Origin of the sequence: Christiangramia sp. (genome assembly GCF_029937855.1) — a bacterium.
Taxonomy (GTDB): Bacteria; Bacteroidota; Bacteroidia; order Flavobacteriales; family Flavobacteriaceae; genus Christiangramia.
In genome coordinates, this window is sequence record NZ_JAPYPC010000029.1 from 1 (window position 1) to 57,671 (window position 57,671).

The window sequence follows — 57,671 nt, forward strand, 5'->3', positions numbered from 1 at the left end:
CAATGCCACAGAGTTTAGCTATTCTTTTTAAATATTTATTGAGAAGTTTAGTGGTGCTCTTTGTCCTTGTATAAATTCGTTCAGCTTGGGTTTGATCTACTTCCCGTAAAAAAGGGAATAAATATCCGTTATTTAATTTCTTATCTGGGCGATAGTAATCAATTATAATCCTAGCTTTATTCAGGACTAGTCAATAAATTCTTAAATATTATATATTATAGCGCTTTAGCAACTGAATAACTCTGGGGTCATATTTATTCTGAATATGTTCGGTGGCATTGGCAAAGAATGATTTAGAACCATCTGCCCTTTTAATTTTTGTTTTATTTGCTTCGGAATAATTTTTTCTTGGAATTGAAATAATTATCATTGACTTCAAACTTCCTTTTCATCAAAAAGTTATTTAACTTCTTAAAATCCGGATGAGTCTTTTTATCTTACCAGAAACGTCATCCCAATCTTTTTCAAAAACAGATTGTTCTCGCCAGACATAATTCGTTTTATAATTTTGGCTAATTCTTAAGGCCAGAGGTATTCTTCCTTCTTTCTTTTTCATGTTTTTTCTCAAAATAATCTTTAAATTTGCCATACAGTTAAGATTTAAAACCTTGTAAAACAAGAATTTATTATAGAATCAGTTGATTTTTTTTATCAAGCAGAATTTCCCGCTGAAATATTTTTCATAGGAACAGCTCAAATACCTTTAAAATACAAATATTGTGCAGGCCGATTGTGCGCCTACTAATGTTGATAGTGCAAAAAAATAAAAAAATCTGGGTCTGGTCCAATATTATTTCGATGCTATGCCTGTACCGAATGATTTAGTTTTTTTGGAAAATCCAACCTAGAGATGGGACCACCTTACTACCAAACCGCCTGATTCACAGATAACAATGTTCTAGGGGACCGTGGTATTTAAGATAAATTCAAAAGAGGACAGATCTATTGGAATAAATTAGGTTATAAATCCAAATCTGTATCTCTTTGCCGGACACTGTTAAAAAAATATAATAATCCAATAGCAACCAAAATAATAATACCAGCAATAATAAATGGATAATAAAACCCTCCCACCACTAACCAAGTTCCTATAACCGGGCCCAAAATCTGTCCTACACTATTGGCGGAAGTTTGTATGGAAATATTGCTTCCTGCATTTTCTTTTGAAAGCAAAGATACTGCTGAAAGCAGGTTGGGGGTTACCATTGCTCCACCAGTGGCGAATGTTATAATTAGTGCATAGACATAAAATTCATTACTAAAAAATGGAAATGCAATCATGGAAATTCCTGAAATCAATAATCCGGCTGCAATTTGCTGCTTTGCCGTTAATATTTTTTCACCATAGGTTGCGAATATAGGTTGTAAAACTGCCATAACTGATCCACAGAGCATAAATCCTATGCCTATTTGATTGCTTGTAAATAACAATTCATCTTTTCCGTAAATTGAAAAAACCGTTTCAAAGAGGGTGACCACAAATTGCATTACAAAAGAAAGCAGTAACAGGATGGTAAAGAACCTACTAAAGCTAAAGCTTAATTTTTGTTTTTCTGAAACAAACAGTCTTATCGGTGTTGTATTCCCAAGCCATTTTATCAGTATGCTCAATATAACAAAACCCAAAAGTGCAACCAGAAGAAATGGGATTGAAAAGCGATCCAGATGTAATATCCCCAAGGAATACTTGAAATGTAGATTTGTTTGGGATAGAAGGCTACCTAAAACAGGGCCAAAAATAACTCCTGAACTTATGGCAACACCAGACCACGCCATTATTTTTGTTCTACGTTTTTCAGATGTAATATCACTTAAATATGCGTTGCCAACTGGAATAACTGATGATGTGAAAATTCCACCAAAGATTCGAGCGATATATAGCATTGTCAAGGATGAGGCTAAACCGGTAAGCAACTGCATTACTACAAAGCCAATTAAACCGCAAATGATTATAGGCTTACGGCCGTATTTATCCGATAGCTTTCCCCAAACCACTACGAATAGTAGCTGGAAAAAAGGATAGATACTCGTGAGCAGACCAATATGAAAGTTAATAAGATCGGTATCGGGATTTTCCTTTAGGGCTAATCTTTCGGTATAGTAAGGAAGGGTTGGCAATAAAATACCATAGCCTAACATCACTACAAATAAACTCAACAGGATTAAAGATATCCTGTTGAGTTTTTCTTTTTGGTTCATTTATTTTTTACCGATTTTTCGCTTCAGTAATTGCGCATTAATAGCCACTATAATCGTACTTAAACTCATAAATACCGCTCCTACAGCTGGTCCTAAAACAAAGCCTGAAGAATATAATACACCGGCTGCTAAAGGAATAGCCACTACATTATATCCTGTAGCCCAAATCAAATTCTGAATCATTTTATTGTAGGTGGCTTTTCCAAAGAGAATTAAGTTGGCAATATCCTGTGGGTTACTGTTGACCAGAATGATATCTGCTGTTTCGGCGGCAACGTCAGTACCTGAACCAACTGCAATTCCCACATCAGCTTTGGCAAGTGCGGGCGCATCATTTACACCATCACCCGTCATCGCTACAAAATCGCCTTTGTTCTGTAACTCTTCTACAATTTCAACTTTTTGATGTGGCAATACTTCGGCGTAGTAACCATCCAATCCAAGTTTTTCACTCACAGCCTTAGCGGTTTTTTCATTATCGCCAGTTGCCATCAAGACTTTAATATTGTTTTTTTTGAATATTTTTATAGCTTCCGCAGATTCAGGTCTTATTTCATCAGCAAGAGCAATGTATCCTGCTAGCTGGCCATCTATTAATACAAATACAACAGTTTCAGCAGCGTCACTATAAGCATCTTCAGGAATAGTGATTTTTTCATCCCTTAAATAACCAGGGCTGACCACCTTCACTTGTTTACCATCTACATTTGCCTCTACACCTTTTCCTGTAATTGCATTAAAGTTTTCAGGTTTTGGAATAGTAATGTTATCTTCTTTAACTCTTTTAATAATACCAACTGCAATGGGGTGTTCTGAGCTTTGTTCCAATGCACTTGAAAGTCTTAAAATTTCCTCTGTTGAATAAGCTTCTTTAACAGATTCGATTCGAGTGACACCAAAATCACCTTTGGTTAGTGTTCCTGTTTTATCAAAAAGCAAAGCTGAAATTTTTCTTGACTCTTCAAAAGCAGTTCTATTTCGGATAAGCAATCCATTTTGAGCAGATACTGCCGTAGAAATCGCAACCACAAGGGGAATGGCAAGACCCAATGCGTGTGGACAAGCAATGACCATAACGGTAACCATTCTTTCTAAAGCATAGACAAATGGAAAGCCTAAAATCAGCCATACCGCTAATGTTCCAAAACCAATAGCCAAAGCGATATAGGTTAACCATTTTGCAGCCCTGTCTGAAAGATTTTGCATCTTGGATTTGGTTTTTTGCGCTTCTTCGACCATTTTGATGACCTTGTTGAGATAGCTATCTTTTCCAGTATGCTCAACCTTTACTTTTAAGGTACTGTTACCATTTACCGAACCACCAATAACCTTATCGTTTTCATCTTTTTTTACAGGTTTGGATTCGCCTGTAAGCATAGATTCGTTCAGGTAACTTGAACCGTCTACTATAATCCCATCAGCAGGAACTTTTTCACCTGGTTTAACCAAAATCACATCATCCTTTAGTAAATCTTCAAGAGGGATGTCTTCTATGATGTCGCCTTTTACCCTGTGCGCTTCCGCAGGCATCATACTTACCAGTAACTGTAAAGCTTTTGACGCACCTAACACACTTTTCATTTCTATCCAATGACCAAGCAACATTATGGCTATAAGTGTTGATAGCTCCCAGAAAAAGTCTTCGCCTCTTAAGCCAAATACGGTCGCGGTGCTATAAAAATAAGCTACAGAAATTGCCATAGAAATCAAGGTCATCATTCCTGGCGCACCTTTTTTGATTTCAGACCAGAATCCTTTTAAAAATGGCCAACCACCATAGAAATATACGATTGTGGAAAGTGCAAAAAGGATATATGGATTTCCGGGAAGCAAAAACTCATATCCAAAAAAGTCCTGAATCATCGGCGAGAAGAACAGTATGGGAATAGTAAGTACAAGGGTTACCCAAAACCGTTTTCTAAAATCGGCAATCATCATTTTATGATGGTCGTGGCCCATCTCGCCGTGACCGGGATCATGATCGGAATGGCCACTATGTCCCGAATGGTCACTTTCATCCATTGCTTCGTTATGGCCGTGTTTGGTTTTTTCGACTAGGTTATCTTTTATATCAGCTTCTTTTTTTAATGCTTCATTCTTTGCTGAATTATTCCCTTTGCCATTATGTTCGTGGGGATGATGTTTGTGATTTTCCATAATTTCTGTTTTTGTTGATTTTTATCTTAATTTTTTTCGCATTTCTTCTGAAATGTTTTCGGCATAGACGCCATAGGCATCTACCAGAAGTCCTTTAATTCCATCATTGGAGGATATAGCATATAAAATGCTATTATCGTCGGTACTGCTCATTCCTTCAAAGCGAAAGGTTTTATCTACTTTAAAATCTTCAGGCCGGATTTCAATTTTTAGCGAAGCACATTCCAAGCATTCAGGCTTCAAATTGAAATCGTAGGGATAATCGTTTGCCTGTAAATCGTTTATGGCTTCTGAAAGTGTGTTGTAATTGTTCATTTTATTTATATGTCATTGTAAAATAACTATTATCTTCCTCTGTAAATTTCTGAAAGGTCAGTAAACCTTTTTCATTTAATTTTTCGTTGACGGTATAGTTGAGTTGCTTGATGCGAATTCCCCACGCATAGGCCTTTATATTGATTTTTGAATTAATCTTGTTTTTGTTGCCCTCAAATATTCGGTCGTAAATCTTTATGATGCTTTTTGAACCAAAAAAATCCAACAGTCCCGAATCAAAAGTCATTTCCAATTCTATATTTTCAAGGTTGTCCAAATCGTAGAGCTCTTTAAATTTTTCAGAGGTGGTATTAATTTCGGTCTCCTTTGATTTTGGATTGGAAAACGGGAAAGCCATTACCACTACACTTGCTTCATCAGGCTTGCAACGATAGGTTGTGGTGTATTTATCGGTCAATTTTTTGTCTTTATCAAATAATTCCGTAACTACCTCAATTTCATAGTATCCATTTTTCTTTATTGTTTCACTGGCTTTGAAAGTTTGTTTATTTAAAAAAGAACCATTTTCATCAAAGTTTTCCCGAATAACAACTCTGCCTGAAATCTGCCCAATGAGCATTTCAGTTTGTCCAGTCATTGTTGCTATGGATAGGATAAAAAACAGAATGAAGCTTTGTTTTTTCATATATGGTGCATAAATCTCTTTACTTCTTTTGCCATTACATCGCTCAAATCAATAACATTTGAAGGGTGTGGAATAGTATTGCGAGTAGCAATTTTTTCTGTGCCTATTTTATTGATTGTTGTAATTTTTCGATTTGTTCTATTTCTTCTATATTATATAATTGCGGGATTTCTGCATCCCACCCATAGGTTTCCTTAATGCCTTTTTGTAATGCTTCTGCACTCTCTTTTTCACCGTGTACAATGAAAATACGTTCGGGTTGGATTTTTATTTTGCTCAACCAATCCATAAGTTCAGCGTGGTCTGCGTGTGCTGAAAGCCCTTCAATTTCCGCAACTTGCATTTTAAATGGCACCCATTTTCCATAGACTTTTAGTTCTTTCTCACCTTCCAATAATTTTCTACCTCGTGTGCCTTCAGCTTGATAGCCTACAAAAAGCAAGGTGTTATTTGGATTTTGTGCCTGTGTTTCAAGATAGTTTAGCATTCTGCCACCAGTGAGCATTCCGCTTCCTGCAATCACGATTTTTGGTTTGTTGTCTGTTCTTAACTCCATTGTTTCCCGATAACTGCTAACGACCGTAAAGTGTGAGCACATTTCGTCACATTCGTTATCTTCCAATCTGTGCCAATCACGAGTTCTATGAAACAGTTCCAATACGTTGGCACCCATCGGACTGTCCATAATCATTTGTACTTTTGGAATTTTGTTCTCCTTGAGTAATTTCCAAAAGATGAGCATCATCAGTTGGGCACGCTCTACCGAAAAACTGGGGATAAATAAGCTGCCACCTCTATCAATGGTTTCGTTGACCAATTTTTCAATCTGCGGAAGTGCTTCTGCTTCATCTGGATGAAACCTTCCACCATAAGTGGATTCAATGAAAAGTACATCCGCTTTTTTTGGCTTTAAGGGTGGAAACAGTAATAAATCGTTTGTTCTACCGATATCACCTGAAAAAACGAAACGTTTTCCACGTATATCTAACTCAATGTATGTGGCACCAAGGATGTGTCCGTTGTATTGAAACCTCGCTTTCACATCTTTGAGAATGGGTAGCCATTGCGAGGTCGGTACTCCTTTGAAGTAAGGGATTGTTTTTTCTACATCTTTTACATCGTAAAGTGGTTCAGCAGGATTATGTTTGGAATAGCCTTCTTTATTGGCACGTTCGGCTTCCTGTTCCTGTATTTTGGCACTATCGTTCAATATGATTCTTGCTATATCCAAAGTGGGGTTGGTACCATAGATGGGTCCATTAAAGCCTTGCTTTACCAATCTCGGCAGATAACCTGTGTGGTCCATATGGCCGTGGGTGAGCAAAACAGCATCAATATCAGCAACATTAACAGGTGGGTACTCCCAGTTTTTAAGGCGTAATTCCTTTAGCCCTTGAAAAAGTCCGCAGTCTATGAGTATCTTTTTATCTCCTGTATCCACTAAATATTTTGAGCCGGTTACTGTGCCTGCCGCTCCTAAAAAATGGATGTTTATTTTATTTTTTTTCATTGGTATCTATTTAGGTTGTTGTACATAATTTACTACAAGAGCTGCTCCCCAAATTTGTGACCACCGCAGCAGGAAGGTGAGTTTCCTTTATCCTGGTCCGATTTATATAGTAGTACTATTTCATTATATAGATTGCGCGAATCTTCTTTTATAAGAAGCGCTAATTTTTTTACGGATTTAGGCTCTGGGTTTAACATATCTAATAATATTTCCAGTGCTTCTTCAAGTAGTTTTGAGTCATCTTCCAATGCCTGGTAAAATGGTTCTAAATCTATGTTGCCCTGTTTTTGCAATTCTTCAGTTTTCATTTGTATTATTTTTAAAAATTAGTAATTATTCATTATTTGAATTAATGGGATCTACATAATTCTCTTGAATCTTCGAGTATCTTATTTTGCCTTAGCTTACTGATACCCATTTGTTCCAAAAAGTCTGGATTTTCGTGTAGCTCCTTGCAGAGTATGATGCCTTGATCCAATAATTTTGTTTTTTCAGCTTTGGTAAGTGTTGTTAAAGCGGTTAAGGGATGTAGCCCCGATTTATCTATTCTGTCCTTGAGACCATTTCCTCTTGGATAATCCCAACTGGTCATAAGCATTCCAACACATTTCCCGTACTGAATGGCATCGGTTGTGAAACGCGTATTGGTGTAAACCCCGCCTTTATGAAGTTTAGCCTCGTGACCTTTTTGGTGTTTCCATTGCTTTTCCACGTCCAAAAACCGTGAATGGATATATAATGGGATTTTTACATTGCAAAACCTGCCTTGGTCACTATGGTATTTACATTCAATCATATAATGTTTATTTCCTTTTTGCGCTATCACATCCACTTCGTGCTGAACGCAATTGCCTTGAACTATGACACCAACCTGTGTTGAAAATCCTTCGTGTGCCAATAGTTTGCCTACTAACTTTTCAAATGGGAAGCCAGAAGGGCCTAATTCCATCAGGGCTTTTTTGAGTTTGTATTTTGAAGCACTTACTCTCGACTTACCTTTTAGCATTTTAAATGCCATTTGATATATTTTTTTGGTGGTAATGCCTTCATATAATTGGTCTTCAACTTGTCCTATTATTTGCTGAATCAATTCTTCACTTGCTTGCGAACGTCTTAATGAATTGATAAGTTTCTCCACATCAAAAGCTACCACATCTCCTGAATATTTTACTATGTTGATTGGATGTTTCATTTTTTAATATGTATGGTCATCACAGGAAGTTCTGAATGATTAGTTACACCTTCGGCAATACTTTTTGAAAATAGGCTCAAAAATCCTGTACGGCCGTGGGTACACATAGCTATCAAATCGGCATCATTATACTTTAAGTAATTGTTTATACCCGTTTCTACAGCAGGTTCGTTATATACATTCATTGAGTACTTCTCCAAATCCGGAAACCTTTCCAGGAACTTCTTAAGGGGGTTCAAACCCTGTTCAATACTATTAAAATCAGTCTGTGTATTGACCCTTACTAAGTGGATATGTGCACCGCATTTATTAGCAATAGAAATAACATGCTTAAAGGCTTCACTCACATCTTCCAGAAAATCTGAAACAAAAACGATATCTTTAAAAGGAAAGGATACTTCTTTGTTCTTCACCACAATTACGGGCACATCTGCTTTTCTCACAATTTTCTCAACGTTGCTTCCCAATAATTCCCTTACACCGCCTTGCGTACCGCTACTTCCCGTAACTATAAAATCGTGATGAAAATGCCCGGAATGTTTTAAAATATTGGCCTGGCCTCCATCAAATTCCAGAAAAGTCCTGCATTTAAGTCCTTCGCGTTCCGCTTTTAACCCCAGTTCCCTCAAATCGGCTCTTGCGCTACCTATTTGTTGAACCGTTTGCGGATATCTTTTTTCTTTCTCCTTATCCAGGTTTATCCAATCTACCGGTGTGTTCATTAAATGGAAAAAATGTATTTCTGAATTGTACAGTTTTGCCATTTTAACTCCAAGTTCTGCTGCCTTGTTACAGTTTTCAGAAAAGTCTGTTGGTACGAGTATATTTTTCATCGATTAAAAATTTTAATTGATTATTCCTTTTATTTAATAAACTTCATTCACAGAAGGTATTTGCTTTTCAAAACAATCCAGGTTATAGATAGTCGTTTCTGCAATATTGGTCAATGCGGTTTCGGTTAAAAAGGCCTGATGACTGGTTATCAAAACATTGTTGAAGGTCATTAATCGGGCAATCACATCGTCTTGCAAAATATCATCGGAATGGTCTTCAAAGAACAATCCTTCTTCTTCCTCATACACATCTATTCCGAAATACCCAATTTTTTTAGTTTTCAATCCTTCGATAACAGCTTTGGTATCGACCAATCCTCCACGACTTGTATTGATAAGCATTACGCCTTGCTTCATTAATGAAATATGTTTTGCATCAATCAAGTGTTTCGTTGAAGACGTTAGTGGTACGTGTAAGCTTATGATATCGGACTGCTTACAAATAGTTTCACAATTGGTATAGATTACATTGTAGAACTTGATTAAATTTTCATCCTCAATGACATCCTGAACAAGTATTTTACAACCAAAACCGTGTAGTATTTTGACCAATACAGATCCAATTTTTCCAGTCCCGATAACGCCGACGGTTTTTCCATTGAGGTCGAAACCGGTAAGACCGTTCAATGAGAAATTCTGGTCACGTACCCTGTTGTGTGCTTTAATCAATTTTCGGTTTAATGCAAGTATGAGCGCCATTGTATGCTCTGCAATGGCATAAGGTGAATAGGCTGGGACACGAGCCACTTTAATTCCTAGTTCTGATGCTTTTATTAAATCGACGTGATTGAACCCTGCCGAACGTAATGCGATACATTTTACGCCAAAAGCATTTAATTTTTCAAGGATATGCGCCGAGGCATCATCGCCCGTAAATAGACTTACTGCTTTAGAACCCGTTGCGAGAATAGCCGTTTCTTCGGTCAAGCGACTTTCCAAAAATTTTAATTGTTGAGCACCATTATTTGCCTTTACCAGATAAGGTTCTTCAAATTTATGGGTGCTAAATATTGTTGTTTTCATCTTACATTTTTTGAATTCCTAACTGTATTAAAATATATGCTATACCCACAACGACAACAGTTCCAAAAATTAGCATTACGAGTTTCCCCGTTTTTTTTGAGCCTTTGAAATAGGTAATCCCAAGTTTTACAATCATATTGCTTCTGGTTGCTGTTATAATGACATTGGTTACCAGTGCGAATTTTTCTTCCAAAGACCCAAATTTTGCCATACTAATTGTAATGGCATCTGTGTCTGCCAATCCTGCAATGAGTGCTGAATAGTATAACCCGCTTTCGCCAAAAAATCGATTTCCATAAAAAACAGCAAATAGAATAACCACATAGACACCTCCAAACCCTAAAGCGTTCCATATATTGAGGGGATTCCCCAGATTGATGTCTGTTTTTGGAACATCTGTATCCTTTTTGATAAATATGAGTGCACTAATCAAACAAATGAGTGTAAATATGGTAAATGGAATAGCTAAATAAGAAAGTATGGCACTATTGAAAATATAGGCCAGAATTGCCAGTCTTGGAAACAGTATGGCAGAAGCTATGATGATGCCAGCTGCATATTTTTTTGAGAGCTCTGGCGATTCCTTACTTCGGGATGCATAAATCCACGCCACTGCGGTACTTGAAATCAATCCGCCTAAAATTGCTGTGAGCAGAATACCACGTTTAGAACCTACATATTTTACAAGAAAGTAGCCGATGAAATTCAGAAAAAAGACAATCACTATAATTGCTCCTATCTCAAAAGGGTTAAGCAATCCTTCCGGCCCATAGTCTTGATCTGGTAAGAAAGGCAAAATAAGAAGCGCAATAATTGAAAACTTAATAAAGGCAAAAAGCTCTTCTGAAGTAATATTCTTTATAAACGTATTAAAGGTAGTTTTTAACGATAACAAAGTAACAACTACAACTGCGGTAGCAACTGCTTCCTTATGCAAATGATTGGCAACCATAACACCCAAAATTAGCGTAGCGAACAATGCCATATTGGTGGTAATACCAGTCATAATGTACTTTTGCGCTATGGAAAGATGACTCAACGCCAAAAACAAGAGAAATGCTACCGCAATAATAATGACCAACCAAGGTGTGTAAGCTGTCGTAAGGTTGCCTAATATAAAACCGATGATTGCGACAATTGGGAAGGTTCTTATGCCTGCAAAGCCTTGTTCTTCCTTCAATTTATCGTATTCACGTTCCAACCCAAGAATAAGGCCAATGCCCAGACTGATGAGCAGTCCAAGGATGAAAGGGTTGATATTTTTAAAGGCCTCGGTCATAACTACTTTTTTATTGCTTGGTAGGATTAAAATCGCTAACTGTTTGATACATTTCGTTCTATTTTTAAACTTTTACCGATGCACTTTTCTTGGATGATCTTTTTGCCACGTTTTGAAGCCGAGTCCATCTTTAAACTTAAATCTAATTTATTTTCTTTAAGACCAACCTCCAAAGGGTAACCCTCAACAACTAAACGCGCCATTACGTAGCACAAGCTGGATTCCGCACCTTGATTTATATTAATATTTTCTTTTTCAAGACCATCATAACAGGCACCATTAACAGGGTTGTACATAATTTGCTTGAGATGGTTATTGCCTAAAAACCAATTAAATGCGGTATGAAGCTGTTTGGAGTATTTCTTTTTATGGGTAACTTTACAGAATAGGTCCAATGAAAGAATGGTATAAGCCACCTCAATGGGTTGTTCGCCGTGAAAGGTACGTTTGTTTCTTTTGTGAAACCATCCGTCATTAGAAATGACTTTAATTTGCCCTTTCATAAAATATTGTGATAATAAAAAGTCAAAAGTAGTTTCGGCAACGTCCTTGTATTTTTTATTTTTTGTGATTAGCCAAGCATAAAAAAGCGCTTCTGGCAATATACTATTGGCATAGGTCAGGTAATCTTCAAACCATTCCCATTTTTTATCACTGGTAATATTAAAAATGCGCAAGAGCTCTTGGGCCAATGTATCTGCTAACTGATTATATTGGGTTTTAGGCTCATTTTCTTGATAATAATAAAGTCCTTTTAATATAAAGCCAATGGCTCGTGGGGATTTGAAATCCGCTACATTTCGTATGACGTTTTTAAAACAGTTTTCTGCTTTGGCTACTAAACTTTTTGGCAGGTTTTCTGTATCAGACAATACATAGCCAAGTGCCCAAATGGCCCTGCCATTGGAATCTTCCAGGTTCACTTCGGTATTCTGATTGGTAAATTGCTTTTCATAATCCACATAATTATAGAACAGTCCATCGTCCTGTTGGCAAAACACAATAAAGTCCATATAAATTTCAATGAGCCGCAGGACTTTGTCATTTCTTTTTTTCTTATAATACATAAGCATTGCTATAAGCGCCCTTGCATTATCATCAAGTGTATAACCAAAAGACGTATCCGGGACACTAAAATTTGAAAATTGAAGCATCCCAAAGTCAGTAGTCATATCTTCAATATGGTCTGTTTTTATGGGTGGTAAACTAAAATCCAAAGAATTATTATGTTGCAAATAATCCTGAAAAATATCGGAATAGGAAATGGCTACATTTTCCCAACTAAAAGCACGCATTTTAAGAAAAGCATTTTTTCCCATTGATGTTGCTATTAGCGGTTGTTCCAACAAATCGATAACAGCGTTACTAATTTCTATGGGATCTTCAAAATCATTCAATAAAATACCAGTACTGGAATCAAGGTATTCTTTAGAATGGGGAATAGGAGTTGATATAACAGGGTTTCCGCAACTCATGGCATAAGCAAAAGTGCCGCTAACGGCCTGGTTGGGATCTTTAGATGAGAATAAGTAAACATCGGACAAGGATAGGTATTCCAACAATTTGGAAAGTTCCAAATATTCGTTTATAAAAATGACATGGTCTTTAATATCTAAATCATCGACTATTGTTAAAAGCGCATTTCTATATGTTTCGCCTTCTCTCTTTATTATATCAGGATGTGTTTTGCCTAAAACCAGATAAACTGTGTTAGGGAATTTTTGGAGTATTTTTGGCAATGCACGAAGGGCTGTTTCTATATTTTTATTCTCACTTAATAAACCAAATGTGGAGAGCACATTTTTATTTTGAAAGCCATATCTATTTTTAAGCCGTTGTTTTTCTTTCCATAGTACAATATGGGTGCCATGGGGTATGACAGCTATTTTGTTAGTATCAATATGATAATCACTTTCTAGTATTTCTGCGGATTTATTGGTAAGAACGATCAGTTTCTCGGAAAGATCACCCAACGCTTGCACTATTTTAGTTCTTTTTTCATCTGGATAGGGTAGCACGGTATGAAACACACAAGAAATAGGGATGTCTAACTTTAGCAGAAAAGCCACTAAATGGCCACCGTAGTCACCTCCAAACAGCCCAAACTCGTGTTGTATACAAACCATTCCAATATCGTCCCTTTCATTTAACTTATTAGCTACTTTGAAAAAGGAACTTAACTCTTGGGCATCTATTTTATATTTAACTTCCTCTGGATAATCATTAGCGTCGCAGCACTCATTTTCCAGAGCACAAACCTCGATCTCTATGGTTGAGCCAAAGCATCTTTTCAAAGCCCGTATCAAATCTTGTGAAAAAGTAGCAATACCGCACTCGCGTGGAGGATATGAGCATACGAATAAAATTTTATGATTTTTCATGATATAGCTGTTTTTTTTAATTCATTCAATACTAGTTGTAGGCTTACTTTAGCTACCGCCGTATGTTTGTCGGCCGCTCCATAATATATATGAAGGTCGTCCCCGAACAATGCGGTCCCGGTAGGAAATACCACATGATCTACAACACCAAGCAGTTCCCATTCTTCGGTAGGGGAAAATAAGGGATAGGGCAATCGTCCAATTACTTTTATAGGGTCTTCAATATCCAGTAACGCAGCGGCGGCGTGATAGGTCTTTCCAATGTGGGTTTCACAAACTCCGTGGTAAATCATCAGCCAACCATCCTTTGTTTCTATGGGAGGGCATCCGGCACCGAGATAATTCACTTCAAAATCGTAGAACGGATCCATAAGAATATGATCGTGAAGGTTCTTTATATGATTTTCCCAAAATTCTTTGGTAAGGTTTTCCCACTTTTCAAACTGTACTATTTGTATTCCTGGCCATATACGGTGGAGCATTACAAATTTACCGTTGATTTTTTTGGGGAACAGGACAATGTCCTTATCCCTCAGATACCTATGTTTTTCATCTGCCAATCCAATTTGTGCAAACAAGTTGTAGTAATAATAATACTTTGGATTCAATCTTTCCTGATTACAATGCTCCAAATGGTATTTATATTCTTTGTAGGTAATGAATGGTGTGATTATCCCCTTTTTCTCAAAATGTTTCAGGTCTTTTGAAGTTGCCAAAGCACCCATGGCATTGAACCCGTCATAAGCTGTATAAGTTAAATAATAGATATCTTCAATTTTAACAATACGAGCATCTTCCACACCATGTTTTTCATAATCAAAATCACGAGTTATTAACGGGCTTGATTTCCTTTCTATGAGATCTAAATGCTCATTGGTTTTGGCATATCCAATGGTAGAGTAATTGCCATCTTCCACCGCACGGTAAAAGATATGCACCTCTTCACCTTCTTGAAATATTCCAGGGTTTAAAACCCCATTGCTCTCAAATTTCAATTTAGTGGGACTGAGCAGTATCCCTTTTTTCTCTATGGGTATTCTGGTATTAATTTGATGTGTATGTTCCATATTGTAATATTTATTTGGGGTCTTCCCTGTTGTATTTGTCCTTTAGCCTGACAATATCGTTTTCATCAAAATTTCCAAAAGCAATTTCAAGTACACTTACAGAAGAATCAGATGTTTTTATTTGATGTACGGTTTCCTTCGGGATAAAAAATTCGTCCCCTTTATGGCCAACTTTGGTATTGTCGCCAATTACGAAAGTTCCCGTTCCATCTATTACTCTCCAGAATTCTTCCCTGTTATGGTGAAACTGTAGACTTAGCTCTTCGTTTGGATTAACCGTAAGTATTTTTACGGTGCTAATCTCGTTATGGGTAAAGCGTTCAAAGTTTCCCCAAGGTCTTTCCTCTATGTATGTTTTCATTTTTCTCGTTTTTATTTTCCAAATAGTTCTAAGAGTTCGTGCAATTCTTTATTGACCTGATGTTGTTTGACCACTTCATTAAAAGGGGTTAAGTGCAATTGATTGTTTAAAATCCCGACCATTACATTCTTTTTACTTTGTAAAAGTGATTTTACGGCTTCCACCCCAAGCCTAATACCCAACATCCTATCTAAAGCAGAAGGATTTCCACCACGCTGTACGTGCCCAAGTTTTGTAATTCGTAAATCGACATTGGGGTTGACTTCCTTTATTTTTGAAGAAACAAGTTCGGCACCTATTTCATCGCCTTCTGAAACCACGACAAGAAAAGCATCTTCGCTATCGTAATTTTTAACCTTATCCAATAGATAAATAAAGTCCTTTCCACTCTCGGGAATTAAAATGGCATCTGCTCCTGTGGTAAGTCCTGAATGAATGGCGATGTAGCCAGAATCCCTGCCCATTACTTCCACAATGAATACCCGATTGTGAGATTCCGCAGTGTCCTTTATTTTATCAATATTCTCAATGGCTGTATTTACTGCGGAATCAAAACCAAGGGTATAATCTGTTCCTGAAATATCATTATCTATAGTACCAGGAATGCCGATAAACGGAATGTCGCATATTTCTGAAAAAGTAAGTAGTCCTTTAAATGTGCCATCGCCACCAATGGCAATCAGGGCATCTATGTTATTTTCCTGTAGGTGTTTCAAGGCCAATTTCCTGCCTTCTATAGTTAGAAATCTCTTACTTCTGGCAGTCTTAAGTAATGTTCCGCCCCTATGCACCATTTTTTTTAAGTCACTGCTCTTAAGAGGTGAAAAATCACCATTAATCATTCCCTCGTAACCTTTTAGAATCCCGGTAATTTTAATCCCATTTATCTCTGCCACTTTAGCAATTCCATATAAGGCCGCGTTCATTCCCGGCGAATCACCCCCAGAAGTAAACAACCCGATATTTTTAATTTTCTTATTCATGGTTTTTATATCATTTTTAAAAAGAGTTTAAGCTACCGATATGCTTTTTTCCAAATAAACTTGTTGCACGGTTTGCAATAACTCAATCCCCTTATTGAAAGGTTTTTGAAATGCCTTTCTTCCCATTATCAAACCAGAACCACCAGCTCTTTTATTGATGACGGCAGTTGTTATCGCCTCAACTAAATCAGATTCACCTTTGGACCCACCTCCTGAATTAATCAGTCCTATTTTGCCCATATAGCAGTTTGCTACTTGCAATCGACATAAGTCAATAGGGTGGTCGGTTGTGAGGGTTTTATACATTTTATCATCATATTTTCCAAATCCTATCTCTTTGAAACCAAAATTATTGGTGGGTAATTTTTGTTTGATGATGTCTGCTTGAATAGTAACACCCAAATGGTTTGCCTGCCCGGTTAAATCGGCAGCTGCGTGATAATCTTCCTTGTTGGTTTTAAATGCCTCGTTCCGTGTATAGCACCATAAGATGGTGGCCATTCCCAAATTGTGGGCTTCTTCAAAAGCTTCAGCAATTTCTTTAAACTGTCTGTTACTCTCCGCTGAACCAAAATAAATGGTAGCGCCAATAGCAACCGCTCCCATATCCCAGGCCGATTTTACCTTACCAAAAAGTGTTTGGTCATATTTATTTGGATAGGTGAGCAACTCATTGTGATTAATTTTTACGATAAAAGGGATTTTATGGGCATATTTTCGGGCGTTCAAACCCAAAACCCCAAACGTGGATGCCACACCATTACAACCAGCTTCAATAGCAAGTTTTATAATATTTTCCGGGTCAAAATAATCCGGGTTTTTATAGAATGAAAATGCTGCGCTATGCTCAATACCCTGGTCCACAGGAAGGATACTTAAATAACCACTTCCTACCAGGTTGCCGTGATTGTATAATTGGGAAAGGCTACGAAGAACCTGTGGATTACGATTACTTTTCAAAAATACATTATCGATAAAGTTTTTGCCAGGTAGCTGTAATTCATCTTTCGTAATTTTTTTACTAACGTACTCAAGGTAAAAGGAAGCTTTATCCCCTAAATGATCTACTATGTTTTTATATGTGTCCATAACGCTTATTTTTTAATTAATTCCCAAGGTTTTATTTGTTCTGGTAATGGATTTTGCCCCATCCATTTCAATTCCGGTAAGTGCCCTAATGGCATCTATGGTCTCTGGTATAACAATGGCTTGGTTATCGACTACATAAGCGTAAAAAAGTTCGTCTCCCTGTACTTTCAGCATATCTTCCCAAAGAGCCACTTCGTACATATCGCCCCACGGCCTTCCCATATCCAAGAACATTTCCTTAATGGTATTGTTAGAAACCAGACCCTGGTCATATTGAATTAATTTAATACGGCTCGACGTCTTGAAGGCTTTTAGCACTTCTTCTTTATTCGCTTTTTTCTTTAATTTCACATTCCAATAATGCATATGGCTTAAGGTTTCGGGTACCTTTACCGCTGCGGTGATGACATCCAATTCTGGATCTACACTTTTAGCATCTGGACCTTGATGGCTTGGGATATCTTTTTCGGGAACCATTGTATTCATAATACCACCTAAATGACTTTCCCAGGGATCTGTAGCTCTTCTTAAGAGGGTTCCTCTGGCATAATCCAATAAATCGGCTCTTTTTAAAGCGGTCAAGGTTCTTAAAATAGACGTAGTATTACAGGAAACCACTCTTGTCGCATTCAAGTTTAAAGCCGATTTGTAATTATTTTCAGCACTAAAGGAATGACCTGTAGTTTCGTGTTTTTCACCTCCTTGTACAATAAATTTGATGTTTTGCTCCTTGTAGATAGCTACATTTTGAGCGGCAATCTTTTTGGGTGTACAATCAACAACCAGGTCTGATTTCTTTAAAAGCTCCTGTAAATTTCCTTTTACTGAAATTCCTTCGGATTTCATTTTACCTTCAGCTTCCTGGGTAGCTGCATAAATATCGTATTCCTTTCTTACGGCATTTTGAATTCGCCAGTCGGTAATGATATCGCATACTCCCGAAAGCTTCATATCTTCTTGTAGGTTGATGGCATCTGCCACCCTTTTTCCAATGACTCCGTAACCTATAACTGCTACATTTTTCATATAAATTGTTTTTAATTAATTATGTTTTATTGTTTTTGTCACTTGTATTCTTCATTCCCATCGGCATATTACCTTCATCGTCTGTATGTGAAATCATAAAAAGGCGTTCCGCCACAAGTATTAGAACAATCCCAATTGCCGCGACAATAAGAACCAAAGGATCGTTCAGATATTTTATATAAATAAAGGCCGAGAGTACTGCAACATCCAGTATAATGGCAATCACGGGGATAATTGGTTTAAAATCCACTTCTTTTCTAAGATTGCGGAAAAGCCCCCAATGAATTGCGATATCCATAACGAGGTAAAATATAGCCCCAATGGATGCAATTCTTGTTAAATCAAACAGGATTGTCAATAAAATGGCAAGGGAAACGGTAAATATGAGTGCCGGATTCCTTAAACTGCCAAATTTGGTCAAGGAAGGCACCTGTTTCATATTACTGAGCATCGCCAACAGGCGTGATGATGAGAACACACTGGCAATGACCCCAGAGACCGTGGCTATTATGGCAATACCAATAGTAATCCAGGAACCCCATTCGCCAAAAACAGGTCTTGCTGCGGCCGCGAGGGCATAATCTTTTGCCGCAATAATTTCGGGGATATTTAAACCTCCGGCCACAGCCAAAGCCAGTGCTACATAGATGAGCGTACAGATAAGAATAGAAATAATAATGGATCGTCCTAGATTTTTATGTGGATTTACAATATCCCCACCTTGGTTAGTGATAGTGGTAAAGCCTTTATAAGCAAGGATAGATAACGCCAAAGCGGCCACAAATCCGAAGCCTTGTGGTAATGTCTCAGTATTTTCGGGAATATAGTTTCCCGTAATACCGGCAAAACCTGAAATTGCAAGGCCGGCAATAGCTAAAATTGCTATTCCCACTACCTTTATAACAGCGGTAAATGTCGCGGTGGCACCAATAACCTTATTGCCCAGGATGTTCACTATATAAGCAACAACAATTAGCCCAACACCCAGGGTAGAGGCATAACCTGCATAGGACTCGGGAAATAGTCTCAACGTATATGCTCCAAAAGTGCCCGCCACCAGACTTTCGGAAACTACCATTGATACGTACATCAGCAAAGAATAAAACCCTGTTGTTGTTCCAGGTCCATAGGATTTGTTAAGGAATTTAACCACACCTCCAGACGATGGAAAAGCATTTGAAAACTTGACATAGGAATATGAGCTAAAACCCACCACAACAGCACCTGCAATAAATGCAATGGGAAATAGATCACCCACCAACTCTGCTATTTGCCCCATAAGGACAAATATGCCAGCACCAATCATTACACCAGTACCAAGAGATATGGAACCTATTAAGGAAAGCTTATCGTTTTTATCTGTATTGGTTTTCATCTTTAAATTAATTCTTCGTGTGATTAATTAATGATTTTGGTTTAAAATTTCTAATAATTAGACGGTTGCTCTTCTCGTAAGTGAAATAGCTTACTGCCCAATTAAAACCAACCATCAATTTGTTTCTAAATCCGCTTATGGATATTAAGTGTACTACTGACCATAAGAGCCAGGCGAAATAACCTGTAAATCTGAACTTGCCCAAATCTGCTACTGCCTTACGCTTTCCTACGGTGGCCAGGGAACCTTTGTCTTTATAGTAAAAAGGTTCTATGTGTTTGTTTTTCATAAGCTTCAACAAGGATTCGCCAAGATATTTGCCTTGCTGGATTGCTACCTGCGCCACTTGTGGATGCCCTTTGGGTGTTTCTTCAGAAATAAGCGCAGCTATATCACCTATGGCAAAAACATTTTTAAAGCCTTCTACTTTTAAATAGGGATCGGTTTTAATCCGGTTGCCTTTTACCACGTGTTTTTCATCGACACCTTTTGGGAATTGACCTTTTACGCCAGCTGTCCAGATGAGATTTTTTGCTAAAATTTTCTTTCCGCTTTTTGTAGTAACCTCTGAACCGTCATAGTCACTTACCGACTCATTGAATAGTACTTTTACATTCAAGCCTTTTAAATACTTTAAAGTTTTTGATGATGCTTTGTCTGACATTGTACTTAACAACTCGTCAATAGCTTCTATTAAGTAAATGTTCATAATGGAAGCAGGGTATTCTGGGTAATCTTTGGGTAGAATATATTTACGGAATTCAGCTAAAGCACCTGCCATTTCCACGCCAGCAGGACCACCTCCAACGATAACGAAATTTGTTAGGGCATCCCGTTCATCATCATCACAGGTAATCGCTGCTTGTTCCAGATTTTGCAACATCATATGGCGAATGTTCAGGGAATCGCGAATATCCTTCATCCCCAAACTATTTTGGGCTACGGAATCCATCCCAAAAAAATTGGTGGTCGTACCAGTTGCAAGTACCAGATAGTCGTAGTGGACTTTTCCTCTGGAAGTTATTAATATATTTGATGAGGGTTGAATTTCCTCGACTTCGGCCAAACGAAATATTACATTCTTATAACCACTAAATTGTTTTCTGAATGGAAAAACAATACTGTCTGGCTCCAAAGCACTTGTGGCCACTTGATAGAACAAAGGCTGAAACTGATGGAAGTTGTTTTTGTCAAACAATACAACCTGCACCTTTTTGTGTTTCAGTTTTTCAACCAATGCCAGACCTCCAAATCCTCCACCAATGATAACTACGCGAGTTAGGTCAGAATCTGGAAGGCAGATATCATCCGTTACCTTGCAAGTGGATTCCAACGTAATGCTATGTATGTGCTTTTCTTTCATTTTTTATTTCTATCTCTTGCAATCAGTACTGAACATTTAGCGTTTGTGGTCAAGTATTGAGATACAGAGCCCAATACTAAGCGCGAAAGAGCACCGTGACCCTGAGAGCCTACTACGATTAAATCTGCACCCCAATCTTCTGCTTTTTCATTAATAGTACTTTTGGGCAGGCCACTAACAACACTTGTGGTTATGGTAAGTGCCTTGTTTTCTGCCTTGATTTTATAGGAAGCTTCTGAAACGATTTTGTTTCCCAATTTTTGAGCGTTACTTCTAATTTCTTCTATGTAATTTCCTATCCTGCCGCTCATAGTATGCAATCCCAAACCGGTTGTTTTAGGAACTTCATAAACATTTATGATATGAATTTCACTATTTGGGGATAGGATCATTTTTTTAAGCTCGTGAATGGCTGCTTTGCTAAAGCCTGAACCGTCTATTGCCAATAATATTTTCATAATTTGAATGTTTTAGTTGGTTGACATTTCTTTCGATTTTATAAGTTTTCTCCAATACAAGTGTTCATATAATCCAGACCAATACATACCAAAGGTGAAAGCGAACAGTAACTCTTCAATTGGGATTCCCAAAACAAGAATATGGGTCAGGTTGTCCAGATTCCAGTACAACTCCACATATTGGGGATAGAACGGAAGGATGCTTCCGAAATAAATGAAGTACAGTATGGTAAACAAGACTCCTCCAACCCATATCTTTCCTTTTAAATCTGGGCGACAGTACAATGTTGCCAAGCCACCTATAAACAAAGCGATAATCCCACAATAAATGTGGTTGAGCGATGTGAATAAGGCGAGTATGAAAAAGACCAATGCAGGTATAAAAAGTATATAAATATGTAGCTTATGTCTCTGGTGACCACGCTCGTTATGCGGTATTTCAACGAGGCTTCGCTTAAAAATAAGGTTGTAGAGCACCGTGCCAATCCCGCCAATAGCAAAAGAAAAGATAAGGCTCTCTATATCAAAACCTGTTTGTTCTGCTAAATTGAATAAGGAGGGCGGGAACCAATATTCTGGCACAAAAAAGGGTTCTGTTAATCCAAAAGGCATTGTTATAAGGCTCATTTTGAGCATCTCTTTTCTTGATTCTTTTCTCAATAGATAGATGAGTGCCCAAAGCGCAAGAATTATAAGTGACCATATAAACCAGACGTATTGCATACTCTTATAATTTTCTATTTTCTAAATAATTAACAGCTTCCTTCACTGTCAAAGGATACGTAGCATTACCCGTCCGAACATAAAATGTGGTGTTTTCAGTATCACTTACATAAATTGGTTTTTCAGAAGGTTCAATATTTATTACGCACACCTCCTTTTCATTTAAACCATAAAATAAAACCTGATTGCTGAAGCAAGCCTCGTGGCCCAACTGGGTAGAAATTATTCTAAAAACTTCACGTTCATAACCATCCCTGTTTTTGTGTTTGAGTGTCTTGAAATCATTCTCCAAGCCTAAAATATTTCCATCATCATCTACGCCAATAATTAATTTACCGCCCTTGGCATTCATAAAACCTGTGATGGTTTTGGCAATCACCAGTTCCAGTTCTTTATTGGTTGTTTTACGGTAATAATCATACCGTATCGAAGACTTGAATTCTACCCGTTCATTTTCGCCCGACTCAATTAATTCTTCAATATCACGAACAAGCAGCTGTTGTTGTGTTCCAATGAGTTCATTTTTCCTTTTAAGGTTTATCCAAAACAAACCAGACAGTATTCCCAAAAAACCACCTAAGAGCGTGAGTAAACCACCCATTCCACTCATATCAAAAGTGAAAGACTCTAAAAATCGAGTTTTTAAAACATTTTGAAACAGGGAAAACGAAAACACTGTGTTACTATATTCAAACCAATAGAGCACCATTGTAAAAGGGTGTACCAGGAAATAGAAAATGCCTGCCCAAATTAATACTTGAACAGCTATTGTTTTAATATTTCTAAGAGGTTTCTTACTCTGCATTATTAAGGATTTAAAACTTATTTTATATAGTTATATTCTAATTAAAGAGGTTTATTGCCAAATGCTTTTTAAATTTCCCTGATAAAAAATTATCCCTTTTTAACTTGGGCGTTATAAAATGCTGCAATGCACGCTCCAATTAACCAACCTAAAATGAAGGTTTGAACAATACCGAAAAATGCTTCCAATAGGGGAACGTCCATTCTTATAATATTGCTTGTGTCCAGACCGTGTAAAAGACTATTGAAAAATATAATCGTTCCTTCTTGTCCCGCTGTAGCCATCACGATCATACAGCCCAAATAAATCAAAGCTCCAGTAAGACCGAGGGCAAAACCAAATTTTTTTACGTTCAATCGATACATAGTTTGTGTGTTTTTAGGTTAGTTATCTGAGTTTATTAATTTTTTGGATTCTTCAAATTCCTCCTTTGAGATTTCACCCTTAGCAAACCTTTTTTTTAGGATATCCAATGGGTTTTCTTTTTTTGATTTTTGGTAAGGAATATCTGTTGGGATAAAGAAAATCCATATAATTAATGCTAACCAGATAAACCACCAAATAAGGTGCATACCTCCAAAAGTTCCGTCGTAATAGTGCATAGTGCTGAGTTTTAAAGTTATTTTTTAATTTCTTCAATAGTATAGCCCTCTAGGTTGTCTAGTTGCTTTTGTAGTTCATCAACTGTTAGGGTTTCCTTCATTGTGATAATTGTGGCTCCTTTTGGGTTTAGAAAAACTTCTGTTTTTTCCACCGCTGGGAGCGCCTCTAAAACTTTCTTAACCCTGTTAACGCATCCGCTGCAACTGATGCCATTAATTTGAAATTTTCGCTTCATATCTTAAACTTTAGTGATGATGATCTCTTTTTTCACCCTCTTTTTTGTTCTTCTTATTTAAGTTCTCATCAGATAATCCGTGCGTATGGCTCCCGTGTTGCATTGGCATTAGCAAGTGTATGGCGAACATTATTATAATGAATGCAAAAAGCCAGGTCCCGCCTCCAATCCCAATTGAGGGAGCTAAAAAGATGAATAATAAGGGCAGCCCGCAACCGAGGACCATCCATAACCAGTGATTTTTCATTGTTTTTTGTTTTTGAAATTGATAATATCTGTTTTAATTGATTTTTCTAATCCTCCATCCCTTATTATTGTTCCTGATTGCTATTAGATTGTCAGAAATAAATTTGGAAGTAATAGCTGGGGTATCTTTTAAATATTCTTTCGAAAGGGTAATGTGTATGGGGTCTTCAGTTAAATATTGACCGATTTTTCCATCTGTATTAATAATTACTTCGAAATAATGATAATTCACTACATTTTTCATTAGTACATCGTTACGGCCAAGATTTTCCTTAACCAATTTCAGTACTATAGCTGCATTTTCTTTAAAATTGGTAGCATTTAAAAACTGCGGCTCAATGACTGTTTTTCCAGATTTATCTATGTACCCGAAATAAGGAATACCATTTTTTTTATAGACGATAAGGGATCTTTCCCCGCTGAATACGGGGTAACTTAGATCGCCTGTTTTGGTAGGCACCAGGTCATTCCGGTAATTTATTACCAGTGTGCCTTCTTTGTCAATAAATCCCCATTTATCCCCTTTTTTAACCGCTGCAATATCATTATGGAAAGGTGAGATATAATCTACATTATCAATGTTTTGAGCGAATCCTATAAAAGGAATTAATAAAATCACGATTACTATTTTTTTCATTGTTTTCATTTTCTTAATTTTTTGGTTAATCCTTACTTTTCATCATTCTAAGCGCCTGAACCGGCTTTTGGGATAATTTATGGGTTATCAACACAAGCCGTGAGGAGATGTCCAGGCTTAAATTGAATGTAAACCTACCTGCTTTTAAAGTGTCTCATCTTCATAATCTTCTTTTTTATTTATATGATTTCATCGTAAAAGTTTCGTTTCCAATCTTCTGCATTTTTATAATCCGTCATACTCATTCCCACGATTTCTTTAAATTGTCTTGATAAATGGTTTATACTACTGTAATCCAGCATATATGCAATATCAGAAAAGGAATGTTGCCTTAACTGAATGAGTTCTTTTACCTTTTCGATCTTTAGTTTGATAAAGTATTTTTCAATGGTGGTATTTTCATTTTTAGAAAACAGCTTGCTCAATATTTTATAATCCCTGTGAAGGGTTAAAGACAGATACTCTGAAGTATTTACTTTTAAATAGAGGGGCAGTTCCGTAAGCAGTTCCATCAGGATGATTTTTACTTTTTCAACCAGCATATCTTCTTCACTTTCTACTATTTCAAAACCATTGGAATGAAGAACTTTAGTTACGTTTTCAGTAATATTCCTGTCCGTTTTATTTGATGCTTCCACTAATAATTTACCCAATTCCAAGGAGAGCACAATCACGCCAAGCTCTTCCAGTTCTTGTTTTATAACTTTTAAGCAGCGGTTACATACCATATTCTTTATCCAGAATTCTTTCTGTAAATCCATAGTATTAATTATTTATTGTTAGAATGGTATTTATTCTAAGAGATTATAAAATTCTGTTTTCCAAATAGTTGAAAGTGTGGTATGCTCAGGATAGAGCGCACCAGTTGTTAGCCTTTGCACGGTACAGGCCAACATATTAGGTAGGTTATTTGCAAAAGAACCTACTTAGGAAGAAATCAAATTAAATATACCTCGTGGAGTACCTGGAAATCTTTCGGTATGAGGGGTGGGTCATAATCCCTAAAAGGGATTATATTTTGCTCCAACCCTTCGAATAGATTTACGTAAGTGTAAAAAAATGTGTGTAGGAAAATCAATTTATGATTTTCTATCTCAAATGAAGCTTTTTGAAAGTTATCGCTGCTTTCTTTAACTATAGATTTATTATCACAGCAACCTTTCTTTTCGAACGAACATTTTTTTGAAGGATTGGTATGAGCCTTCATCGCGTTATCACAAACCTGAGCTTTATTTAAAACCGCCATATCCACGAGCTTATTGCAACAGTAATGCATGTTCACAGTAAAGGACGAGGTAGCGAACATTACCGCGAATATTAAAGAGATAGCTATTATTTTTTTAAAGCTTTGCACAATATGAATTTAAAAAATTAACAAATATTAATTACATTTTTTTTATTTTCCTTAAAGAGAATATTAAATCCTTATTTTTTTTACAAACTTAATAAGTAAAAGCCAACTGTAATATGACATTTGTCATATTACAGAAAATTTAATTATTTTATTTTTGCAGAGATAAGAAGTCACTAACAAGAGTTTTATTTAACGGGATAAAAATTCTTTTAAATAATTTTACATTTTAATTTTGCCAAATGATAAAACCATTTTTCCATAATAGTATAACGATTGCTTTAGCGGGATTGGTATTTTTTGCCACTACCTCGTTTACTTTAGATATGCATTTTTGTGAAGAAACTTTAGTTGACTTTTCCTTGATTCATGTTGTGCAAACCTGTGGAATGGAAAGAAACAATCCAAAAAGGAATGTGCAAATGAAATTTCGAAATAGTACTGCTGTTCAGATAAACAGATAGTGCGTGCCAGCTAAGACGAACTTAAAACACATTTCTATAAAATCACTTTCCAGCAACAGGCCTTTTCCACTTTCTTCTATACATACATTAATCTTTTTGATGGATTGGATAAGCTCATCATTCCTTTTAAAGATTATACGCTCCCTATCTCATACGGGATGTTCAAAAGATAAACGAGACCTATTTAATTTGATTTTAAATAGGTCCCGATAATTATCGGGAAAATTGGCCCTATGGTTTCTACAATTTTGTGCTCATTTCGTTGTTTTTAATTTTCTGATCTATCAGGATTTTATTCGACTACCTAATCATTAATACATATGCTAAATAAAGGCATAAAATTTCTCATAGAAAATAAACTGACAGCTGTTTTACTGCTAGACTTTTTTGTTGGTTGGGGTATCGTTAACGCCCCATTCAACTACTCAATTTCCAGTTTTGCTCGGTTGCTACATCCGATGGTATTTACAGGGATTGCAGTAGCTTTAGTCGAAGTTTTTTAATGATCTGTTTTATGGGCAGGATTGGTTTTTAGATTTCCACTTATTTGAAGAAAATTTAAGGGATTTAAGAACAATAAAAAAACATATCTGTTCATCAGGGGGTGGGGGTAATATTCTTTGTAAGTCCATTGGGACTGGTACGTCATCAAAATCAACAGTAGGTGATGTACTTTGGATGAAGGCAATGATTCAACACAACTCTATTGCTGTCTTGACGAGTAAAAGAGCCGAAATAAAAGACCCAGAAGCCAAAAAACTTGCTGAGGAAATTATGGAAGCGCAGTTGCGGGACATCGCACAAATGAAAATGATTATTTACAGATTGGAAAACCAAAAAGAGGAATAGTCCTTGTACTATTTCTTTTAAAACTAATATTATGAAATAAGCATAAACAAATTTTATCATTGTATACCAACCGATATGATTAAATTTTTTATGCGAATTCCTGAATGTGCAGAAATTTTTAGTTTCTCATTTTCAAAAAACTATAAAATTTTAAACAGATAAAAAAGAATTTAATATTTTTAGGCCTGGCTTTAATAGCTGGGCTACTGGGAGGATGGCTTATATTTGGAGGGTCAGGAAATGATGAAAAGGCGCTAAAGGACTTATCCGATATGTCAGATACGCACGACCATTCAGAAGAAACTGCTGAACAGATGTGGACCTGCTCAATGCACCCACAGATTATGCAACCCGAGCCTGGAGATTGCCCAATTTGCGGAATGGACTTGATTCCAGCTGAGGCTGGAGCAGACGGTCTGTCTGCGGATGAGATTAAGATGACCGAAAATGCGATGGCGCTGGCCAATATACAAACATCGGTCGTAGGACAAGGTCAGATGGGAAATGGCACCTTAAAACTATCTGGAAAGATAAAGGCCAATGAAGAATCCAATGCCGTGCAGGTCACCTATTTTGGCGGAAGAATTGAAAACCTTTACGTTAATACTACAGGAGAACGTGTAGGTGCCGGACAGCGCTTGGCAACCATTTACTCACCCGAATTAGTTTCTGCACAACAAGAATTGCTCACGGCAGCATCGTTGAAGGAATCACAGCCAGCACTCTATAAAGCTGTGAGGAACAAACTAAAGCTTTGGAAACTTTCAGAAAAACAAATCAATGCTATAGAGAATGCAGGAAAAGTTCAAGAAAACTTTCCCGTATATGCCACAGTATCCGGAACGGTAACAGAAAAGATGGTAGAAGAAGGTGACTATGTCAAACAAGGCCAACCATTATATAAGATAGCAAATTTAAATACGGTTTGGGCAGAATTTGATGCCTATGAAAACCAAATTACTTCACTAAAAGAAGGCCAGACAGTAAAAGTTACTGCCAATGCCTATCGAAATGAAGTATTCGATGCAAAAGTTTCATTTATTGATCCTTTATTAAATTCTTCTACACGTACCATCGTAGTTAGAGCAGTACTTAATAATAAAAATGATTTGTTCAAACCTGGGATGTTCGTAGAAGGTTTAATTGAAAGTACCCAACCAAATGCTACCAATACTGTTTCTATTCCTTCTACAGCAGTTATGTGGACGGGAGAACGTTCTGTGGTGTACGTTAAAACAAACCCAGACCAACCTGTTTTCGAAATGAGGGAAGTACGGTTAGGTAATTCTAATGGTGATACCTATACCATTCTTGATGGTCTTGAAAATGGCGATGAAGTGGTTACTAATGGAACGTTTACAGTAGATGCTGCTGCACAATTACAAGGTAAAAAAAGTATGATGAACTCAGCTGGTGGCAAGACAATGACCGGCCACGAAGGCCATCTGGGAATGCAAGGTGTTACTGCCGAGGATAATATGAACAGCACCAATCATTCACAAATGAATGAAAGGATTGAAGTTTCCAGCAAATTTCAAGGCCAGTTAAAACAGGTTTTTGATGATTATATTCTTTTGAAAGATGCTTTGGTTAATGATGATGCCAAAAATGCACAGCGAGCAGGAAAGCAAATCACACAGTCATTGAAAAATGTAGATATGAAGTTGTTGTCCGATGACAAAGCACATAACCATTGGATGACCATTCAAAAGGAATTGCAGAATTCTGCAACAGCTATTACCAATAAATCAGATATTTCCGAGCAAAGAGACCATTTTAAACATTTATCTGCACATATGATAAGTAGTATCCAGCTTTTTGGAGTAAACCAAAAAGCCTACAGCCAATTTTGTCCAATGGCAAATGATAACAATGGTGCTTACTGGTTGAGTTTGGAGGAAGAAATTCGAAATCCTTATTATGGACAAGCAATGTTGAACTGTGGCGAGATTAAGGATACAATTGAGTAATTCTTTCAAAAAATAGCACGATTTTTTTACTTGAAAATAAGATTATGAGTGAAAATAGAAGAAATAGAAGAAAAGACAAAAACAAGAAAATGATACAACCTAAAAGTAATACCATTACCACAAGGGAAAAAATTTACGGTATTATTGCTATGGTTATCTTATTTCTCGCAGCTTTATTCGCAACCATCTATATAAGCTTTTAAAACTTTAATACGTGGAAGATCAATGTTTAAAAAACTATAACAACTATGTCGAATACTATTTACATAAAAAATATGGTCTGTCCAAGATGCATTTCGACAGTATCACGGGTCTTACGTGATTTAAATCTTGAATTTAAGGCGATTAAGTTGGGCGAAGTAGAATTGGTATCAATACTTGAGGAAACGGAAAGAAACGCTTTAGCCGAAAAACTTCAAGACTCTGGTTTCAATATAATTAATGACCGTAAAGCACAGCTTATCGAGCAAATGAAAACTTTGGTTGTGGAGAAAGTACATCATTCCAATCAAGAGCCCGATTTAAAATGGGCAGATACTGTTACAGGCGAACTAAACTTAGATTATAAATATTTAAGTTCCCTATTCTCGTCAGTAGAAAGCATAACGTTTGAGCAATACATTATCAACCAGAAGATTGAACGTGTTAAAGAACTTATTGTTTACGACGAATTAACCTTGAGTGAGATAGCATTTCAACTACATTATAGTAGCGTTGCGTACTTAAGCAATCAATTCAAAAAAGTAACGGGAATGACACCCACGCAGTTTAAGAAGTCCGTGGATAAAAACCGAAAATCATTGGATGAGATTTGATATTAAAAAAATATATCAGCAAATTCTACAAATCATCAAGCATATTACGTAACACATTAAAGTCTTTTAATCCTGAAATTTGTATTGTACAAATAAAGATGGGTTTATGGAGACAATTAATATATTTGAAACCGAAAAAAAGAATCATAATCAGGGAATAAAAAAATCCTTCCCATTAACAGGGATGACCTGTGCAGCTTGTGCATCAAGCGTTGAATCTATACTTTCACATACCGAAGGTGTGAACAAAGCCGAGGTTAACTTTGCCAGCAGTTCGGTATTGGTGGATTACGACGAAGGCACTACCGAAGAACAATTGCAAAATACTCTAAGACAGGTCGGCTATGACATAATTATTGATGCCGAAGACCCTTCGGAAGTACAGCAAGAACTTCAGGAAAAGCATTATCAGGATATAAAAAAACGTACTATCTGGTCGGCAATCCTTACGCTACCCATTTTCGTGTTGGGAATGTTCTATATGCAATGGGAACCAGGTAAATGGATTTCTTTGGTATTAGCATTTCCTATACTCTTTTGGTTTGGACGCAGCTTTTTCATCAATGCCATCAAGCAGGCTAAACACGGTAAAGCTAATATGGATACTTTAGTCGCTTTGAGTACCGGAATCGCTTTCCTCTTTAGTGTATTTAACACTTTCTTTCCTGAATTTTGGTTGAGTCGTGGTATCGAGCCTAACGTATATTACGAAGCGGCTACCGTGATTATTACTTTTATTTCCTTGGGGAAACTATTGGAAGAAAAGGCGAAATCAAATACGTCTTCAGCCATCAAAAAACTAATGGGTCTTCAGCCTAAAACCCTTAAAATTATTGAGAATGGAGAAGAAAAGGAAATCCCAATTTCATCCGTACAAGTGGGTCAGACCATTTTGGTGCGTCCCGGAGAAAAGATTCCCGTGGATGGCGAAGTTTCCAAGGGAAGTTCGTATGTAGATGAAAGTATGATTACGGGAGAACCTGTTCCAGTTCAGAAATCCCAAGGGGAAAAGGTCTTCGCCGGTACGGTTAATCAGAAAGGAAGCTTTCAATTTACCGCTGAAAAAGTTGGTGGAGAAACCTTGCTTTCCCAAATTATTAAAATGGTTCAGCAAGCGCAAGGGAGTAAGGCACCGGTTCAAAAACTGGTCGATAAGATTGCCGGTATCTTCGTTCCCGTGGTATTGGGTATTTCCTTTGTAACCTTCATCGTCTGGATGTCTATAGGTGGCGACAATGGCTTTTCACAAGCCTTGTTGACCTCTGTAGCCGTGTTGATTATTGCTTGTCCCTGTGCCTTGGGCTTGGCAACGCCTACCGCCATAATGGTAGGTATCGGCAAGGGAGCAGAAAACAATATTTTGATAAAAGATGCCGAAAGTTTAGAACTTGGCCATAAAGTGAATGCAGTAATCCTTGATAAAACGGGGACGATTACAGAAGGAAAACCATTGGTAACCAACATACTTTGGAAGGACAAGCTTGAAAATCAGAACGATTACAAGAAAATTCTCTTGTCTATCGAAGCACAATCAGAACATCCCTTGGCAGAAGCCGTCGTCAATCATTTAAAAGAGGAAAATATTGTACAAGCAGAAATTATTTCCTTCGAAAGTATCACAGGAAAAGGCGTAAAGGCCCAATCAGAGAAAGGTTCAAAATATTATGTGGGCAACCATAAACTTATGGTTGAAAAGAATATTCAAATCGACGCTTCTTTGATACAAACAGCAGAAAGTCTGGAAGAGAAAGCAAAAACAGTCATATTTTTTAGTAACGAACATCAAGTTCTTGCGATACTTGCCATTGCGGACAAGATTAAAGAAACTTCAAAAAAAGCCATAGCTACGCTTCAAGAAAGAGGCATCGAGGTCTATATGCTCACGGGAGATAACAATAAAACGGCTTCTGCCGTGGCAAATCAAGTAGGGATTTCAAATTACCAGGGCGAAGTAATGCCTTCGGACAAAGCGGCTTTTGTCGAAAAATTACAGGCGGACGGAAAAATAGTCGCAATGGTTGGCGATGGTATCAACGATTCGCACGCTTTGGCGCAAGCCAATGTAAGTATTGCAATGGGTAAAGGTTCGGACATAGCAATGGATGTCGCAAAAATGACCTTGATAACGTCAGATTTGCAATCCATCCCAAAAGCATTGGAACTGTCAAAAAGAACCGTGTTGGGCATACGTCAAAACTTATTTTGGGCATTCATTTATAACATCATCGGTATTCCAATTGCAGCGGGAATTCTGTATCCCGTAAACGGTTTTTTATTGGACCCGATGATTGCAGGCGCAGCAATGGCATTCAGTAGTGTATCTGTTGTTGCAAATAGCTTAAGACTTAAACGAGTAAAACTTTAATAATAAATAAATTCAATACTATGAAAACTTTAAAATTTAAAACAAATATCAATTGTGGTGGGTGTGTATCAAAAGTAACCCCTTTTTTAAACAAACAAGAAGGTGTAGAAAGTTGGGAAGTAGATACCTCTAATCCTGATAAAATCCTAACCATTGAAAGCGATGGTGCAACCGAAGAAGATGTAAAATCGGTTTTGCAAAAAGTGGGATTTAAAGCGGAAAGTTTAGATTCAAATTAATAGATGTTCCTTAATGGCTTCATCAATATGACGTACACCCTTATTTTCGGACTTATTCTTCTGTTCATATTTTTTCTTGTTTCGAGAATTGGAGGAAAAAAGGTCGAGTCCTTTACCGAACAATGGCATCCTTTGCTGAAGGAAAATGTACTTTTTTATCGGAACCTTTCCACAGAAAAACAGGTGGTTTTTCAGCAAAAAATGATGCTGTTTTTAAGTGAGGCCTATATCGACACTGTGAAGCTTGAATTGGAAGAATTGGACAAGATTTTAATTGCGGCAAGCGCAGTAATCCCTGTTTTTGGCTTCGAAGAATGGCACTACACCAATTTAAGCGGCATCCTTTTATATCCAGATAAATTTAATGAGGATATGCACTCTAGTAGTAAGGATAACGCATGGAATATTGGTGGAATAGTTGGGAATGGAAGGTTCGAGAAACAGATGATACTTCCTAAAAAAGCATTATACCACGGCTTTAAAAATACCAGCGATAAAAGTAATACCGGCATACACGAATTCGTACATCTTATAGATAAGTTGGACGACAGAACAGACGGTGTGCCAGAACAGCTAAGGGAACATCAATATGCAATACCTTGATTAAATTTAATCCATGAAGAGATGAAAGCGATAAATGATAACCATTCTGCTATTAGAAAATATGGAGGAACCAATCAAGCTGAATTCCTGGCCGTTGCTTCAGAGTATTTTTTTGAACGTCCAGACTTCCTAAAAAAGAAACATCCCGAATTATTCAAAATGTGATTAAATGTTTTAATCAAAAAATGACTGATGTTGCCTAAAGATGTGAGGTCTTAAAATGGATTGATAAGAACAGAATGAAGAGGAGCACATTCATTAATTCTATCGTTTTTTGGTACTAGAAGCTTTTCCCAAAATGTTGAGCTCTGAAATTGTCACTGATGAAGTTGGATAAACTTTAAGAGTAAAAGCATATTTAATTCTACAGAAGACCGAGCTGTAAAACGGATTGCTTTTTTCACTAAATTCGCTGCGCTATTCAAAATGGGAAAAAAGATTCAAATAGTGATAATTGTACTTACCCTTGGCATTTTTTTAGTGCCAACGAGCGTATGGGCACATATTGATCTTTCCCACCCATCTGAAAAAATCAGTTGTGCAGATAGTGCAGAACACTCAAAGAGCGATTGTTGCAAGGGTCATAAAAGCCAAGACAAGAAAGAAAAGGATTGCGATGGAACCTGTGGAAGTATTTCCTGCCATTGCCCATCAACCACAATTTTACCAATAAATTATTCTTCAACTTCAGAAGCATCAAATCCTGTTGCTATGGCTGCTTTCAAAAATCTTTGGAACTATGCAAAACAACAGCCAAAACCAGTCTATTTCCAGATTTGGTCCCCGCCAAAATTAAGTTAGTTCATCTACCTTGACAGCCAAAGCTATGTCAGATTGAAAACGAACTTCTTGTTTTCAAAATTAAAACGTATCAAATAATTCAAATCTTTTATAATGAAATCAATATTTAACATATTGATAGTGCTATCGGTGGTGCTATCAACAACTACGGGCTTCGCCCAAATTAAAAACCCAACAAGGGAAACTGTAAAAATTCTCGGTAACTGCGATACGTGTAAATCAGCTATCGAAAATGCGGGAAAGCTTAAAAATGTGGCCAGCGTTACTTGGAACAAGGACAGCAAAATGGCAGAAATAAGCTTCGATTCCGAAAAAACAAATCGGGACGAAATATTAAAACGCATCGCGTTGGCAGGTTATGACAACGACGAATATCTGGCACCGGATGCTGCTTATGCACAACTTGCCGAATATTGCAAGTACGAAAGACAGCAAAAGCAGCCCATAAGGGCTATGGACCATACCAAAATGGAGAAGAAAAAAAATAAACCAATGGAAGAAATGACAATGCCTGAAATGACGGAAACAAATCCAATGGAAGCCGTGTTCAATAATTATTTTGCTATAAAAGATGCCCTGGTAAAAACCAATGCGACGATAGCGAATGGAAAATCTGCGGAATGGTTGACTATATTAAAAAACTTGAAAACAGAAGCGTTGACGGCGGAAGGGCAAACCGCTGTAACCAAGGTAATGCCATCTTTAATGGAAGCCGCAAAAAGCATTGCAGCAACCAAGGATATTGGCAAGCAACGGGAAACATTCAAGGTTCTGTCAAAATATATGCACGATATAATTTCTGTTTACGATACCAATGAGACCCTTTATTACCAATACTGCCCAATGCAGGATGCCAATTGGTTGAGCAAGGACAAGACCGTTAAAAATCCCTATTATGGTTCTCAAATGTTAAGCTGTGGCTCTACCGTGGAAACTATTGACACTAAAAATTGAATTCAATAAAATTTGATTTTTGATACCAAAATGAAAAAAATTATAATAATAATCCTGTTTCTCGAAACGCTTTCCATAAAGGCACAAAATATAGTGCGCTACGACCTATATGTTCGTGATACCATCGTAAATTTTACGGGTAAGGAAAAACGTGCCATCGCAGTGAACGGACAAATACCAATGCCAACGCTAACGTTCACAGAAGGCGACATTGCCGAAATTTATGTGCACAATGAGTTGGATGAAGAAACAGCCCTGCATTGGCACGGTCTGTTTTTGCCCAATAAGGAAGATGGCGTACCTTACCTTACCCAAATGCCCATTCCGCCGCATACCGTCCATAAATATACCTTCCCAATCATACAGCACGGGACCCATTGGTACCACAGCCATTTTGGGCTTCAGGAACAGATTGGTATGTATGGTTCTATGATTTTGAACAAGAGACCGGACGATAAGACCTTCAGAAAAGGCATTGACGACCTGCCCACCATTCCCATAGTATTGAGCGAATGGACGGACTTGAAACCAGAAAATGTGCATCGTATGCTCCACAACGCATCCGACTGGTTTGCCATACAAAAAGGGACTACACAGAGTTATGCCGAGGCTATTAAAAAGGGGCACTTTAAAACAAAACTTCATAATGAATGGAAACGGATGCTTGCAATGGACGTGAGCGATGTGTATTATGACAAATTCCTCATCAATGGCAAAAGTGAAAATGAAGATACATCCCTCAAGGGCTTAAAAGCTGGCGATAAAGTACGGCTGCGCGTTTCAAATGGCGGTGCTTCCAGTTATTTTTGGCTTACCTACGCCGGTGGTAAAATAACCGTGGTGGCCAACGACGGTAATGATGTGGAACCTGTGGATGTTGATAGAATGTTTATTGCTGTATCAGAAACCTATGATGTGGTTGTTACCATTCCTGCGGACAATACTGCCTTTGAATTTTTAGTAACACCGGAAGACCGTACAAAATCGGCTTCCATATATCTTGGAGAGGGCATCAAAAAACTTACGGAACGGCTTCCAAAACTGAAATATTTTGAAGGTATGGAAATGATGAACGAAATGATGAAGATGAACGGCGATCTGGACCAAATGGGAATGAGTATGAGTATGCAGCAAATGGATATGAACGTGGTGATGTATCCTGAAATAACCGGTCCTGAGGATAACGGAAAAGACAAGAAAATGGAAATGGATGGCGAAGATCCTAATGGCCACAAAATCGATGGAAAACAGGATATGGATGGAATGAAGATGAGCGAAGCTATGTACAAGAGCAACGAACTTGCAAACATTACGACCCTCAACTACGCTATGTTGAAATCGCCTACGGTAACAAAACTTCCACAGGATGCACCCATAAAGGAACTGCACTTTACGTTAACCGGCAATATGAACCGTTATGTTTGGAGCTTGGACAATAAGGTTATTTCAGAAAGCGATAAAATATTAATAAAAAAAGGGGAGAAAGTAAGGATTACCCTGTATAACAATTCAATGATGCGACACCCGATGCACCTGCACGGCCACGACTTTAGGTTGCTCAACAGCCAAGGCGAGTATGCACCGCTAAAAAATGTAGTGGATATTATGCCTATGGAAACCGATGTTATCGAGTTTGAGGCCAATGTAGAAGGCGACTGGTTTTTTCACTGCCACATATTGTACCATATGATGAGCGGTATGGGCAGGGTTTTCAGTTATGAAAACCAAGAGCCAAATCCTTTGATACCAAACCCTGAATTGGCGTTAAGAAAATTAAAAGGTGACGACCGGGATTTCCACCTGATGGTAGAAAACGATTTTGCGACCAACGGAAATGATGGATTGCTGATGGCTCAAAGTACACGATGGAGTTTTGGCACCGAATGGCGTTTGGGCTACAATGATATGCACGGTTATGAAACAGAAACACACATAGGAAGGTATATTGGAAAAATGCAGTGGCTGATACCGTTTGTTGGGTTTGATTGGCGCTATAGAAAATTGGGACATAATGAGGTTGAGGAAAATTTGTTTAGCCAAAAAAACACCAAAGATAAACGCTCTTTAGTGAGCATAGGAGTCAATTACACCCTACCGATGTTGGTAATGGCACAAGCAGAAATATTTACGGACGGTAATATCAGGTTACAATTTGAGCGCAATGATATACCCGTAACCCAAAGGTTGCGTATGAACCTGATGTGGAATACAGATAAGGAATATATGGCTGGTTTGCGTTATATCACAACACGTAATTTGGGGATTACCACTCATTTCGACAGTGATATGGGTTTTGGAGTCGGTCTTAATTTAAATTATTAATGGAAAATTATGTCCATTCCATCATTGGTAAATTCAAAAATAGAATTTCTACGTCATCAAAAAGGAAATTAGGTTTTTCATACGGCGTTAGATTTCCAACTTGTAAAAATTAATGAATTAACAATCGAAAAAGATGGCAGATGTTGTTTTTTAGAAGTTCACCACACTATTCAGTACATCATCTGCTTCTTTATGGATAAAATTGCCCCATAATTCAAGGTGGTTTTTAAATCACTATGTCTATATAATTTGTAGCATTAAAGGATTAATGGAATCGCCGGCAATCTTGTATGTCTGGCGGTGTGATTAGAAAGACTTTTATTTTTTCTTTTTAGCTATTTTTTTTAATGTTTTTTAGAAGGTTCGTAGTAATCTGATCATAAATAAAATTGTTCAGTTTCTCTGTTTAAAGGTTCACGGAGGCATTAATCACTCCATCTTCCTCTGATGGGATTCTATTGCACGGAACCGTCAATAGTTGCAGCTAAATTCCAGTTTTTTATAATTATGTGTCATTCTGCTTTACCTTTCATTTTATTTTAAACCGACCAGATAATTTTTGCAAATTCCTTTTTAAAGCATTTAGGATTTCATTATTCGTGTAAGGATTGACACTCCCAGCATAGGGACACCAAAAACCCCTATTACTTTTTTGTGTTCGTAAATCTGATCAAAGGTACTATAATCCTGCGCGCGGTCCTTAAAATCGCCATAAATACCCGGATCGCCTGGTACGGGTTCCCAAAGGTTATCTTTTCTGTGTGGATCTTCTTGCTCATTTGTTAACTGACCCTCAATCCCGTATTTTGCCATATAATGGTCAAGAAAATCGGGCACTAATTTATTTCGTAAAATTGTTTGAATCGTAGGGTATCCTACCATCCTTAGCCGATCTACTGTTTTTCGACTTCTACAATGGCCCTGGCCGCAACTTCCGGCTGGTATATTTTTCCCACAGGCATAGGTTTTTGGATAAACCTTGTTTTTACCCAGACTGCTCCACTTCAAAATCCTGTAATTCTTTCAGAAGCCTTTCGGTGCCTTCCACAGTAATTTTTTGATAAAGAGGGCTGGATTCTCCTGAAAAATCATAATAAGCCGCAAGATGCACCACAGAGGCAATTCTATTTCCATAGGCAAAACGTACTCGTTCAAAGGCATTTTTTATACTGGTATCTGAGGTGAAGTCTATACATACACATTCTGCCGTGGGTGGAGGAAAGGGATAACCCACATTATCCAGCCCTACGACAAGATACTTTTTAGCAAGTTCGTTAATATGGTTAGCCCACTGCTTCCACTCACAACAATAACTTCTTTATTTGCCTGAATTGCCAGTTTGTCCATGCCTTATATTATACTATAAATTTTATACTTCGTCCATCTACCCTATCTCTTTTATGGGATTTAAATTCATATGCTTCACATCAGGATCGTCACACCAACTTCACTGTCACCTTCCAAATTTTTTCAAAAAAACCCGGACGTGGCCGGGTTTTTAACAAAACTTGATTTAAATCTTTAAGCTTTAAAAGTAGCACAAGCTTCTGCACATTCGCGACATGCTTTCGCACAATCCTTACAGTGCTGTGCATCATGTTTATCACATTCCTGAGCACATTTTTCGCATACTTTTTTGCAATAATCAACTAACCCCTGTACATCTTTATAACTGGTTGCTAAAATTTGACTTAAGGCAGAACAGGCTTCAGCACAAACATGGTCTATACGAATACAATCTACCATCATCTTTACATCATCTTCATCAAGACAGGCATCTGCACAAAAATTACAATGGTTAATACAATTTCCAAGGGCTTTAATTAGTTTTTCATTTCTCATAATTTATTAAATTTTTTGATTCTACATAAAATTAAGCATGCACATTAAAAATTACTTTTAAAATTATGCTAAGGTCTTTCTGTTTTAAATTATTTTAACTTAGATGTAAAATAATTAAGAATATTTTGTGTCTACATGTTCCCAATTCCATCCTTCCTGACGCACTAAAGTTTTGAAAAATAGACGATTTTTGCTCACCTTTGCTGAAAACCCATCCGTATCAAAATTCTCCAGTATAAGTTCCTTTTCTAAAAGCCTATGAGTAGTTGAAGCCGGAGGGCCCGAAGGTAAGAGCCTCATGTGGGTTACCTCGGCGATTACTTCAAAATAATTATCATAAGCTACTATTAGTGGTTTTATGTCTTTAGAATCAGGTCTGAATTCCTCTTTAATTTGATCTGAAATAATCAACAAAGCTTCATAAAGCCTTGCCAGTTGCAGAATAATCGCATTTTTCCCTTTATTATTATGAAAATAGTGAATTACCGGGTAAGCCCGGTGTTGCTGGCTATATTTGATTATGGAGTCTGAAATTTCATCAATTTTACCTGTTAGCCGATCGAAATTTTCACCATTCCAGGCACTCATTACAATTTCTTCGGGACTGCTTCCCAGTGTACTTAAACTTATGCCAAGTTTACGCTGGTCTATGACTGCTGAAAGGACCGGAATAAAATAGGTGACAGACATGGTGAGGAGAATAAGCCCTGTAAAGGAATATATAGTGGTAAGTACCCTCCAAAGATCGGTGGAGGCTACATAATCCCCCATTCCTAAAGTTGAAACCGTAAATCCACTATAATACGTAATTTGCCAGAAACCGGCCGGAATTTTTGTGGTACTATCTATAATAGAGCCAGGAGAAGAATAAAGTATAAAAACCATGCTCGCCCATAAAAAGAATACCCAGATTAGCACAATAGAAATTAGTAGAAAATAACCCGCATGGGCCAGCAATTTAGAATTACCGTTCCTGCCAGAAATCAGCAATAAAAACTTCCAGAAAAAATGTGAAAAACGGCTGGTAAGCCAACCCCCGCCCTGCATGGATAAAGTGGTTTGCAGAATATCCAGAACTATGGCGACATACAGGATTATTCCGATAATTAGATAAATTTCCATATAGGTATTTTTGGTTAGTTAAATAGGCCGAAAAATTAAGGCATTCAATTATTTTGATAGAGAACTAAATAAAATTTGGTCTAAGTTCATGCCGTATCGAGCCATTCTATTCAGGATATTAAAATTTTTAAATGATGGTGAAAAATATCCGGTGTCAAAATTAAAGCTTAGATTTTATATAAGAAATCAAGTAAAGATTACATAATGTAAGGATTATCATAAGATTAAACTTAAGAAAGATAATCTCAAATTAAAAGTTAATAACACTATCCAGAGCTTCATCAGCATCACGATGAATAAAATTTGCCTGATAATTTAAAGTGGTTTTTAAATCACTATGTCTATATAATTTTTGCAGCATTAAAGGGTGAATTCTATCACCTGCAATATTTCCAAAGCTATGACGGGCTATATGATTCGATAATGTTTTATCAATGCCACAGAGTTTAGCTATTCTTTTTAAATATTTATTGAGAAGTTTAGTGGTACTCTTTGTCCGTGTATAAATTTGTTCGGCTTGAGTTTGATCTACTTCCCGTAAAAAAGGGAATAAATATCCATTATTGAATTTCTTATCTGGGCGATAGTAATCAATTATAATCCTAGCTTTATCAGGAATTTTTAAACTTAGAGGTTTACCATTTTTTTCCATGACATAGTATAAACGTTTATCCTTGAAATCAGACCATTTTAATTTAATTACATCTGAGATTCGCATCCCGGCAAAATAAAAAGAAAACAACCATATGTTGTGAGTATGCCATATAGTTGAGTACTTCTCTAATTCGAGTGATTCTATCTTCTCAATTTCTTCTACATTCAATCCAATTTTATTACCTGAGGATATTCTAATTTTCTCTTTCTCACCAGCAAAAGGATAATATTTCTGGGCAATTACTCCTTCTTTAATTGCAATATTATAAAGAGTTCTAATGAAAATAAGCTGATTGGTTATTGTCCTTGGTTTATGATTCAGGTAAGAAGAACAAAATGTCTTATATTTTCTAATAAAAGATTCGTCAATATCCCTGAATCTTAGGTTATCATTTTTTTTAAAATATGCAACGCCATCCATCCAGTGATATTTAGATCTTCTTGCCTCGCTCACTCGCTTTAACCGTCTTTGTTTAATTTCTTGGATGATTTTTGCCTTACTTCTCGAATTCTTTAGTTGTATAAATTCTTCAATATTATATAGTATTGATAACTGCGCTTTAGCAACTGAAAAAACTCCCGTGTCATATTTACTTTGAATATGTTCAGTGGCAACAGTAAAGAAAGATTTAGAGCCATCTGGCCCTTTTAATTTTTGTTTTATTTGCCTTGGCGTAATTTTTTTCTCTGCATTGAAATAGATATCATTGACTTCAATCATCCTTTTCATCAAAAAGTTATTTAACTGCTTAAAGTTTGGATGAGTCTTTTTAACCTTACAAGCAACGTTATCCCAATCTTTTTCAAATACAGAATGTCCCAGCCAAACATAATTCGTTTTATAATTTTCGCTAATTCTTAAGGCCAGAGGTATCCTTCCATCCTTCTTTTTCATGTTTTTCCTCAAAACAATCTTTAAATTTGCCATACAGTTAGGATTTAAAACCCTGTAATATAATAATTTACACCTAAAAACTAGTACAGAATAAGTACAGAATAAGTACAGAATCGGTTGATTTTAGGCCATATTATATAATATCAAAATTTATCAAAACAACATTAACTAATTGATTTTCAGGTGTTTTAGATAGATTTGACTTCTAGCAGAATATTTTCATAACCCGGAGGTCCCGAGTTCAAATCTCGGTCTCGCTACTGCTCAAATCCCTTCATTCCGAAGGGATTTTTTTATTCGGGAGAATTTGCAACCTATTCGCTGTATTCCATAAAATTCGATAGTATAAATTTCAAGTACTCTTCCTCATTGATTTAAAGATCCTATTCTCTTAACCCTTTTTCCTAAAAAGGCTTTACGGTAAATACCGGCCATGGATCCTCATTTTGATCTAATTAAATATTTCAAAAAATGATGAAACGAGAAAGATTTCTGAAGTCTGGAGCAGGAAGGTCTTACAGAAGAAATGAGGTTTTACCGTTTTACCTATAGTCTGGTCCTTATCCGCCCTCAAACTGAAAAATATGTTTATTTAATACAATTGGATTGAATATTTTTTTCGGTTTAGACTTTCTACCTTTTAATATTGTATCCGAATGATTATTCAATTTAGAATCACCAGGACAATATTATAAAATTGTTGAGCTATCTTCTATAATTAACTTCAAGAAATAAGTATTTAAGCATTTGCTTAAATACTTATTTTATTATAAATTTGAAACTTAAAAAATACATTGCCCATGGAAATTTCGTGTACAAGAGCTCAAGCTGATCATCAACAACTTCTCAATTGTAAAAATGTTCTTGAAAGAATAGATGATAACTTTCAGGAGATGACCAAATTGCTATCGATTGCTGGTAGTGAAGTACGCTTAAAGATTTTATTCCTTTTGAACATGGAAGACGAATTATGTCCTTGTGATATTGCTGATATTTTAGAAATGAGCGTACCAGCAATCTCTCAACACATCCGGAAAATTAAAGATGCAGGTTTTATCTCCTCCAGAAGAGATGGACAAACCTTATACTATTCCTTAGTAAAAGATAAAACAGCTGTACTTGATGCTGTTTTCACTACAATCAAAAAAACAGCATAAAATGAAATCGTCCAATAAGTCAAACAGCTCAGCTTTTGTTAGTTTACTTACTGCGGCAACTGCTTCCGTATGTTGTATTACTCCCCTCCTGGCAATTTTAGCGGGTAGTAGTGGATTTGTAACCATGTTTTCCTGGATAGAACCTTTTCGTCCGTATTTGGTTGCACTTACTATAGGAATTCTTGGTTTCGCCTGGTATTTAAAATTAAAACCGAAAACACAAGAAGAAATAGATTGTGCGTGCGACGAGGAAGCAAAACCATCTTTTTGGCAGTCCAAAAATTTTCTGTTCATAGTTACAGTATTTGCCGGATTGATGCTGGCTTTCCCTTATTATTCCAATATATTTTATGCACAGCCCAGCAAGGATATAGTGTATGTTTCTCAATCAAACATAATAAAGCACATCTTTGAAGTTGAGGGAATGACCTGCGCAGGCTGTGAAGCCCACGTAGAAAGCGAGGTGAGCAAACTAAATGGCATTCTTTCGGTCAAGGCAAATTATGAAAATGCTAATACTATAGTGGAATATGATAAAACTAAAGTCGATTTAACCGCAATCAGAAAAGCAATAAATACAACTGGTTATAAGGTACTCGATACTGAAAACAAAATAGAGAAGTAGATGAAAAAATACGATGTATTTGTAATAGGTTCCGGGATGTCAGGTATGACCGTTGCTAATAAATGTGCCTCCAAAGGCCTTAAGGTGGGCATTACCGATGAACTTCCCTACGGTGGAACCTGTGCGCTAAGAGGCTGCGATCCTAAAAAGGTGATTATAGGAGCAACTGAAGTACGTGATTTTGCCCAAAGGCTTAAAGGAAATGGAATAGATACTGTACCTGAAGTCAATTGGGAAGATATTATGGCTTTTAAGCAATCTTTTGTGGATGCCATGCCTCCTAAAATTGAAAAAGGATATAAGAATAGGGACATAGATACCTATCACACTTCAGCTAAATTTTTATCAAATAATACCTTACAGTTAGGTGATGAAGTTATTGAAGCGGATAAATTCGTAATCGCAACAGGAGCAAAACCCCTGGCACTGGATTTTGAGGGTGGAAATTTGGCACTTTCAAGTTCAGATTTCCTTAACCTGAAAAAATTACCTGAATCACTTTTATTTATTGGAGGTGGCTACATTGCCTTTGAATTTGCTCATATCGCTGTGCGGGCCGGTGCCGATGTAACTATATTACATCGTGGAGAATTTCCATTGGAAAACTTTGATCGTGACCTTGTACACCATCTTGTGGATGCAACCCGAAATCTGGGAATTAAACTGATTTTGAAAACCGAAGTTTCTAAAATTGAAAAAAAAGAAGACCACTATGTAGTAACTGGAAAATCAAATGGAAAAGAGACCACTTACAAGACAGCATCAGTCTTTAACTCGGCCGGTCGTCCTCCAGCGATTTTTGATTTGGATTTGGAAAAAGCAGGTATCTCTTTTTCAAAAAAAGGAATCACGGTCAACGATTACCTCCAAAGCACTTCTAATCATAATATTTATGCAGCGGGAGATTCAGCAGATTCTAAAGGCTTGCCTCTTACCCCTGTTGCGGTGATGGAAGGACATGTGGTGGCTTCAAACCTCATTAAAGGGAACAAGAAAAAAGTCAATTATCCCCCAATGCCTTCCGTAGTATTTACTTTACCCACACTGGCATCAGTAGGATTGACCGAAGCAGAAGCCAAATCACAACAGATAGAATATCAGGTCAATTATAACCATGCGGAAAGCTGGTTCAATGCAAAACGATTAAATGTTCAGGAATATGCCTATAAAACCATCATTGATAAAGATACCCAGACTATTCTTGGCGCACATCTAATAGGCCCTAACGCGGAAGAAACCATCAATTTATTCGCCATGGCGATAAAGACCAAAATGAAAATTAATGAGTTAAGGACGATGATATTTACGTATCCAACTCTGTCATCAGATATCCCTCATATGCTTTAAAAATAAATAGATTATGGAAATAGAACTAGTTTCTACCATTACATGTCCTGGTTGCGGACACACAAAAGAAGAGGAAATGCCCACAACAGCCTGTCAGTTTTTTTACCAATGTGATAATTGCAAGCATTTATTAAAACCAAAAGAAGGTGATTGCTGTGTTTATTGTTCTTATGGTACTCTTGCCTGTCCACCCATTCAGGAAGGAACAAATTGCTGCTAAAAATTTAAAATACTTTTGGTGACCTCCCCCACTCCAGATGTATCTTGCTGAAAATTAAAAGTATGATTCCTAGAGATCTAAGTAAAGATATAAAAACCCGTTTGCAGAGCATTAGCGGCCAACTTAACGGTCTTATAAAAATGCTGGATGAGGATCAAGATCCGGAAAAGATCCTGATCCAGTTCAAAGCAGCGCAAAAAGGGCTCGATAAGGCGCATTTTCTCCTTTTAGATGAAGTGTACCGCAAAGCTCTGGCGATCACAATTTCAGAAACTGTGGAAGCCTGTCCCGGTAATTGCGGTAATGAGGAACGGATTGAATTTATAAGAAAACAGTTTCCTGATCTTGAGCTTAACAGCCTTACCGATAAAATGAAAGAGATTGATGAACTTAAACGAAGGCTGGAATCTTACATTTCCGAAAATAGATCAGAGTAAAACATTCAAAAATTTAGGTTTTATTTCATAATAAAAATCTGTCTTTTAAAAGGCAGATTTTTTGTTTGGAGACCACCCCGGTTCCGCTCTTATCTTTGAACTGTTCTTTTTAAAAGAGCGATAAAACCGATTGTTAATTTAAATTCAGAGAAATGAAACGACAAATAGAAATATTTACGGCAAATTGTCCGGTATGTGATCCAGTAGTGAAAATGGTAAAAGAGTTGTCCTGCGATAGTTGCGAAATTACCACCTATAACCTGGTGGAACAATGTGATGATAAATCTTGTTTAAACAAAATGCAGGAATATGGTGTAAAGAGAATCCCGGCAGTGGCAGTTGATGGTAAATTACTTGAATGCTGTACAAACATTGGGATTAGTAAAGAAAAGCTTATCGAAGCAGGAATAGGAAAAGCCGAATAAGAAAACCATCGCACTTAATTATAACCTGAAACTTTTTATGGCAGCCATTTTGGGCTGTCATTTTTGTTTTTAACCGAATTAAGATGTTAAACCTTTACTAATCGGCTTGCCTACCCCCCGGGCTGTGATCCGATCTTTGAAAAGAGGTTCGGCTCTTAATCTTTTATTCCTGATTTCCGAACAGATCAGGAAATAACTAAAACCATTTTAAATTATGAAACCATTAAGTTCAGAAATCCAAAAATGCATCGATGAGTGCAACGCCTGTATAACTGCGGCCAGGATCTGCCTGGATCAGCATTTGGGGGAACCAGACATGAAACAATGCCACAAGTTCTGTCTCGATTGTATTGCCCTATGCAGTGCATGTGTCCAGTTATTGACCAGCCAGTCTGATTACGCAAACCGTGTTTGCGGCATTTGTGCCGACTTATGTAAAGCCTGTGCAGTTGAGTGCGCGAAGTTTGACAGTGAAGTTTGCCAGCAATGCGCGGAAAAATGTCGTACCTGTGCCGATAGCTGTAAAAAAATGGCAGCTTAAAAAAGTTGTAGGATTTTTTCTCAAAGGAGCGGCTAAAAAGTTGCTCCTTTTTTATAAAAGGGATTATGAAGTAGGTAAAAATACTGTTCACTCTCTCATTCAAAACTACCTATAAAAAAAAGCCTTTAGAGGTTTGGATACCACCCGGGCTTCCTGAGTACATTTGATCCCTTGGTTAAAACAACAATATAATGTTTACTAAAATAAAAGAAGATTTTGTAAGTATAGGATCATTGTTCACCTCGGTTTCCACACTTTTATGTTGCGCGCTGCCATCGTTACTGGTAGCTCTGGGAATGGGCGCCGTGGTGGCCGGCCTGGCTTCAGATATTCCCTGGTTGTTCAGCCTGAGCCGCTACAAAGGCTGGACTTTTTTGATCGCCGGGGTGATGATTGGCTTTAACTTTTGGCTTTTCTACGGAAGAAAACGGCAGCAGAGCTGTGAAATAGATGAAGACGGAAATGAAACGGCCTGTGATACAGCAGCTAAATGGAGCAAAGGGATCTTATGGTTTTCCTTTGTGTTATATCTTTTTGGACTTTTTGCAGCCTATTTACTTTTTCCCATTCAAAAATTTTTAGAATTATAATATAATTAAAATGAAGACATATTTTTTGATCCTGGGTATAGGATTATTGACGTTGTATCAAGTAGAAGCCCAGGGACATGGCCCGATTTATGGTTTGCAGACGCCCACCCTGGCAAAAGGGGGTATAAACATGAACGTTGCCGGAATGAGTATAGCGACCGAAGACGAAACCTCCTATATGCTTCGGCACACACTTTTTTATGGCCTTACAGAAGATTTACAGATTACCCTTACCACTCCTACAATAATTGAACGTTTAGAAAAAGCTCCACGAACCCGTGGGAATAACATGATGCCTGCCAATGGAGATATAGAAGCTGCCCTTTGGTACCGGTTCTTTTCAAATGCTTTTGGTGTAGGGAAAAGATTTGAGTCCACAGCGATTTTAGGGGTATCTGCCCCTACTGAAGATATTCGTGGACAGGTAAATGTGGGAAATTCCATTCTCGGGGCAATTTCTACGGGATATGCCTCACGTACCTGGTACGCGTGGATAGGCGGTGGTTACCAGTATTACTTTGAGAAAAATTATGAACAACTCGGCGACCTGCCTTACGCGAGTGCCGTAGTTGGATATCGCCCCAATATTTTTATGGGAGATTACCCCAAGCCAGATTGGAGGATCTTTATAGAATCCCTTGCAGAATTCCCTGGAGATAATAAATATACCGGGCAAGCAAATTTTACAGACGAACGTAGCAAAAAAGTACTAGTGGGGCCTTCCTTTTTGGGACTTTACGGTGCCTGGGGGATTTCTTTTGGAGCACTATTTCCAGTGGTACAGGATTTAACCCCAGGGGCAGTTAAAGAAAACTATCGGGTATCCCTTAATTTAAGTTATTGGCTATAGTACAAATAAATCTAAAAAATAAAGAATAAAACCAGCATGATGCTGGACACAAAAAATAGGCAACACATCGGGGAATGATAAACCTGTTGTCATTTGCACAATTTAAAACCTAAAAATATAAACAGATGAAAAGAATAGCATTAATAATTGTAGTAATGGTAGTTGGAAGTTTTAGTTCCAATGCCCAGATTCAGAAAATAAATCAGGAAGTGTTTGGAATGGACTGTGCCCCATGTGCCTATGGACTGGAACGGGGACTTAAAAAAATGGACGGCCTGGAAAGTGTAAAAGTGAGTCTTAATGATGGTAAAGCTTATCTGGAGTTGGCAAAAAATAATAATTTGAGCCTTAGACAGATCCAAGAAGAAGTAAAAAAGAACGGTTTTTCAGCTAAGAAAGCCGAAATAGCTATAAATGGCAAGCTCGTTGAGCAGGATGGTACTTATATAATTCAAACCGGGAAAGAAAATTTTGCGATAGCTGATGAAACTTCTAACAGCTTACGTTCCAGACTAAAGCCCGGAGTCCTTACAGTGAAAGGGATAGTTCAGGATGAAGAAGATGATAATTTAACTAATAACTGGAAATTAAAAATCATCCAGATTTATTAGCCAGGAAAAACGAAGTTTTAAAGGACATTAATTAATGGCGGACTCCACATCTACTCCGCCATATTTTTTTAAATTTTAAGATTGGAATATTCTTTCCTCGTAACCAATTCATGCACAAAAGGTTTAACTAAGAGGTTCAAAACAGTCATTGAAGGTAGCCTATCCAGAATTTCTATTTCATCACTTCCTGGTTCTTCCCCTATATAAAATAGATTTAGGATAATCCCGTGGCAAAGGCATTCATCAAAATAGGAATGAGCTGGTTAAATCTCTATTATAATAAATTTTAAAATTTTATTAATTCCATAAAGCCATTCTACTATTTTACTACCTTTCTTATAAATATCTATTTATGAAACCTTTATACCTACTATTAATCTGTTCCATTTTATTCAGCTGTCAGGAAACTCCCGATAAGAAAAAGAAAAATAAATTGGAAACCTCCCAGGAAGTTGATGAGCAAAAAGAATTAAACACTCTGAATATTGCTGTTTTGGAAGAAGCTTTGGGAATAAAAGGAAAGGAAAATGAAGGCGAATATAAAGTAACCATTCCCCAAAATGATCTTAAGGTTACAGTTGATGGTTTTAAAATTATACCTCCTATGGGGCTCGGTAGCTGGGTAGCTTTTACTCCTACCAACGATCAGTCTATGATCATGGGTGATGTAGTGGTTACTGAACAGGATTTAAAACCGGTACAGCAGGAAATTATTAAACAAGGGCTGACAATCACTGCCATTCATAATCATTTTGTAAGAAATGAGCCTGATGTGATGTATATGCATATTGGAGGAATGGGAAATGAAGAGGAATTGGCTAAAAATGTAAAAGCCGTATTTAATAAAGTAAAAGAAATTAGAGGGGGAGATCCCTCAGCATCACCGATGGGACAGGTGGAGAATACATTAGATACCAATATGATCGATAGTATTGTAGGGTACAATGGCAGTATGAATAATGGGGTTTATAAAATCACAATAGGCCGTCCTGATGTAGCCTTAAAAGATCACGGAGCTCCGGTAAGTACTTTTATGGGTTTCAATACCTGGGCCAGTTGGCAAGGCACACCTGAGAGGGCAGCAGTTGCAGGTGATTTTACCATGCTGGAAAATGAAGTGGCTCCTGTGATTAAAGCTTTAATTGAAAATGATATTGAAGTAGTGGCATTGCATAACCATATGGTAAAAGAAGAACCACGTATTTTCTTCCTGCATTATTGGGGTGTTGGCCCTGCAGAAAAACTAGCCAAAGGATTAAAGGCGGCACTTGACCAAACAGGAACTGGTGACAAAAACTAATCTTTTTTAAATGAATTGATAGGCTCCCGAATGGCAAAAGTATCTTTTAAGGAAGCAGTAAAGGTGTGGATACGAGTAGCTATTTATAGTTTCGGGGGTCCCGCAGGCCAGATATCGGTTATGCACAAAATTCTGGTAGAAGAAAAAAAGTGGATAGACGAAAGTCGTTTCCTGCATGCACTTAATTACTGTATGCTGCTCCCAGGCCCCGAGGCGCAGCAATTAGCTACTTATATAGGTTGGTTATTGCATAGAACTAAAGGAGGGCTGGTTGCAGGCGGCTTATTCATTCTGCCTGGTTTCATTTCTATTTTAATTCTAAGTATACTTTATGCCGCTTACCGCGATATTGGAATTGTAGAAGCTATCTTCTATGGAATTAAGCCTGCTGTTCTGGTCATAGTAATAGGTGCGGTTATAAAAATTGGTAAGCGAGTTTTGAAAAATGGGGCTACAGTAAGTATCGCTGTTTTAGCCTTCATTGCCATTTTCTTCTTTGAAGTCGATTTCCCTATCATCATTGTTTTAGCAGGATTGATAGGTTTTGTTGGAGGAAAAATCTGGAAAGAGAAATTTCAAATTATAGTGAAAAAGGATGAAAAATTTGATATCGATAATAGCCAGAGTATTATCACTTCTGACGTTGTTTCGCCCTCCCTGGCCCGTACTATCAAAACGGTACTAATTTTCTTGACCCTGTGGTCACTACCTATAATAGTGATAGCGGCCAGTATAGGAATTGAAAATATATTTTTCTCTGAAAGTTTATTTTTTAGCAAAACAGCCGTGGTCACATTTGGTGGAGCATATGCGGTGCTTGCTTATATTACTCAAAAGGCTGTGGAAGATTATGGCTGGCTGCAATCAGGGGAAATGCTTGACGGGCTTGGGATGGCAGAAACGACTCCCGGTCCTCTAATTCAGGTGGTGCAGTTTGTTGGGTTTATGGGTGCTTATAGGCTCAGTGGATCTATGGATCCTCTCATGGCGGGAATACTGGCTTCCATATTAGTCACCTGGGTAACTTTTCTTCCTTGCTTTCTATTCATATTTGCCGGTGCTCCCTATATAGAATATTTGAGAGGAAATAAAAATTTAACTTCCGCCCTCACAGGAATTACTGCCGCCGTAGTTGGCGTAATCTTAAATCTGGGAATATTGTTCGCTATACATACATTCTTTAGTACAGTTAATGAAGAAAATTTTTCAGGCATGAGATTATTAGTTCCTGATTGGAATACCCTGGATTTTGGCTCTTTAATAATCGCGATTCTGGCCGCATTTGTTTATTTTATTCTGAAATGGGATATGCTTAAAACCTTAGCGATTAGCGTAGGATTAGGAATAATCTACTTCTTTATTTTCAAGTTGTAGCCTAATTAAATCAAAACACTTTCAGCAAACTTTTTAAAATAATTAAGGACAGATCCGCATTGGAATCTGTCCTTATTAGGAATTTAAAAATTTTTCTTTACTCCTTATTTACCAGATCATACACACAAGGTATAACTACCAGATCTAGAATAATCAGTAAAAAGAAAATTAAAAATTAAGCGGTTAATAAATATATAACTACTCCACAGATACATTAAATGTTGCGCTGATATCTGTTTCTCCTCCGGCTGCACTTAGATCACCTCCATTTGGCTTTGTAAGATCATGTCTTAAGGTAAAGGTTAGATTGCCAGAACTTGCAGCACCTGTGGTTAAAGTGAATTCTGTACCCAATTCGTTACCGTCATCATCAAAATTGGCATATTCCACAGTGACATTCAATCCATTGCTTACGGTATAGAAAAACTGGTGCTCTTCATCTTCTTCCTCTACCTCTTCGGTAATATTTTCCGCCGGACTTTCAGTCTCGTTCAATAAAACAATACTTCCATTGTAAGTAGCATTTGCTGCTAAAGGACCAGATACAGTCACCTCAGGTGCGTTGGGGCCATCCCCGTCAAGATCACGTGTTTGTAAGGTAATCTCATCACCTCCGCCGGCAGGCGTAAGTGTTACCGTCATGGTAGTGATCACTTCCTCTTCGTTTACTTCTTCAGGTATATTGTCATCATCGTCTGAACAACTGGTGATAACCAATCCAAGGAATAAAAACATTGCAATAAATTTCAAATTTTTCATAGTTACTGATTTTTAAAAATTAATAATTGAGTTTAAGGTTTAATAAAAAATTTCTTCCCAAATCGTCTGCGTAATAGCGCAACCGATTCAAATAATTTCGATAGGAAGTGTCTAAAAGGTTATTTATGCTGAATCCAACACTCAGCTTTGAATTATTTAACGGCAGTTCTATACTGGAATTTAGATGTAGCAAGTGATAGGCGCCCGGAGGGGTGCTAACATCCACAATTTCTGAAGTTCCCGTCTCCGGTATAAAAACTTCAAAATTATTATCGGGATACTCGTTTTGTGCGAATACATATTCACTTTGAAGACCAAGTCGAAGATTTTTTAAATCGGCATCTTGATATACCAGTCCGTTGGTAGTATTTGCAGCAGGGATATTGATTAGGGGTTCGTCCTTAGTGCGATCATAGCCTTTTACCAGCGAGAACTGATGGTTGAAGCTTAAATTTCTCATCACTTGAAAGTTCGCATCCAGATCTACACCCAGCAATTGGGCATTGGTTTGTCTATACTCCCAGACCTGAAAATTCCCCCTAATGGTTTGCTGCACACCTGTTGGTTCTATAATAATAAAATCATTGATCGTGTTCACGTAAGGATAAACACTAAAATTAAATCCACCCGATGTCTGCCGTTTTAAGGTCGCTCCAATTTTATGGGACACTTCAGATTTAAAACCGAGGTTACCTAATTCTATCCGGGAGGCAGAATGATGCAAGCCCTCACTATATAATTCTGAAGGATTTGGTGCCCGGCTGGCCAGGGAATAATTAAAGAAAAGCGAATAATCCCCCCTGAATTCATATCTAAAACCTGCAGTTGCCGAAAGATTATGAAATTCGGGCTGTGGGTTGGTAAGAACCTGGTTGTTCGTTTCTTCAATAACTATTTCAGGGTAAATTTCATCGTAGTTCTTTGATTCCCAAAAGGATTTTCTGTAAAACTTAAATACGTCCATATAGGTATAATCATAACGACCACCGGCTTCTACTAGAAAATCTGGGAATAATTGATAGGAAGCGGTGGTGTAAAAGCCAAGGCTATATTTTTCATAATCTGGAATTAACCGCCTAACTCCGGTGTTTGGATCGGCAAAATTATTCTGGTAACTACCTAGAATACCGGCATCAAGGTTTAAATCAGGATACAGTTCAGATTCTAGATCTATGGCGAGGGAATGGGTGTCCAATTCAAGATCCAGGGAAGCTTTATCAGCATCATCGCCTCTACGAATATCAAATTCTAACCGGTTATTTCGCTGGAAATCATATCTCAGTTTAAGTTTTCCCAGGCCCTGGAATTTTTTAAATCCTTCAATTCTGGCCAGGTGGTGGGTTACGTCCTGTTTTGGTGCATCAATTGAATAAGTAAAATCTCTTACGATCAAAGGACGGTCACTGTTAATGGCATTGACCTGGTCCTGTGCCCCTCCTAAATGGGATGCCCTTAAAATCCCAATCTCATTCTTGAATAAGGAGTAATAAGCTTCAAAACCAGAATCGACATTGTTTAGCCCAAACCTAAAAGAGAAATTTCGTTCAAAATTACCCGTATTGCTGAGAATATAATCCGGAGCTTCGTAATCACCAAAACGTTTTACCGTTCCCTGTAAACCGGTATACCAACCATTTTGGTAAGCCCTGGTTAATTCACTGGTAACCGCAGTTCCCCTGCCATTAGAAGCAGCAGTTAGACGGGTTTGTCCGTAAAGTGTGTCTTTTAGTGGTACCTTTTGAGATTCGGTGATGATAACCCCTCCAACGGCATCTCCGCTATATTTAAGTGCTCCCGCTCCTTTCACAAGGCTTATACTTCCAACAGCGTTAATATCGATATTCGGTGCGTGCTCTGCGCCCCATTCCTGGTCTTCCATGCGAACCCCATTATTAATAATAACCACCCGGCTACTATGCAATCCATTAATTAGTGGCTTTACTACAGTATTTCCGGTGTTTAGGGAAGAAACGCCACTAATGGAATTAAGAGCATCACCCAGGGATCCACTGCTGTAACGATCTAATTCCTCATTGGAAATTCTAATTTCATCTATGCTTTCTGTTTTGTTTTGAAAAGCTTTTCCTTCCAGAATTACCTGATTCAGTTCCTCAAGGTGATGTTCCAACCTGAAATCTCTTTCAGTGTTGCCTGAAATCTTTATCTGAAAACCGCGTGTTAAACACAATGGATGCGAAACCTGTATAGAATAAATGGCATCACAAAGTCCGTTGAATGAATATTCACCTTCGAGATTTGTTTGAACCGCTTTGCCGGTTTCCGAAATAATAAGAGTGGCACCAGCCAGGGGTGTTTCGTCGTGTAAATCTAAAACACGACCCCTCAGCTGATTATCACAATTTTGAGATATAGATGGTATGCTGCATAGTAACAGCACAAAAAATGCATAAAAACGCATAAATTCTTAAATTAAGTTGAATAAAATTTTCCTTAACCAAGAATTGAAGGCGGTGCCCTTAACTGAATATTTGTGAGTTTGATGGAAAAGCTGGGAACGATAATATCCCCAACCAATTGTTTTGTGACTTCCTCCTTAATTATTTCAGAGTAGGTAATCAACTCATAATTAAAAGGGGTCTGGTGGAAATGGCAGATATCACAATCCTGTATATCCTGATGAATATGAACTTCATAATCATTACAGGCTACATGGTCGTGGTCCTGAAAAACATGTGAAAACTGGAAAATACCCGGAGAGAGCATTACCAGTGATAACAATAATATCAAATATATATTGGACTGTTTTTCCATTTCGTTCAAAGAACGCGCAAATTAAAAAAGTATTATCGAAAGTCGGTAAAGACTTTTTATTTTAACATGAAAATTTTCCGATAATATTTCGTTTTAAAAAAAGGAAAATCCCGAAAATTAAATTCCGGGATTTTCCTGCTATTTTTACAACTGAGAATTACTCTTTTCTAACAACCAAATCATACACACAAGGTATCACCACGAGGTTCAGAACAGTAGCAGAAAGCAATCCGCCAAGTATCACTACAGCCATCGGGCTCTGGATCTCATTTCCCGGTTCACCTCCTTTTAAGGCAAGTGGAATAAGTGCGAGTCCCGTTGTAAAGGCTGTCATAAGGATTGGATTCAATCTATCCAACGCTCCGTTTTTTATAAGCTCATAGCCTCGAAGGCCTTCCTTCCGCAGATCTTCATATCTCGACACCAGTAAAATTCCGTTTCGAGTAGCGATCCCAAATAAACTGATAAAACCTATCGTTGAAGCAATGCTTACAATTCCTGATGTGAAATATACGATCAGAATTCCTCCGATAAGGGCGAGTGGTAAATTGATTAGCACAACAAAAGCCAATTTCAAGTTGTTGAATTCAAAATACAACAACAGGAAGATCACGAAGATCGCAATAATGGCAGTGATCAAAAGCATTTGTGAGGCTCTGGATTCACTCTCAAATTGCCCGCCATATTGCACCCTATAGCCTTCTGGAATAGTAACCGAAGAATTCACGGTTTCGCGAATCTCTTCCACCGCACTTCTTAAATCCCGACCCTGCACATTGGCAGCGACAACGATCTTCCTTTGCACATCTTCCCGGCTAATGGTATTCGGACTGCTTACCGAGGAAACGTTCGCGAGCTGCTCCAATGGAACCTGTGAACCGTTTGGCAATCCTATCAAAGCGGTTTTGATCTTCTCAATGCTGTTCCTAACCTCCTCCTTATAACGAACCACCAGGTCAAAATACTTCTGACCTTCATAAATCTCACCTACCTCATGACCGGCAAAGGCGATATCCACCTGCTCCATCAATTGACCAACGGTCATCCCGTAAGCTGATAAGATCTGGCGTTTTGGAGTGATCTTGATTTGTGGTACTTCAATCTGTTGATCAACAGCTACATCGGCAAGCCCATCGATAGGAGTAATGTTCTCCTCCACGCTTTTACCAATTTCATATAGCTGTTGCAAATCTGGTCCAAAGATCTTAATCGCGATATTGGCTCTCGTACCTGAAAGCATATGATCGATACGGTGAGCTATAGGCTGCCCCAAAGTAATATTAACTCCGGGAACAATACTTAATTTATCCCGGACGTCCTCAAAGAATTCCTCTTTCGATTTATCTTCCAGAGTAAATGGCACATCGATCTCGGCGGCATTTACTCCCTGGGCATGCTCGTCTAGTTCAGCTCTACCGGTCCTTCTGGTAACCACATCCACTTCGGGCATTTCAAGCAATAATTGTTCGACCTGTTTTCCGGTCTTATTGCTTTCTTCCAGAGACATGGATGGAGGTCCAACCACACTTATCACCATTGATCCTTCCTTGAATTCGGGAAGAAAACTTCTACCCAATTGTGTAAATAAGGTGATGCTTAGTAGAAAGGCAACTACTGTTACCGTGATCACTGTTTTAGGAATCTTTAAGGCTCGATTTAGAATATCGGCGTAAGCCTTCTGTAACCATCTTTCCACTTTTGTTCCTTCGGACTGCTTTTTCAGCATTTTCTCCTTTTTCAGAAGATAAGAACATAACACAGGAGTTACAGTAACTGCAACCACCAGTGATGTCAAAACTGAAGTAATAAATGCAATTCCCAGAGGTTTCAGCAATCGACCTTCCATTCCGCCAAGGAAAAACAGCGGTATAAAAGAGACGATAATTATTAATGTTGCAATGATAATCGAACTTCTAATTTCCACCGACGCATCCCTCACCACCGTAATAACGGATTGCCTTTCCGCTTTCGGTTTTCGAATATTTTCACGCAAGCGTTTATAAACATTCTCAACATCAATAATAGCATCATCTACCAGTGCTCCAATTGCAATTGCCATCCCTCCCAAACTCATGGTATTGATGGTATAGCCCAGCATTTTTAATACGATAATCGATACCAGTAACGAAATTGGGATCGCCAGTAGCGAAATTAGGGTAGTACGCCAGTTCATCAGGAAGATGAACAATACAATAACCACAAAAAAGGCACCTTCCAGCAGGGTCATATTCAAGTTACTGATGGAAGCATCTATAAAATCTGCCTGTCGGAAGATCTGACTTTTGATCTCCACGCTTTCCGGTAGACTGGTTTCCAGTTCGGCAATCGCCTCGTCCAGCCTTTCCGTGAGCTCTAGCGTATTAACATCGGGCTGCTTGGAAATTGTCAAAATAACTGCGGGCTCTGCATTCAGGGAACCATCACCGATCTTATCGGCAGCGCCTATCTGTACTTCCGCAATATCCTTTATTTTAATACTCTGACCGTTCACCTGTTTCACAACGGCTTCCTCCAGATCATTTATCGCATAAGCCCTACCACTTCCTTTGATGATATACTGATTCCCATACTGGTTTAGAAAACCACCGGGGGCATTGGTGTTCGCCTCTTTAACCTTCTCGGTTAATTCTTCAAGACTTACATCGTAAAACTTCATTTTTCCGGGATCTGCATAAACCTGGTATTGTTTGTAATCTCCGCCTATCACCACCACGTTTGCGATCCCTCCGATGGCTTTGATCCGTGGACGGATCTGCCAGTCAGATAAGGTTCTAAGTTCCATGGGACTCAGACTATCTGAAGTGACTCCCAATAGCATTACTTCTCCCATAATGGAAGAAATAGGCGCCATGGTAGGTGCTCCTATTCCTGTTGGTAAGTTTTCACGAACCATTGGAATACGTTCACTTAC

At 37.6% G+C, this 57,671-nt stretch carries 59 protein-coding genes and 1 pseudogene (1 of these 60 running past the window's edge); 22 read left to right on the top strand and 38 right to left on the bottom strand.

The genetic code is table 11. The annotated features are described in order from the left end of the window. Window positions 1-208 precede the first annotated feature (208 nt). The 29 genes from Q1K34_RS14030 to Q1K34_RS14170 form a co-directional block, all read right to left on the bottom strand. On the bottom strand, window positions 209-370 hold the full coding sequence (locus tag Q1K34_RS14030) for a hypothetical protein (protein WP_300440118.1): 162 nt from the start codon (window positions 368-370) through the stop codon (window positions 209-211). Window positions 371-403: 33 nt separating this feature from the next. Then, complete coding sequence (locus Q1K34_RS14035) at window positions 404-589, bottom strand: hypothetical protein (RefSeq protein WP_236995810.1); 186 nt, start codon at window positions 587-589, stop codon at window positions 404-406. Between the two features lie 371 nt (window positions 590-960). Continuing rightward, window positions 961-2,199: an MFS transporter gene (locus tag Q1K34_RS14040; protein ID WP_300440125.1), complete on the bottom strand. Its 1,239-nt coding sequence runs from the start codon at window positions 2,197-2,199 to the stop codon at window positions 961-963. Further along, the gene (locus tag Q1K34_RS14045) at window positions 2,200-4,221 is read right to left on the bottom strand and encodes a copper-translocating P-type ATPase (protein ID WP_300440255.1); all 2,022 of its coding nucleotides are present in this window, start codon (window positions 4,219-4,221) and stop codon (window positions 2,200-2,202) included. Window positions 4,222-4,377: 156 nt separating this feature from the next. Then, window positions 4,378-4,671, bottom strand: a complete 294-nt coding sequence (locus Q1K34_RS14050) for a phosphoribosylpyrophosphate synthetase (RefSeq protein WP_235329170.1) — start codon at window positions 4,669-4,671, stop codon at window positions 4,378-4,380. 1 nt (window position 4,672) lies between these two features. Then, the gene (locus Q1K34_RS14055) at window positions 4,673-5,269 is read right to left on the bottom strand and encodes a hypothetical protein (RefSeq protein WP_235329172.1); all 597 of its coding nucleotides are present in this window, start codon (window positions 5,267-5,269) and stop codon (window positions 4,673-4,675) included. Window positions 5,270-5,420: 151 nt separating this feature from the next. Continuing rightward, window positions 5,421-6,827, bottom strand: coding sequence for an MBL fold metallo-hydrolase (locus Q1K34_RS14060; RefSeq protein ID WP_300440131.1), 1,407 nt, complete (start codon window positions 6,825-6,827; stop codon window positions 5,421-5,423). Between the two features lie 32 nt (window positions 6,828-6,859). Next, window positions 6,860-7,135, bottom strand: a complete 276-nt coding sequence (locus tag Q1K34_RS14065) for a hypothetical protein (RefSeq protein WP_300440133.1) — start codon at window positions 7,133-7,135, stop codon at window positions 6,860-6,862. Between the two features lie 41 nt (window positions 7,136-7,176). After that, a complete protein-coding gene (locus tag Q1K34_RS14070; protein WP_235329181.1) occupies window positions 7,177-8,019 on the bottom strand; it encodes an ATP cone domain-containing protein in 843 nt (280 codons plus the stop codon). Then, entirely contained in the window at window positions 8,016-8,852 is an 837-nt protein-coding gene (locus Q1K34_RS14075; RefSeq protein ID WP_300440137.1) for a universal stress protein, read from the bottom strand. The genes Q1K34_RS14070 and Q1K34_RS14075 overlap by 4 nt, the downstream gene beginning before the upstream one ends. 33 nt (window positions 8,853-8,885) lie before the next feature. Continuing rightward, complete coding sequence (locus Q1K34_RS14080; RefSeq protein ID WP_300440139.1) at window positions 8,886-9,875, bottom strand: 2-hydroxyacid dehydrogenase; 990 nt, start codon at window positions 9,873-9,875, stop codon at window positions 8,886-8,888. Window position 9,876: 1 nt separating this feature from the next. Next, window positions 9,877-11,154, bottom strand: coding sequence for an MgtC/SapB family protein (locus Q1K34_RS14085; protein WP_300440142.1), 1,278 nt, complete (start codon window positions 11,152-11,154; stop codon window positions 9,877-9,879). Window positions 11,155-11,189: 35 nt separating this feature from the next. Further along, window positions 11,190-13,535 carry a glycosyltransferase gene (locus tag Q1K34_RS14090; protein WP_121344441.1) on the bottom strand — a complete coding sequence of 782 codons (2,346 nt, stop codon included), beginning with the start codon at window positions 13,533-13,535 and terminating at the stop codon, window positions 11,190-11,192. Continuing rightward, window positions 13,532-14,602 (bottom strand): pesticidal protein Cry7Aa, encoded by a 1,071-nt coding sequence (locus tag Q1K34_RS14095; protein ID WP_300440148.1) that lies wholly within the window; start codon window positions 14,600-14,602, stop codon window positions 13,532-13,534. Before Q1K34_RS14095 ends, Q1K34_RS14090 begins: the two co-directional genes overlap by 4 nt. 10 nt (window positions 14,603-14,612) lie before the next feature. Next, a complete protein-coding gene (locus Q1K34_RS14100; RefSeq protein WP_121344443.1) occupies window positions 14,613-14,963 on the bottom strand; it encodes a phosphomannose isomerase type II C-terminal cupin domain in 351 nt (116 codons plus the stop codon). Between the two features lie 11 nt (window positions 14,964-14,974). Beyond that, entirely contained in the window at window positions 14,975-15,946 is a 972-nt protein-coding gene (locus Q1K34_RS14105; RefSeq protein ID WP_235329210.1) for an ATP-dependent 6-phosphofructokinase, read from the bottom strand. Between the two features lie 27 nt (window positions 15,947-15,973). Continuing rightward, window positions 15,974-17,035 (bottom strand): class I fructose-bisphosphate aldolase, encoded by a 1,062-nt coding sequence (locus Q1K34_RS14110; protein ID WP_235329212.1) that lies wholly within the window; start codon window positions 17,033-17,035, stop codon window positions 15,974-15,976. Window positions 17,036-17,047: 12 nt separating this feature from the next. Beyond that, a complete protein-coding gene (locus Q1K34_RS14115) occupies window positions 17,048-18,061 on the bottom strand; it encodes a type II glyceraldehyde-3-phosphate dehydrogenase (RefSeq protein WP_300440155.1) in 1,014 nt (337 codons plus the stop codon). Window positions 18,062-18,080: 19 nt separating this feature from the next. Continuing rightward, the gene (locus tag Q1K34_RS14120; RefSeq protein ID WP_300440157.1) at window positions 18,081-19,436 is read right to left on the bottom strand and encodes an APC family permease; all 1,356 of its coding nucleotides are present in this window, start codon (window positions 19,434-19,436) and stop codon (window positions 18,081-18,083) included. Window positions 19,437-19,443: 7 nt separating this feature from the next. Then, a complete protein-coding gene (locus Q1K34_RS14125) occupies window positions 19,444-20,799 on the bottom strand; it encodes an NAD(P)/FAD-dependent oxidoreductase (RefSeq protein WP_300440160.1) in 1,356 nt (451 codons plus the stop codon). Then, window positions 20,796-21,257, bottom strand: coding sequence for a universal stress protein (locus Q1K34_RS14130; RefSeq protein ID WP_300440162.1), 462 nt, complete (start codon window positions 21,255-21,257; stop codon window positions 20,796-20,798). Before Q1K34_RS14130 ends, Q1K34_RS14125 begins: the two co-directional genes overlap by 4 nt. Before the next feature lie 12 nt (window positions 21,258-21,269). Continuing rightward, window positions 21,270-21,980 (bottom strand): lycopene cyclase domain-containing protein, encoded by a 711-nt coding sequence (locus tag Q1K34_RS14135; RefSeq protein ID WP_300440165.1) that lies wholly within the window; start codon window positions 21,978-21,980, stop codon window positions 21,270-21,272. A 4-nt stretch (window positions 21,981-21,984) separates the two neighbouring features. Continuing rightward, window positions 21,985-22,785 (bottom strand): ATP-binding protein, encoded by an 801-nt coding sequence (locus Q1K34_RS14140; protein ID WP_300440168.1) that lies wholly within the window; start codon window positions 22,783-22,785, stop codon window positions 21,985-21,987. Window positions 22,786-22,874: 89 nt separating this feature from the next. Next, window positions 22,875-23,150: a DUF5676 family membrane protein gene (locus Q1K34_RS14145; RefSeq protein WP_300440171.1), complete on the bottom strand. Its 276-nt coding sequence runs from the start codon at window positions 23,148-23,150 to the stop codon at window positions 22,875-22,877. 18 nt (window positions 23,151-23,168) lie between these two features. Beyond that, the gene (locus Q1K34_RS14150) at window positions 23,169-23,387 is read right to left on the bottom strand and encodes an SHOCT domain-containing protein (RefSeq protein ID WP_300440174.1); all 219 of its coding nucleotides are present in this window, start codon (window positions 23,385-23,387) and stop codon (window positions 23,169-23,171) included. Window positions 23,388-23,404: 17 nt separating this feature from the next. Continuing rightward, a complete protein-coding gene (locus tag Q1K34_RS14155) occupies window positions 23,405-23,623 on the bottom strand; it encodes a heavy-metal-associated domain-containing protein (protein ID WP_300440176.1) in 219 nt (72 codons plus the stop codon). A 10-nt stretch (window positions 23,624-23,633) separates the two neighbouring features. Next, complete coding sequence (locus Q1K34_RS14160) at window positions 23,634-23,870, bottom strand: hypothetical protein (RefSeq protein ID WP_300440179.1); 237 nt, start codon at window positions 23,868-23,870, stop codon at window positions 23,634-23,636. A 33-nt stretch (window positions 23,871-23,903) separates the two neighbouring features. After that, window positions 23,904-24,506, bottom strand: a complete 603-nt coding sequence (locus Q1K34_RS14165; RefSeq protein WP_300440182.1) for a WG repeat-containing protein — start codon at window positions 24,504-24,506, stop codon at window positions 23,904-23,906. A 179-nt stretch (window positions 24,507-24,685) separates the two neighbouring features. Further along, window positions 24,686-25,267 carry an AraC family transcriptional regulator gene (locus tag Q1K34_RS14170; RefSeq protein ID WP_156284566.1) on the bottom strand — a complete coding sequence of 194 codons (582 nt, stop codon included), beginning with the start codon at window positions 25,265-25,267 and terminating at the stop codon, window positions 24,686-24,688. Window positions 25,268-26,999: 1,732 nt separating this feature from the next. On the opposite strand from Q1K34_RS14170, the gene Q1K34_RS18050 reads away from it, so the two are divergent. The 10 genes and pseudogenes from Q1K34_RS18050 to Q1K34_RS14220 all read left to right on the top strand — a co-directional run bounded on the left by Q1K34_RS18050 (window position 27,000) and on the right by Q1K34_RS14220 (window position 37,239). Continuing rightward, on the top strand, window positions 27,000-27,170 hold the full coding sequence (locus Q1K34_RS18050; protein WP_347409880.1) for a hypothetical protein: 171 nt from the start codon (window positions 27,000-27,002) through the stop codon (window positions 27,168-27,170). A gap of 158 nt (window positions 27,171-27,328) precedes the next feature. Further along, window positions 27,329-29,140 (top strand): efflux RND transporter periplasmic adaptor subunit, encoded by a 1,812-nt coding sequence (locus Q1K34_RS14180; protein WP_300440258.1) that lies wholly within the window; start codon window positions 27,329-27,331, stop codon window positions 29,138-29,140. Window positions 29,141-29,184: 44 nt separating this feature from the next. Then, window positions 29,185-29,343, top strand: coding sequence for a hypothetical protein (locus tag Q1K34_RS14185; RefSeq protein ID WP_300440188.1), 159 nt, complete (start codon window positions 29,185-29,187; stop codon window positions 29,341-29,343). A gap of 45 nt (window positions 29,344-29,388) precedes the next feature. Beyond that, window positions 29,389-29,955 carry an AraC family transcriptional regulator gene (locus tag Q1K34_RS14190; protein ID WP_300440191.1) on the top strand — a complete coding sequence of 189 codons (567 nt, stop codon included), beginning with the start codon at window positions 29,389-29,391 and terminating at the stop codon, window positions 29,953-29,955. A 106-nt stretch (window positions 29,956-30,061) separates the two neighbouring features. Then, entirely contained in the window at window positions 30,062-32,320 is a 2,259-nt protein-coding gene (locus Q1K34_RS14195) for a heavy metal translocating P-type ATPase (protein ID WP_300440194.1), read from the top strand. A gap of 20 nt (window positions 32,321-32,340) precedes the next feature. Beyond that, a complete protein-coding gene (locus Q1K34_RS14200; RefSeq protein ID WP_241551974.1) occupies window positions 32,341-32,559 on the top strand; it encodes a heavy-metal-associated domain-containing protein in 219 nt (72 codons plus the stop codon). 27 nt (window positions 32,560-32,586) lie between these two features. Then, window positions 32,587-33,365 (top strand): annotated as a pseudogene (locus tag Q1K34_RS14205) (zinc-dependent peptidase). 223 nt (window positions 33,366-33,588) lie between these two features. After that, window positions 33,589-33,963, top strand: coding sequence for a hypothetical protein (locus Q1K34_RS14210; protein ID WP_086047670.1), 375 nt, complete (start codon window positions 33,589-33,591; stop codon window positions 33,961-33,963). A gap of 93 nt (window positions 33,964-34,056) precedes the next feature. After that, window positions 34,057-34,917, top strand: coding sequence for a DUF3347 domain-containing protein (locus Q1K34_RS14215; protein ID WP_083645360.1), 861 nt, complete (start codon window positions 34,057-34,059; stop codon window positions 34,915-34,917). Between the two features lie 30 nt (window positions 34,918-34,947). Further along, on the top strand, window positions 34,948-37,239 hold the full coding sequence (locus Q1K34_RS14220; protein ID WP_241551973.1) for a multicopper oxidase domain-containing protein: 2,292 nt from the start codon (window positions 34,948-34,950) through the stop codon (window positions 37,237-37,239). 582 nt (window positions 37,240-37,821) lie between these two features. Here the strand turns inward: Q1K34_RS14220 and Q1K34_RS14225 are convergent. The 5 genes from Q1K34_RS14225 to Q1K34_RS14245 all read right to left on the bottom strand — a co-directional run bounded on the left by Q1K34_RS14225 (window position 37,822) and on the right by Q1K34_RS14245 (window position 41,785). Then, a complete protein-coding gene (locus Q1K34_RS14225) occupies window positions 37,822-38,247 on the bottom strand; it encodes a hypothetical protein (protein ID WP_158091614.1) in 426 nt (141 codons plus the stop codon). Next, window positions 38,225-38,473 carry a hypothetical protein gene (locus Q1K34_RS14230; RefSeq protein ID WP_083645357.1) on the bottom strand — a complete coding sequence of 83 codons (249 nt, stop codon included), beginning with the start codon at window positions 38,471-38,473 and terminating at the stop codon, window positions 38,225-38,227. Before Q1K34_RS14230 ends, Q1K34_RS14225 begins: the two co-directional genes overlap by 23 nt. A 287-nt stretch (window positions 38,474-38,760) precedes the next feature. Beyond that, window positions 38,761-39,081 carry a four-helix bundle copper-binding protein gene (locus Q1K34_RS14235; protein WP_083645356.1) on the bottom strand — a complete coding sequence of 107 codons (321 nt, stop codon included), beginning with the start codon at window positions 39,079-39,081 and terminating at the stop codon, window positions 38,761-38,763. A gap of 114 nt (window positions 39,082-39,195) precedes the next feature. Further along, complete coding sequence (locus Q1K34_RS14240) at window positions 39,196-40,203, bottom strand: potassium channel family protein (protein WP_083645355.1); 1,008 nt, start codon at window positions 40,201-40,203, stop codon at window positions 39,196-39,198. 250 nt (window positions 40,204-40,453) lie between these two features. Further along, entirely contained in the window at window positions 40,454-41,785 is a 1,332-nt protein-coding gene (locus Q1K34_RS14245) for a site-specific integrase (RefSeq protein WP_083645354.1), read from the bottom strand. Window positions 41,786-42,546: 761 nt separating this feature from the next. Between Q1K34_RS14245 and Q1K34_RS14250 the strand changes: the two genes are divergently transcribed. The 12 genes from Q1K34_RS14250 (at window position 42,547) to chrA (ending at window position 51,229) form a co-directional block, all read left to right on the top strand. Continuing rightward, complete coding sequence (locus Q1K34_RS14250) at window positions 42,547-42,909, top strand: metalloregulator ArsR/SmtB family transcription factor (protein ID WP_300440211.1); 363 nt, start codon at window positions 42,547-42,549, stop codon at window positions 42,907-42,909. Window position 42,910: 1 nt separating this feature from the next. Next, entirely contained in the window at window positions 42,911-43,534 is a 624-nt protein-coding gene (merTP, locus tag Q1K34_RS14255) for a mercuric transport protein MerTP (RefSeq protein ID WP_300440213.1), read from the top strand. Next, window positions 43,535-44,881, top strand: coding sequence for an NAD(P)/FAD-dependent oxidoreductase (locus tag Q1K34_RS14260; RefSeq protein WP_300440216.1), 1,347 nt, complete (start codon window positions 43,535-43,537; stop codon window positions 44,879-44,881). 13 nt (window positions 44,882-44,894) lie between these two features. After that, a complete protein-coding gene (locus tag Q1K34_RS14265) occupies window positions 44,895-45,101 on the top strand; it encodes a GDCCVxC domain-containing (seleno)protein (protein ID WP_300440219.1) in 207 nt (68 codons plus the stop codon). Window positions 45,102-45,163: 62 nt separating this feature from the next. Further along, window positions 45,164-45,538 carry a metal-sensitive transcriptional regulator gene (locus tag Q1K34_RS14270; protein ID WP_300440223.1) on the top strand — a complete coding sequence of 125 codons (375 nt, stop codon included), beginning with the start codon at window positions 45,164-45,166 and terminating at the stop codon, window positions 45,536-45,538. Between the two features lie 152 nt (window positions 45,539-45,690). After that, entirely contained in the window at window positions 45,691-45,963 is a 273-nt protein-coding gene (locus tag Q1K34_RS14275) for a thioredoxin family protein (protein ID WP_300440225.1), read from the top strand. A gap of 407 nt (window positions 45,964-46,370) precedes the next feature. Next, window positions 46,371-46,619 carry a hypothetical protein gene (locus Q1K34_RS14280; RefSeq protein WP_300440227.1) on the top strand — a complete coding sequence of 83 codons (249 nt, stop codon included), beginning with the start codon at window positions 46,371-46,373 and terminating at the stop codon, window positions 46,617-46,619. Window positions 46,620-46,695: 76 nt separating this feature from the next. After that, a complete protein-coding gene (locus Q1K34_RS14285; RefSeq protein WP_300440230.1) occupies window positions 46,696-47,094 on the top strand; it encodes a hypothetical protein in 399 nt (132 codons plus the stop codon). Window positions 47,095-47,104: 10 nt separating this feature from the next. Next, entirely contained in the window at window positions 47,105-47,944 is an 840-nt protein-coding gene (locus Q1K34_RS14290) for a hypothetical protein (protein WP_300440232.1), read from the top strand. Window positions 47,945-48,069: 125 nt separating this feature from the next. Further along, window positions 48,070-48,555 (top strand): heavy metal-associated domain-containing protein, encoded by a 486-nt coding sequence (locus Q1K34_RS14295; protein ID WP_300440234.1) that lies wholly within the window; start codon window positions 48,070-48,072, stop codon window positions 48,553-48,555. A gap of 352 nt (window positions 48,556-48,907) precedes the next feature. After that, entirely contained in the window at window positions 48,908-49,855 is a 948-nt protein-coding gene (locus tag Q1K34_RS14300) for a DUF1259 domain-containing protein (RefSeq protein WP_300440237.1), read from the top strand. Between the two features lie 30 nt (window positions 49,856-49,885). Then, complete coding sequence (gene chrA, locus Q1K34_RS14305) at window positions 49,886-51,229, top strand: chromate efflux transporter (protein ID WP_300440240.1); 1,344 nt, start codon at window positions 49,886-49,888, stop codon at window positions 51,227-51,229. A gap of 198 nt (window positions 51,230-51,427) precedes the next feature. Here chrA and Q1K34_RS14310 read toward each other — a convergent pair whose 3' ends face one another. The 4 genes from Q1K34_RS14310 to Q1K34_RS14325 form a co-directional block, all read right to left on the bottom strand. Beyond that, window positions 51,428-51,988, bottom strand: coding sequence for a type 1 periplasmic binding fold superfamily protein (locus tag Q1K34_RS14310; RefSeq protein ID WP_300440243.1), 561 nt, complete (start codon window positions 51,986-51,988; stop codon window positions 51,428-51,430). A gap of 19 nt (window positions 51,989-52,007) precedes the next feature. After that, window positions 52,008-54,407: a TonB-dependent receptor gene (locus Q1K34_RS14315; RefSeq protein ID WP_300440246.1), complete on the bottom strand. Its 2,400-nt coding sequence runs from the start codon at window positions 54,405-54,407 to the stop codon at window positions 52,008-52,010. A gap of 32 nt (window positions 54,408-54,439) precedes the next feature. Beyond that, on the bottom strand, window positions 54,440-54,736 hold the full coding sequence (locus tag Q1K34_RS14320; RefSeq protein ID WP_300440249.1) for a hypothetical protein: 297 nt from the start codon (window positions 54,734-54,736) through the stop codon (window positions 54,440-54,442). Window positions 54,737-54,917: 181 nt separating this feature from the next. Further along, window positions 54,918-57,671: part of an efflux RND transporter permease subunit coding region (locus tag Q1K34_RS14325; protein ID WP_300440252.1), annotated on the bottom strand (this coding region is incomplete at its 5' end). The annotated region continues 153 nt past the right edge of the window; the window shows 2,754 of its 2,907 annotated nt.

Bases quoted from the DNA above. Each gene is read 5' to 3' on its own strand.
- Q1K34_RS14030 (WP_300440118.1), bottom strand. From the start codon at position 370: ATGATAATTATTTCAATTCCAAGAAAAAATTATTCCGAAGCAAATAAA.
- Q1K34_RS14035 (WP_236995810.1), bottom strand. From the start codon at position 589: ATGGCAAATTTAAAGATTATTTTGAGAAAAAACATGAAAAAGAAAGAA.
- Q1K34_RS14040 (WP_300440125.1), bottom strand. From the start codon at position 2,199: ATGAACCAAAAAGAAAAACTCAACAGGATATCTTTAATCCTGTTGAGT.
- Q1K34_RS14045 (WP_300440255.1), bottom strand. From the start codon at position 4,221: ATGGATGAAAGTGACCATTCGGGACATAGTGGCCATTCCGATCATGAT.
- Q1K34_RS14050 (WP_235329170.1), bottom strand. From the start codon at position 4,671: ATGAACAATTACAACACACTTTCAGAAGCCATAAACGATTTACAGGCA.
- Q1K34_RS14055 (WP_235329172.1), bottom strand. From the start codon at position 5,269: ATGACTGGACAAACTGAAATGCTCATTGGGCAGATTTCAGGCAGAGTT.
- Q1K34_RS14060 (WP_300440131.1), bottom strand. From the start codon at position 6,827: ATGAAAAAAAATAAAATAAACATCCATTTTTTAGGAGCGGCAGGCACA.
- Q1K34_RS14065 (WP_300440133.1), bottom strand. From the start codon at position 7,135: ATGAAAACTGAAGAATTGCAAAAACAGGGCAACATAGATTTAGAACCA.
- Q1K34_RS14070 (WP_235329181.1), bottom strand. From the start codon at position 8,019: ATGAAACATCCAATCAACATAGTAAAATATTCAGGAGATGTGGTAGCT.
- Q1K34_RS14075 (WP_300440137.1), bottom strand. From the start codon at position 8,852: ATGAAAAATATACTCGTACCAACAGACTTTTCTGAAAACTGTAACAAG.
- Q1K34_RS14080 (WP_300440139.1), bottom strand. From the start codon at position 9,875: ATGAAAACAACAATATTTAGCACCCATAAATTTGAAGAACCTTATCTG.
- Q1K34_RS14085 (WP_300440142.1), bottom strand. From the start codon at position 11,154: ATGACCGAGGCCTTTAAAAATATCAACCCTTTCATCCTTGGACTGCTC.
- Q1K34_RS14090 (WP_121344441.1), bottom strand. From the start codon at position 13,535: ATGAAAAATCATAAAATTTTATTCGTATGCTCATATCCTCCACGCGAG.
- Q1K34_RS14095 (WP_300440148.1), bottom strand. From the start codon at position 14,602: ATGGAACATACACATCAAATTAATACCAGAATACCCATAGAGAAAAAA.
- Q1K34_RS14100 (WP_121344443.1), bottom strand. From the start codon at position 14,963: ATGAAAACATACATAGAGGAAAGACCTTGGGGAAACTTTGAACGCTTT.
- Q1K34_RS14105 (WP_235329210.1), bottom strand. From the start codon at position 15,946: ATGAATAAGAAAATTAAAAATATCGGGTTGTTTACTTCTGGGGGTGAT.
- Q1K34_RS14110 (WP_235329212.1), bottom strand. From the start codon at position 17,035: ATGGACACATATAAAAACATAGTAGATCATTTAGGGGATAAAGCTTCC.
- Q1K34_RS14115 (WP_300440155.1), bottom strand. From the start codon at position 18,061: ATGAAAAATGTAGCAGTTATAGGTTACGGAGTCATTGGAAAAAGGGTG.
- Q1K34_RS14120 (WP_300440157.1), bottom strand. From the start codon at position 19,436: ATGAAAACCAATACAGATAAAAACGATAAGCTTTCCTTAATAGGTTCC.
- Q1K34_RS14125 (WP_300440160.1), bottom strand. From the start codon at position 20,799: ATGAAAGAAAAGCACATACATAGCATTACGTTGGAATCCACTTGCAAG.
- Q1K34_RS14130 (WP_300440162.1), bottom strand. From the start codon at position 21,257: ATGAAAATATTATTGGCAATAGACGGTTCAGGCTTTAGCAAAGCAGCC.
- Q1K34_RS14135 (WP_300440165.1), bottom strand. From the start codon at position 21,980: ATGCAATACGTCTGGTTTATATGGTCACTTATAATTCTTGCGCTTTGG.
- Q1K34_RS14140 (WP_300440168.1), bottom strand. From the start codon at position 22,785: ATGCAGAGTAAGAAACCTCTTAGAAATATTAAAACAATAGCTGTTCAA.
- Q1K34_RS14145 (WP_300440171.1), bottom strand. From the start codon at position 23,150: ATGTATCGATTGAACGTAAAAAAATTTGGTTTTGCCCTCGGTCTTACT.
- Q1K34_RS14150 (WP_300440174.1), bottom strand. From the start codon at position 23,387: ATGCACTATTACGACGGAACTTTTGGAGGTATGCACCTTATTTGGTGG.
- Q1K34_RS14155 (WP_300440176.1), bottom strand. From the start codon at position 23,623: ATGAAGCGAAAATTTCAAATTAATGGCATCAGTTGCAGCGGATGCGTT.
- Q1K34_RS14160 (WP_300440179.1), bottom strand. From the start codon at position 23,870: ATGAAAAATCACTGGTTATGGATGGTCCTCGGTTGCGGGCTGCCCTTA.
- Q1K34_RS14165 (WP_300440182.1), bottom strand. From the start codon at position 24,506: ATGAAAAAAATAGTAATCGTGATTTTATTAATTCCTTTTATAGGATTC.
- Q1K34_RS14170 (WP_156284566.1), bottom strand. From the start codon at position 25,267: ATGGATTTACAGAAAGAATTCTGGATAAAGAATATGGTATGTAACCGC.
- Q1K34_RS18050 (WP_347409880.1), top strand. From the start codon at position 27,000: ATGAAGGCAATGATTCAACACAACTCTATTGCTGTCTTGACGAGTAAA.
- Q1K34_RS14185 (WP_300440188.1), top strand. From the start codon at position 29,185: ATGAGTGAAAATAGAAGAAATAGAAGAAAAGACAAAAACAAGAAAATG.
- Q1K34_RS14190 (WP_300440191.1), top strand. From the start codon at position 29,389: ATGTCGAATACTATTTACATAAAAAATATGGTCTGTCCAAGATGCATT.
- Q1K34_RS14195 (WP_300440194.1), top strand. From the start codon at position 30,062: ATGGAGACAATTAATATATTTGAAACCGAAAAAAAGAATCATAATCAG.
- Q1K34_RS14200 (WP_241551974.1), top strand. From the start codon at position 32,341: ATGAAAACTTTAAAATTTAAAACAAATATCAATTGTGGTGGGTGTGTA.
- Q1K34_RS14210 (WP_086047670.1), top strand. From the start codon at position 33,589: ATGGGAAAAAAGATTCAAATAGTGATAATTGTACTTACCCTTGGCATT.
- Q1K34_RS14215 (WP_083645360.1), top strand. From the start codon at position 34,057: ATGAAATCAATATTTAACATATTGATAGTGCTATCGGTGGTGCTATCA.
- Q1K34_RS14220 (WP_241551973.1), top strand. From the start codon at position 34,948: ATGAAAAAAATTATAATAATAATCCTGTTTCTCGAAACGCTTTCCATA.
- Q1K34_RS14235 (WP_083645356.1), bottom strand. From the start codon at position 39,081: ATGAGAAATGAAAAACTAATTAAAGCCCTTGGAAATTGTATTAACCAT.
- Q1K34_RS14240 (WP_083645355.1), bottom strand. From the start codon at position 40,203: ATGGAAATTTATCTAATTATCGGAATAATCCTGTATGTCGCCATAGTT.
- Q1K34_RS14245 (WP_083645354.1), bottom strand. From the start codon at position 41,785: ATGGCAAATTTAAAGATTGTTTTGAGGAAAAACATGAAAAAGAAGGAT.
- merTP (WP_300440213.1), top strand. From the start codon at position 42,911: ATGAAATCGTCCAATAAGTCAAACAGCTCAGCTTTTGTTAGTTTACTT.
- Q1K34_RS14260 (WP_300440216.1), top strand. From the start codon at position 43,535: ATGAAAAAATACGATGTATTTGTAATAGGTTCCGGGATGTCAGGTATG.
- Q1K34_RS14265 (WP_300440219.1), top strand. From the start codon at position 44,895: ATGGAAATAGAACTAGTTTCTACCATTACATGTCCTGGTTGCGGACAC.
- Q1K34_RS14270 (WP_300440223.1), top strand. From the start codon at position 45,164: ATGATTCCTAGAGATCTAAGTAAAGATATAAAAACCCGTTTGCAGAGC.
- Q1K34_RS14275 (WP_300440225.1), top strand. From the start codon at position 45,691: ATGAAACGACAAATAGAAATATTTACGGCAAATTGTCCGGTATGTGAT.
- Q1K34_RS14285 (WP_300440230.1), top strand. From the start codon at position 46,696: ATGTTTACTAAAATAAAAGAAGATTTTGTAAGTATAGGATCATTGTTC.
- Q1K34_RS14290 (WP_300440232.1), top strand. From the start codon at position 47,105: ATGAAGACATATTTTTTGATCCTGGGTATAGGATTATTGACGTTGTAT.
- Q1K34_RS14295 (WP_300440234.1), top strand. From the start codon at position 48,070: ATGAAAAGAATAGCATTAATAATTGTAGTAATGGTAGTTGGAAGTTTT.
- Q1K34_RS14300 (WP_300440237.1), top strand. From the start codon at position 48,908: ATGAAACCTTTATACCTACTATTAATCTGTTCCATTTTATTCAGCTGT.
- chrA (WP_300440240.1), top strand. From the start codon at position 49,886: ATGGCAAAAGTATCTTTTAAGGAAGCAGTAAAGGTGTGGATACGAGTA.
- Q1K34_RS14310 (WP_300440243.1), bottom strand. From the start codon at position 51,988: ATGAAAAATTTGAAATTTATTGCAATGTTTTTATTCCTTGGATTGGTT.
- Q1K34_RS14315 (WP_300440246.1), bottom strand. From the start codon at position 54,407: ATGCGTTTTTATGCATTTTTTGTGCTGTTACTATGCAGCATACCATCT.